Annotated in this window: 57 protein-coding genes and 1 pseudogene (1 of these 58 cut by a window edge); 21 read left to right on the forward strand and 37 right to left on the reverse strand. The window is 70.8% G+C overall.

From position 1 onward, the window contains the following. Positions 1–235: 235 nt before the first annotated feature. Positions 236–721, forward strand: a pseudogene (locus K228_RS25430) (N-acetyltransferase family protein). A 108-nt stretch (positions 722–829) separates the two neighbouring features. Here K228_RS25430 and K228_RS0108405 read toward each other — a convergent pair. The 3 genes from K228_RS0108405 to K228_RS0108415 all read right to left on the reverse strand — a co-directional run bounded on the left by K228_RS0108405 (position 830) and on the right by K228_RS0108415 (position 3,585). Beyond that, entirely contained in the window at positions 830–1,726 is an 897-nt protein-coding gene (locus K228_RS0108405) for a hypothetical protein (protein WP_025618040.1), read from the reverse strand. Positions 1,727–1,846: 120 nt separating this feature from the next. Continuing rightward, complete coding sequence (locus K228_RS0108410; protein ID WP_025618041.1) at positions 1,847–2,926, reverse strand: inositol-3-phosphate synthase; 1,080 nt, start codon at positions 2,924–2,926, stop codon at positions 1,847–1,849. A 23-nt stretch (positions 2,927–2,949) separates the two neighbouring features. After that, complete coding sequence (locus K228_RS0108415; RefSeq protein ID WP_025618042.1) at positions 2,950–3,585, reverse strand: PadR family transcriptional regulator; 636 nt, start codon at positions 3,583–3,585, stop codon at positions 2,950–2,952. 172 nt (positions 3,586–3,757) lie between these two features. On the opposite strand from K228_RS0108415, the gene K228_RS0108420 reads away from it, so the two are divergent. After that, positions 3,758–4,213: a DUF5318 domain-containing protein gene (locus K228_RS0108420; RefSeq protein ID WP_025618043.1), complete on the forward strand. Its 456-nt coding sequence runs from the start codon at positions 3,758–3,760 to the stop codon at positions 4,211–4,213. A 141-nt stretch (positions 4,214–4,354) separates the two neighbouring features. Here K228_RS0108420 and K228_RS30370 read toward each other — a convergent pair whose 3' ends face one another. Beyond that, the gene (locus K228_RS30370; protein ID WP_029723413.1) at positions 4,355–5,077 is read right to left on the reverse strand and encodes a hypothetical protein; all 723 of its coding nucleotides are present in this window, start codon (positions 5,075–5,077) and stop codon (positions 4,355–4,357) included. On the opposite strand from K228_RS30370, the gene K228_RS0108430 reads away from it, so the two are divergent. Both K228_RS0108430 and K228_RS0108435 read left to right on the forward strand, forming a co-directional pair. Next, positions 5,046–7,262 carry a transglycosylase domain-containing protein gene (locus K228_RS0108430; RefSeq protein ID WP_425414506.1) on the forward strand — a complete coding sequence of 739 codons (2,217 nt, stop codon included), beginning with the start codon at positions 5,046–5,048 and terminating at the stop codon, positions 7,260–7,262. The two genes, K228_RS30370 and K228_RS0108430, sit on opposite strands and share 32 nt — an antisense overlap. A gap of 165 nt (positions 7,263–7,427) precedes the next feature. Next, positions 7,428–8,903, forward strand: a complete 1,476-nt coding sequence (locus K228_RS0108435; RefSeq protein WP_025618046.1) for a glycosyltransferase family 87 protein — start codon at positions 7,428–7,430, stop codon at positions 8,901–8,903. A gap of 16 nt (positions 8,904–8,919) precedes the next feature. Here the strand turns inward: K228_RS0108435 and K228_RS0108440 are convergent, their stop codons facing one another. Together K228_RS0108440 and K228_RS0108445 are read right to left on the reverse strand one after the other, a co-directional pair. After that, positions 8,920–10,953: a hypothetical protein gene (locus tag K228_RS0108440; RefSeq protein ID WP_025618047.1), complete on the reverse strand. Its 2,034-nt coding sequence runs from the start codon at positions 10,951–10,953 to the stop codon at positions 8,920–8,922. Further along, on the reverse strand, positions 10,950–11,741 hold the full coding sequence (locus tag K228_RS0108445) for a deoxyribonuclease IV (RefSeq protein WP_025618048.1): 792 nt from the start codon (positions 11,739–11,741) through the stop codon (positions 10,950–10,952). The genes K228_RS0108440 and K228_RS0108445 overlap by 4 nt, the downstream gene beginning before the upstream one ends. A gap of 534 nt (positions 11,742–12,275) precedes the next feature. On the opposite strand from K228_RS0108445, the gene rpsF reads away from it, so the two are divergent. The 5 genes from rpsF to dnaB all read left to right on the forward strand — a co-directional run bounded on the left by rpsF (position 12,276) and on the right by dnaB (position 15,778). Further along, complete coding sequence (rpsF, locus tag K228_RS0108455) at positions 12,276–12,566, forward strand: 30S ribosomal protein S6 (protein WP_025618049.1); 291 nt, start codon at positions 12,276–12,278, stop codon at positions 12,564–12,566. 91 nt (positions 12,567–12,657) lie between these two features. Next, positions 12,658–13,185, forward strand: a complete 528-nt coding sequence (locus K228_RS0108460; protein ID WP_018733076.1) for a single-stranded DNA-binding protein — start codon at positions 12,658–12,660, stop codon at positions 13,183–13,185. A gap of 41 nt (positions 13,186–13,226) precedes the next feature. Continuing rightward, positions 13,227–13,466 carry a 30S ribosomal protein S18 gene (gene rpsR, locus K228_RS0108465; protein ID WP_007073789.1) on the forward strand — a complete coding sequence of 80 codons (240 nt, stop codon included), beginning with the start codon at positions 13,227–13,229 and terminating at the stop codon, positions 13,464–13,466. A gap of 14 nt (positions 13,467–13,480) precedes the next feature. Further along, positions 13,481–13,927 (forward strand): 50S ribosomal protein L9, encoded by a 447-nt coding sequence (gene rplI, locus K228_RS0108470; protein ID WP_025618050.1) that lies wholly within the window; start codon positions 13,481–13,483, stop codon positions 13,925–13,927. 444 nt (positions 13,928–14,371) lie between these two features. After that, the gene (dnaB, locus tag K228_RS0108475) at positions 14,372–15,778 is read left to right on the forward strand and encodes a replicative DNA helicase (RefSeq protein WP_018254961.1); all 1,407 of its coding nucleotides are present in this window, start codon (positions 14,372–14,374) and stop codon (positions 15,776–15,778) included. A 144-nt stretch (positions 15,779–15,922) separates the two neighbouring features. Here dnaB and K228_RS0108480 read toward each other — a convergent pair whose 3' ends face one another. The 3 genes from K228_RS0108480 to K228_RS0108490 are packed head-to-tail and all read right to left on the reverse strand — an operon-like array spanning position 15,923 to position 18,264. Beyond that, complete coding sequence (locus K228_RS0108480) at positions 15,923–16,303, reverse strand: TFIIB-type zinc ribbon-containing protein (RefSeq protein WP_025618051.1); 381 nt, start codon at positions 16,301–16,303, stop codon at positions 15,923–15,925. A gap of 19 nt (positions 16,304–16,322) precedes the next feature. Further along, positions 16,323–16,955, reverse strand: coding sequence for a phosphoribosyltransferase (locus K228_RS0108485; protein WP_025618052.1), 633 nt, complete (start codon positions 16,953–16,955; stop codon positions 16,323–16,325). Next, positions 16,939–18,264: a glycosyltransferase 87 family protein gene (locus tag K228_RS0108490; RefSeq protein WP_025618053.1), complete on the reverse strand. Its 1,326-nt coding sequence runs from the start codon at positions 18,262–18,264 to the stop codon at positions 16,939–16,941. The genes K228_RS0108485 and K228_RS0108490 overlap by 17 nt, the downstream gene beginning before the upstream one ends. Before the next feature lie 180 nt (positions 18,265–18,444). On the opposite strand from K228_RS0108490, the gene moaC reads away from it, so the two are divergent. Genes moaC through K228_RS0108510 form a run of 4 tightly spaced genes read left to right on the forward strand, consistent with a single transcriptional unit; the run spans position 18,445 to position 21,136 of the window. Then, positions 18,445–18,936 carry a cyclic pyranopterin monophosphate synthase MoaC gene (gene moaC, locus K228_RS0108495; protein WP_025618054.1) on the forward strand — a complete coding sequence of 164 codons (492 nt, stop codon included), beginning with the start codon at positions 18,445–18,447 and terminating at the stop codon, positions 18,934–18,936. Further along, complete coding sequence (locus K228_RS0108500; protein WP_025618055.1) at positions 18,933–19,406, forward strand: MogA/MoaB family molybdenum cofactor biosynthesis protein; 474 nt, start codon at positions 18,933–18,935, stop codon at positions 19,404–19,406. Before moaC ends, K228_RS0108500 begins: the two co-directional genes overlap by 4 nt. Before the next feature lie 54 nt (positions 19,407–19,460). Next, entirely contained in the window at positions 19,461–20,711 is a 1,251-nt protein-coding gene (locus K228_RS0108505) for a molybdopterin molybdotransferase MoeA (protein WP_025618056.1), read from the forward strand. After that, entirely contained in the window at positions 20,708–21,136 is a 429-nt protein-coding gene (locus K228_RS0108510; protein WP_025618057.1) for a molybdenum cofactor biosynthesis protein MoaE, read from the forward strand. The genes K228_RS0108505 and K228_RS0108510 overlap by 4 nt, the downstream gene beginning before the upstream one ends. An 85-nt stretch (positions 21,137–21,221) precedes the next feature. On the opposite strand, the gene K228_RS0108515 is transcribed toward K228_RS0108510, so the two are convergent. Beyond that, positions 21,222–22,655: a glycosyltransferase 87 family protein gene (locus K228_RS0108515; RefSeq protein ID WP_025618058.1), complete on the reverse strand. Its 1,434-nt coding sequence runs from the start codon at positions 22,653–22,655 to the stop codon at positions 21,222–21,224. A gap of 210 nt (positions 22,656–22,865) precedes the next feature. Continuing rightward, complete coding sequence (locus K228_RS0108520; RefSeq protein WP_025618059.1) at positions 22,866–23,411, reverse strand: DoxX family protein; 546 nt, start codon at positions 23,409–23,411, stop codon at positions 22,866–22,868. Positions 23,412–23,555: 144 nt separating this feature from the next. Between K228_RS0108520 and K228_RS0108525 the strand changes: the two genes are divergently transcribed. After that, positions 23,556–24,092, forward strand: a complete 537-nt coding sequence (locus K228_RS0108525) for a GNAT family N-acetyltransferase (RefSeq protein WP_029723415.1) — start codon at positions 23,556–23,558, stop codon at positions 24,090–24,092. Positions 24,093–24,125: 33 nt separating this feature from the next. Here K228_RS0108525 and K228_RS0108530 read toward each other — a convergent pair whose 3' ends face one another. The 7 genes from K228_RS0108530 to K228_RS0108560 all read right to left on the reverse strand — a co-directional run bounded on the left by K228_RS0108530 (position 24,126) and on the right by K228_RS0108560 (position 32,884). Next, positions 24,126–25,364 (reverse strand): ATP-binding protein, encoded by a 1,239-nt coding sequence (locus tag K228_RS0108530; RefSeq protein WP_025618061.1) that lies wholly within the window; start codon positions 25,362–25,364, stop codon positions 24,126–24,128. A gap of 189 nt (positions 25,365–25,553) precedes the next feature. Then, on the reverse strand, positions 25,554–26,066 hold the full coding sequence (locus K228_RS0108535) for an LppU/SCO3897 family protein (RefSeq protein ID WP_025618062.1): 513 nt from the start codon (positions 26,064–26,066) through the stop codon (positions 25,554–25,556). Between the two features lie 82 nt (positions 26,067–26,148). Beyond that, positions 26,149–29,337: a UvrD-helicase domain-containing protein gene (locus tag K228_RS0108540; RefSeq protein WP_025618063.1), complete on the reverse strand. Its 3,189-nt coding sequence runs from the start codon at positions 29,335–29,337 to the stop codon at positions 26,149–26,151. A 61-nt stretch (positions 29,338–29,398) separates the two neighbouring features. Continuing rightward, positions 29,399–30,649 carry a metallophosphoesterase gene (locus tag K228_RS0108545; RefSeq protein ID WP_025618064.1) on the reverse strand — a complete coding sequence of 417 codons (1,251 nt, stop codon included), beginning with the start codon at positions 30,647–30,649 and terminating at the stop codon, positions 29,399–29,401. 13 nt (positions 30,650–30,662) lie between these two features. Further along, positions 30,663–30,959: a MoaD/ThiS family protein gene (locus K228_RS0108550; protein WP_025618065.1), complete on the reverse strand. Its 297-nt coding sequence runs from the start codon at positions 30,957–30,959 to the stop codon at positions 30,663–30,665. Position 30,960: 1 nt separating this feature from the next. After that, positions 30,961–31,974 carry a GTP 3',8-cyclase MoaA gene (gene moaA, locus K228_RS0108555; protein WP_025618066.1) on the reverse strand — a complete coding sequence of 338 codons (1,014 nt, stop codon included), beginning with the start codon at positions 31,972–31,974 and terminating at the stop codon, positions 30,961–30,963. Position 31,975: 1 nt separating this feature from the next. Then, positions 31,976–32,884, reverse strand: coding sequence for a fructosamine kinase family protein (locus K228_RS0108560; RefSeq protein ID WP_025618067.1), 909 nt, complete (start codon positions 32,882–32,884; stop codon positions 31,976–31,978). Positions 32,885–33,035: 151 nt separating this feature from the next. Between K228_RS0108560 and K228_RS0108565 the strand changes: the two genes are divergently transcribed. From K228_RS0108565 to K228_RS0108575, 3 genes are all read left to right on the forward strand, one after another. Further along, the gene (locus K228_RS0108565; protein ID WP_025618068.1) at positions 33,036–34,118 is read left to right on the forward strand and encodes a DUF4192 domain-containing protein; all 1,083 of its coding nucleotides are present in this window, start codon (positions 33,036–33,038) and stop codon (positions 34,116–34,118) included. Positions 34,119–34,202: 84 nt separating this feature from the next. Beyond that, on the forward strand, positions 34,203–34,829 hold the full coding sequence (gene mobA, locus K228_RS0108570) for a molybdenum cofactor guanylyltransferase (protein ID WP_033776679.1): 627 nt from the start codon (positions 34,203–34,205) through the stop codon (positions 34,827–34,829). Continuing rightward, a complete protein-coding gene (locus tag K228_RS0108575) occupies positions 34,826–35,119 on the forward strand; it encodes a DUF6457 domain-containing protein (protein WP_025618070.1) in 294 nt (97 codons plus the stop codon). Before mobA ends, K228_RS0108575 begins: the two co-directional genes overlap by 4 nt. Here the strand turns inward: K228_RS0108575 and K228_RS0108580 are convergent, their stop codons facing one another. Together K228_RS0108580 and K228_RS0108585 are read right to left on the reverse strand one after the other, a co-directional pair. Further along, on the reverse strand, positions 35,120–37,075 hold the full coding sequence (locus K228_RS0108580; RefSeq protein ID WP_025618071.1) for a beta-propeller domain-containing protein: 1,956 nt from the start codon (positions 37,073–37,075) through the stop codon (positions 35,120–35,122). Between the two features lie 107 nt (positions 37,076–37,182). Further along, positions 37,183–37,638: an Lrp/AsnC family transcriptional regulator gene (locus K228_RS0108585; protein ID WP_025618072.1), complete on the reverse strand. Its 456-nt coding sequence runs from the start codon at positions 37,636–37,638 to the stop codon at positions 37,183–37,185. Between the two features lie 106 nt (positions 37,639–37,744). Here K228_RS0108585 and ddaH point away from each other — a divergent pair, with 106 nt between their 5' ends. After that, positions 37,745–38,530: a dimethylargininase gene (gene ddaH / locus K228_RS0108590; protein WP_025618073.1), complete on the forward strand. Its 786-nt coding sequence runs from the start codon at positions 37,745–37,747 to the stop codon at positions 38,528–38,530. Positions 38,531–38,591: 61 nt separating this feature from the next. Here ddaH and K228_RS0108595 read toward each other — a convergent pair whose 3' ends face one another. After that, positions 38,592–39,791, reverse strand: coding sequence for an ABC transporter substrate-binding protein (locus K228_RS0108595; protein ID WP_025618074.1), 1,200 nt, complete (start codon positions 39,789–39,791; stop codon positions 38,592–38,594). A gap of 77 nt (positions 39,792–39,868) precedes the next feature. Beyond that, positions 39,869–40,669, reverse strand: a complete 801-nt coding sequence (locus K228_RS0108600; RefSeq protein WP_025618075.1) for an alpha/beta hydrolase family protein — start codon at positions 40,667–40,669, stop codon at positions 39,869–39,871. Between the two features lie 79 nt (positions 40,670–40,748). On the opposite strand from K228_RS0108600, the gene K228_RS0108605 reads away from it, so the two are divergent. Beyond that, on the forward strand, positions 40,749–41,366 hold the full coding sequence (locus tag K228_RS0108605) for a bacterial proteasome activator family protein (protein ID WP_025618076.1): 618 nt from the start codon (positions 40,749–40,751) through the stop codon (positions 41,364–41,366). A 21-nt stretch (positions 41,367–41,387) separates the two neighbouring features. Here the strand turns inward: K228_RS0108605 and K228_RS0108610 are convergent, their stop codons facing one another. Together K228_RS0108610 and K228_RS0108615 are read right to left on the reverse strand one after the other, a co-directional pair. Continuing rightward, entirely contained in the window at positions 41,388–42,209 is an 822-nt protein-coding gene (locus K228_RS0108610; RefSeq protein ID WP_025618077.1) for an HAD family hydrolase, read from the reverse strand. A 207-nt stretch (positions 42,210–42,416) separates the two neighbouring features. Then, the gene (locus K228_RS0108615) at positions 42,417–43,121 is read right to left on the reverse strand and encodes a hypothetical protein (RefSeq protein ID WP_025618078.1); all 705 of its coding nucleotides are present in this window, start codon (positions 43,119–43,121) and stop codon (positions 42,417–42,419) included. Between the two features lie 126 nt (positions 43,122–43,247). On the opposite strand from K228_RS0108615, the gene K228_RS0108620 reads away from it, so the two are divergent. Further along, positions 43,248–43,592, forward strand: coding sequence for a metallopeptidase family protein (locus tag K228_RS0108620; protein WP_018254989.1), 345 nt, complete (start codon positions 43,248–43,250; stop codon positions 43,590–43,592). 27 nt (positions 43,593–43,619) lie between these two features. Here the strand turns inward: K228_RS0108620 and pheA are convergent, their stop codons facing one another. The 5 genes from pheA to K228_RS0108645 form a co-directional block, all read right to left on the reverse strand. Then, positions 43,620–44,576 (reverse strand): prephenate dehydratase, encoded by a 957-nt coding sequence (gene pheA / locus K228_RS0108625; protein ID WP_025618079.1) that lies wholly within the window; start codon positions 44,574–44,576, stop codon positions 43,620–43,622. A gap of 9 nt (positions 44,577–44,585) precedes the next feature. Further along, the gene (locus tag K228_RS0108630) at positions 44,586–45,068 is read right to left on the reverse strand and encodes a hypothetical protein (protein ID WP_025618080.1); all 483 of its coding nucleotides are present in this window, start codon (positions 45,066–45,068) and stop codon (positions 44,586–44,588) included. Positions 45,069–45,298: 230 nt separating this feature from the next. Next, positions 45,299–45,682, reverse strand: coding sequence for an ACT domain-containing protein (locus K228_RS0108635; RefSeq protein ID WP_025618081.1), 384 nt, complete (start codon positions 45,680–45,682; stop codon positions 45,299–45,301). A gap of 74 nt (positions 45,683–45,756) precedes the next feature. Continuing rightward, on the reverse strand, positions 45,757–46,215 hold the full coding sequence (locus K228_RS0108640) for a hypothetical protein (RefSeq protein WP_025618082.1): 459 nt from the start codon (positions 46,213–46,215) through the stop codon (positions 45,757–45,759). 200 nt (positions 46,216–46,415) lie between these two features. Beyond that, the gene (locus tag K228_RS0108645; protein ID WP_025618083.1) at positions 46,416–47,126 is read right to left on the reverse strand and encodes a hypothetical protein; all 711 of its coding nucleotides are present in this window, start codon (positions 47,124–47,126) and stop codon (positions 46,416–46,418) included. A 163-nt stretch (positions 47,127–47,289) separates the two neighbouring features. Between K228_RS0108645 and K228_RS0108650 the strand changes: the two genes are divergently transcribed. Beyond that, positions 47,290–48,552: an arginine deiminase gene (locus K228_RS0108650; RefSeq protein WP_025618084.1), complete on the forward strand. Its 1,263-nt coding sequence runs from the start codon at positions 47,290–47,292 to the stop codon at positions 48,550–48,552. Here the strand turns inward: K228_RS0108650 and K228_RS0108655 are convergent. From K228_RS0108655 to K228_RS0108690, 8 genes are all read right to left on the reverse strand, one after another. Next, positions 48,539–49,471, reverse strand: a complete 933-nt coding sequence (locus tag K228_RS0108655; protein WP_050580964.1) for a DUF5926 family protein — start codon at positions 49,469–49,471, stop codon at positions 48,539–48,541. The two genes, K228_RS0108650 and K228_RS0108655, sit on opposite strands and share 14 nt — an antisense overlap. A gap of 13 nt (positions 49,472–49,484) precedes the next feature. After that, a complete protein-coding gene (locus K228_RS0108660; protein WP_025618086.1) occupies positions 49,485–49,928 on the reverse strand; it encodes an ATP-binding protein in 444 nt (147 codons plus the stop codon). Positions 49,929–49,992: 64 nt separating this feature from the next. After that, positions 49,993–51,447 carry a PAS domain-containing sensor histidine kinase gene (locus K228_RS0108665; protein ID WP_025618087.1) on the reverse strand — a complete coding sequence of 485 codons (1,455 nt, stop codon included), beginning with the start codon at positions 51,445–51,447 and terminating at the stop codon, positions 49,993–49,995. A gap of 54 nt (positions 51,448–51,501) precedes the next feature. After that, entirely contained in the window at positions 51,502–52,293 is a 792-nt protein-coding gene (locus tag K228_RS0108670; protein WP_025618088.1) for a glycerophosphodiester phosphodiesterase, read from the reverse strand. Positions 52,294–52,302: 9 nt separating this feature from the next. Then, the gene (locus K228_RS0108675) at positions 52,303–52,638 is read right to left on the reverse strand and encodes a rhodanese-like domain-containing protein (RefSeq protein WP_025618089.1); all 336 of its coding nucleotides are present in this window, start codon (positions 52,636–52,638) and stop codon (positions 52,303–52,305) included. A 48-nt stretch (positions 52,639–52,686) separates the two neighbouring features. After that, on the reverse strand, positions 52,687–53,763 hold the full coding sequence (locus tag K228_RS0108680) for an LCP family protein (RefSeq protein ID WP_483826419.1): 1,077 nt from the start codon (positions 53,761–53,763) through the stop codon (positions 52,687–52,689). 117 nt (positions 53,764–53,880) lie between these two features. Then, positions 53,881–55,167 (reverse strand): LCP family protein, encoded by a 1,287-nt coding sequence (locus K228_RS0108685; protein ID WP_080671560.1) that lies wholly within the window; start codon positions 55,165–55,167, stop codon positions 53,881–53,883. 70 nt (positions 55,168–55,237) lie between these two features. Further along, positions 55,238–55,999: the 3' portion of an NAD-dependent epimerase/dehydratase family protein gene (locus tag K228_RS0108690; protein WP_025618092.1), read on the reverse strand. The gene runs 216 nt beyond the window's last position; only the last 762 of its 978 coding nucleotides appear in the window; its start codon lies off the right edge, out of view — the gene reads right to left on this strand; it ends in the stop codon at positions 55,238–55,240.

A 55,999-nucleotide genomic window follows, 5' to 3' on the forward strand; every position in this document is an offset into this window, starting at 1 on the left:
ATGCCGTTGACCGAGGCCGCGCAGACGGTGCAGGTGTCGGCGTACCCGTTCCACTACGCCCAGTGGGAGACCCAGGCCGCCGACCTCGTCGCCGAGCACTGGACCAGCTGACCCAAAACCCGTAAACCTAACCCACGAGGAGAAAGACCCTGTTGGCCGGCGCCCGGTTCGGGTGTCGGCCAACAGCTGTCTCTGGAGCGCTCTGCCGGTTTCAGGAGGAGGTGACCAACGCCCGATGACGGTTCGTGAGTTCCAGGAAGCCGACTGGCCGCAGGTCTGGCCGATCCTCCGGGAAGTCGTACGGGCTCAGGAGACGTTCACGTACGACCCGAACCTCTCCCCTGACGAGGCGCGTGAGGTGTGGATCGAGCCAGCACCCGGTTTGACCGTCGTCGCGGTTAGGAGTGAGCGGGTCCTGGGCAGCGCCAAAATAGGTACGAATCGGACAGGACCTGGGTCGCATGTCTGCACGGCCAGCTTCATCGTGGCCGCCGGTGCCCGCGGGCAGGGGGTCGGCACCGCGTTGTGCCGCTTCGCGCTGGACTGGGCTCACCAGCGCGGGTACGCCGGCATGCAGTTCAACGCCGTTGCCGCGTCGAACCGGACTGCGGTGTAGGTGTACGAGCGGCTCGGCTTCCGTATCGTCGGTACGGTGCCGGGTGCGTTCGCTCACCCGACGTTTGGTCGGGTCGGTCTGCACGTGATGTACCAGGAGCTCTGATACCCGCCGCCACATATCTCACCCGCAGGGGGGAACACGGTGTTGGCCGGCACCCGGTTCGGGTGTCGGCCAACGGCTGCCGCTGGAAAGCGCTGCGTTCTCGGGTTGTCACTGCGGACTGTTGGTGACGGTCTGCCCGCGGCGCCCGGCGCGAGTCAGGCCGACGGCGAGCAGTGCATACGCGATCAACCCGATGGCGGCGGCCAACGCGGGAAGCGGTGCCACCGTCAGCGACGGCGGTGTGATGACGAACGAACTGACCGGGGTGAAGTTTCGCCCGGTGCCAAACGGCAGGTCCACCGTGGCAAGCGCCAGGTCCACCTGTGGCAGGGCGGCGACAGCGAGGAGCGCGGCACCTACGGCGGCGATCACCCGACCCCGCCGGAACAGTACGGCGGTGAGACAGATAGCGGCCAGCCCGAGTACGAGTGGCGCCAGCAGTACCGAACCGGTGCTGACCACGGTCGTCCAAGCCGGGTCGGTCGAAGTGGAATTCGATTGCTCTCGCGCGGACAGGTCGAGGGCCAACTCACTGAGCCGGACGGCTGGATATGCCACGAACAGCAGAGTGGCGAGTACGGTGCCCACAACGACCGGTCTCCGACGCGCGGCCGGCTGGTGGGCGATCGGCCAGCGACGTCCGGCTCCGAGCAGCAGCAGGGAAACAGCCAGGGGCGCCCAGGTCAGGGCGAGACCGTCGGTGAGCATGACCGGCGACGGAGAGGGGCCTTCGGGCGCGGGGAGCAGCAGCTGCAGGTCATGGTCATGGTTGATGGCGGCCGGAGCGGTGCGGTACGCCTCCACGACGAGCACGAGGAGTGCGGCCGGTACGACCCAGCGGGGCTTCGGCAGCTCACCGAGCAGTGCGTAGGCCCCGAGCGCCAGCAGGGCCAGGACCTCCGCATGGCGCAGCGGGGGATTACCAAACAGGACGCCGAGCAAGTGGGTGGCGGCCAGTACGGCCGCAGTGCCGAGAAGCAGCGGTTGTAGGCGCACCGGCGTCATGCTGCCACGAGTGGGGGTGGTGCGCTGCCCGGCGCCGGTGGGACTCCGCGCTGTCGGGCTCCGTAAACGACGGCGAGGGGGTGGGCCACTTGGCCCCACCCCCTCGCGTGTGTCAGAACGTCAGCGAGCGATCTCGCCGGCGATGAACTCCTCGACGGCGGCGTGCGCGTCGGAGTCGGCGTACTGCACCGGCGGGGACTTCATGAAGTACGACGATGCCGACAGGATCGGGCCGCCGATCTTCCGGTCCATGGCGATCTTCGCGGCCCGGACCGCGTCGATGATGACGCCGGCGGAGTTCGGCGAGTCCCACACCTCGAGCTTCAGCTCTGCGTTCAGCGGGGTGTCGCCGAAGGAGCGGCCCTCCAGGCGGATGTAGGCCCACTTGCGGTCGTCCAGCCACGGCACGTGGTCCGACGGACCGATGTGCACGTCGCTCTTGGCCATCTCGTGCGGCACCTGGGAGGTCACCGACTGGGTCTTCGAGATCTTCTTGGAGACCAGGCGGTTGCGCTCCAACATGTTCATGAAGTCCATGTTGCCGCCGAAGTTGAGCTGGTACGTGCGCAGCAGTTCGACGCCGCGGTCCTCGAACAGCTTCGCCAGCGCGCGGTGCACGATGGTGGCGCCGACCTGGCTCTTGATGTCGTCGCCGACGATCGGCAGGCCCGCGTCCTCGAACTTCTTCGCCCAGACCGGGTCGGAGGCGATGAAGACCGGGAGGGCGTTGACGAAGGCGCAGCCGGCGTCGATCGCGGCCTGCGCGTAGAACTTGTCGGCCTCCTCGGAGCCCACCGGCAGGTAGGCCACGACCACGTCGACCTTGGCCGCGCGCAGCGCCTCGGCCACGTCCACCGGCTGGGTGTCGGACTCCTCGATGATCTCGCGGTAGTACTGGCCGAGACCGTCGAACGTCGGACCGCGCTGCACGGTCACCCCGGTCGGGGGCACGTCGCACAGCTTGATGGTGTTGTTCTCGCTGGCGACGATCGCCTCAGCGAGGTCCATGCCCACCTTCTTGGCGTCCACATCGAACGCCGCGACGAACTCCACGTCCGAGACGTGGTAGTCGCCGAAGGTGACGTGCATGAGACCCGGGACGCGGTCGTTCGGGTCGGCGTTCCGGTAGTACTCCACGCCCTGCACGAGGGACGAGGCGCAGTTACCCACACCGACGATGGCGACGCGGACGGAGCCCATAGCGTCTGCCTCCTTCTCCTTCATCACGGCCGCTCTTTCCTGGATTCGCCAGGTGGAGGCGGGCTGTTGTCTTCTGGTCGACCGCCGGTCGCCCCGGTGGTCGGGGCTGTCGGGGCACGGCCGGAGCGCTCGTTGGCGATGAGCTCCTCCAGCCAGCGGACTTCACGCTCACAGGCCTCCAGGCCGTGGCGCTGCAGTTCCATGGTGTACGCGTCGAGCCGCTCGGCGGCGCGGCCAAGCACGTCACGGAGCCCTTCGCGGCGCTCCTCGATCTTGCGGCGGCGACCCTCCAGGATGCGAAGTCGGGTTGCCTGGTCGGTTCGGGCGAAGAACGCGAAGTGCACGCCGAAACCAGTGTCGTCATACGTCTCGGGCCCGGCTTGGGCGATGAGCTGGGCGAAGCGTTCCTTGCCCTCCGCGGTGATCTCGTAGACCACGCGGCCTCGTCGGCTGGTCAGCGCGGGAACGTCCGAGGCGGTGGGTGTCTCGTTGGCCTCGGTGATCCATCCTGCCGCCTGTAGGCGGCGCAGGGTTGGGTAGAGGGTTCCGTAGCTGATGGCCGCCCGGATGGCGCCGAGTTTCGCGGTCAGCTCCTTACGCAGCTCGTAACCGTGCATCGGAGCCTCCTGCAGGAGACCGAGGATGGCGAATTCGAGCACTGCCCTCCTCCTTACCCTGCTCAGCCGAGCACTAACCACGACGATGTATCGGACCGATACATCGTCACGCTAGCGGATCGCCGCAGGTGGGGCAAACCCCGCACCGCCGTGTCTCGATTACAGGTAGTTACCCCGCTCGCCGGGTGGGGCGGCACCGCGTACTCTCGTGCTCATGCGTACGCAGCGTCAGGTGGTCGACTACTCGCTCCGGAAGCGGGCGGCGCTGCGGGACCTCCTGACCAACCGGGTCGACCCGGATGACCTCTGTGATGCCTCGCCCTACCTGAAGAACGCGGCCCGGTTCCACGGTGAGCCGACGGACGAGCGGTGCCCGATCTGTCGGAGTGAGAACCTGACGCGCGTGCACTACATTTACGGCGACGAGCTCCGACAGTCCGCCGGTCAGGCCCGGAGGTTGGCGGAGTTGCCCGCACTGGCGATGACGCTGCGTGAGTTTCAGGTCTTCGTGGTAGAAGTGTGCCTCGGCTGCGACTGGAACCACCTCATCGAGCAGTTCCTGCTCGGGCGGGACGGGCTGGCGGAGAACGGGTCGGAGCAGGTCGCAGTGGGCGGGGTGCCCACCACGGACGCCCCGGACGGGCAACGGAGGCGAGAGGCGCAACGGTGACGTCAGCACGATCGGTCGCGTCGGCCCAGCAGGCCGTTCCCCGGATCGATCGATGGCCTGATAGTCCGATTAGCCCGCTTGATTGGCAAATAGGCATCTTTGTGGGCGACGTGACCGCGTCGTGTCACCGGGTGCCGCAACTCACGGCAAACCGGTGGTGGCGCGGCAGCGCTCCACCGCGACCGGCAGGGTGTGAAGAATGAACTCGTACGGCGACCCCAGCTCCTCGCGCGGGCGGGCCCAGATACCGGGCCAGCACGGCGTTCCCGGGCGGGCCGACGACGCGTACCGTGCCCCCGACGGTGCGGCGCGCGGCCAGTCGGCCGCACCGGAGGGAACCGCGGGCCGTGCCTCGGTGACACCCCGGGGTGGCGCCTCCAGCGGCCGGGCCTCGGTTGGTGGCTCAGCGTCCGTCCCCGCCCAGAGCACCGCCGGCTCGGCCTCGGTCGGTCGGGCAGGTCGCGCCTCGGTGCCGGCGTCCGGTGGGCCGGGTCGCGCCTCGGTGTCGGTGCCATCCGCGCCCGGCCGTGCCTCCGTGCCGGTATCCCCGGCACCGGGTGGTTCCGCCGGGCGCGCAAGCGTCGGCGCCCCGAGCGGCTCGGCCTCGGTTGGCTCGGCGTCCGTTGGTTCAGCCTCTGTTGGTTCGGCGTCCGCGGGACGGGCCCGAGCCGGCGCAGCGGCCGGGGGCCGGGCCTCGGTGGCGCGGGCCAGCGTCGCGTCGGCCGCCGGTGGTCCCGGTGGCCCGGGCGGCCCCGGTGGGTCGGGCCGATCCCGCAATGGTGGCCGTGACCCGAACGCCGTCGCGCGGGCGAAGAAGCGGAAGCGGGCGAACATGCTGATCGCCTCGTTCGCGGTCTTCATCATGCTCGCCGGCCTGGGCGTCGTCGGCTTCACCTACTTCTCTACCGGCGTCGTCCTGCCGGACCAGATCCCGCTTCCGCAGTCAACGACGGTCTACACGAGTGACGGCAAGGGTCTGGTCGCGAAGCTCGGTAACGAGAATCGGACGCTGATCACCAAAGGTCAGATGCCGCAGCACGTGCGGGACGCGGTCGCCGCAGCGGAGGACCGGAACTTCTATCGGCACTCGGGCGTGGACTACAAGGGCATCGCCCGGGCCGCCTGGAACAACTTCACCGGTGGTAGCCGGCAGGGCGCGTCAACGATCACCCAGCAGTACGCGCGTAACGCCTACGAGAGCCTTGAGGACGACACCTACGCCCGAAAGGTGCGGGAGGCGATCTTCGCCTCCAAGCTGAACGACGAGTTCAGCAAGGACGAGATCATGGAGAACTATCTCAACGTGATCTACTTCGGCCGCGGTGCCTACGGGGTTGAGGCCGCGGCGCAGACCTTCTTCGGCAAGCCTGCCAGCGAGTTGACCGTCGGCGAGGGCGCGGTGCTGGCCGGGCTCATCAAGCAGCCGGAGAAGACCGCCACCCACAACGGGTACGACCCGGCGGTGAGCCCGGAGGACGCGAAGTTGCGCTGGGACTACGTCCTCGACGGGATGGTGGCCGAGGGCTGGCTCGCCGCGGCGGAGCGGCCGACCGAATTTCCGGAGGTGAAGCCGCTGGCCGAGGGGGGCAACGGCTTCGGTGTGGCGACTCCCCGCGGCAACGTCATCAACTATGTGCGGGCGGAGATGGAGCAGTGGGGGCTCTGCACCAACACGGGGGCCGAGGGCAAGCCCTCCTGCACGGACGAGCTGCGTAAGGGTGGTTACCGGATCACCACCACCATCGACGACAAGATGCAGACCGCGATGGAGAATGCGGCCCGGGTGGAGGTGAAGGGCTCGGTCCTCAACGGCCAGCCGGATAACCTGATGGCCGCCGGGGTCGCCGTGGACCCCAAGACCGGCCGGGTGCTCGCCTACTACGGTGGGGAGAGTGGCGCCGATACCGACTGGGCCGGCAAGAACACCGATCAGAACGGCACGCTCTATGGCGGTCATCCGCCCGCCTCGTCCTTCAAGGTCTACACGCTAGCGGCTGCCATCGAAGCTGGCATCTCCGTCAACTCGCGGTGGGACGCCATGCCCTTCACGCCGGAGGGCTATGAGAGCCGCATCTATAACGCGGGCCGAGACGTCAGTAAGACTTGCGGCAAGTCCTGCACCCTGGACGAGTCGACGGTCAAGTCGTACAACGTTCCGTTTTTCCACGTGGCGGAGCAGATCGGCCCGGACAAGGTGGTCAGCATGGCCCGGCAGGCGGGTATCACCACCATGTGGAACGAGAGTGACGAGACGGTCACGCCGTACAACCTGTTGGCGGAGAAGCCGGAGGACCTGGCGCCGAAGCATTTCGACCGGGTGGTGGGATATGGCCAGTACCCGATCACTGTCCTCGATCACGCCAATGGTCTCGCGACGCTGGCGAACGACGGCGTCTTCCACCAGGCGCACTTCGTGCTCAAGGTCGAGCAGAAGGACAAGGACACCGGCGAGTGGAAGGTCGTCCGCGGGACCGGCGAGAAGCTGGACGGGCAGCAACGGATCCGCAAGGAGGTCACCGATGAGGTGACCGCGGTGCTCAAGCAGATCCCGAAGGCGAACGGCGACGCCCTCTCCGGTGGGCGGCAGGCGGCCGGGAAGACCGGCACCTGGGAGTTGCAGGACACCGAACATAACTCGAATGCCTGGATGGTCGGCTACGACGACAACCTGGCGACCGCGATCTGGATCGGTAGCAAGGACACCAAGAAGCGCGCGATTCTTGACAAGAACAAGAATGACATCGGCGGCAGTACAATGCCGGCGGATGTGTGGAAGAAGTTCATGGACGATGCGCTGAAGGGCGCGCCCGAGTCTGACCTGCCGCGTATCACCGGTGTCGGGGACGACAAGGCCGGCAACGGCGAGCTGCCGAAGCCCGAGGAGCCGGACTGTGGACCGCTCGGCCTGTTCTGCCCCGATGACGACAACGGCGACAACAACGGCGACAACAACGGCGACAACAACGGCGACAACAACGGCGACAACGGTGGGGATATCGGGTTCCCGCCACCGCCGAACGGAGGAAACGACCGACCCGGGCGGGGCTAGCCGGGCTGGCGAATGTCGTACCCACCGCCGCGCCTTCCACCCCACCGGGTGAGGCGCGGCGGTGCGGTGTCGGCGACGCCCAGTCCGACCGTGCGGTAGGGGTCGACTGTCTCCACGCCATCCAGGTGCACGACGGCAACGCGGATCTAGTGCAGGATGCACGTCATGAGCACGCAGACGACGGGCGGTACCGACAACTCCGCCGCGCCGGACCACCCGTCCCGCTCCGACGGCTTCGTCCGTGGCGTCTCCGGCCTGATCGGCGGCCCGTTGGGTGACCATGCCACCGCGCTGGACCGGCCGGTCGGTGGGGAGCGTCGGTTCTGGACCGCGGTGCGGATCGTCCTGGCCCTAGTCTGTTTGACGCTGGCCCTGCACTGGGTGCAGAAGTCGCCCTGCCAGGACGGTGCCTGGACGAACAACGTCCAGTACACCCGCTTCTGCTACACCGACGTGCTCGCCCTCTACTACGCCGAGGGGCTCAACGAGGGCAAGGTTCCCTACCGGGACCACCCGGTGGAGTATCCGGTGCTCACCGGCTACTTTATGGGTGCCCTCGGCCTGCCGGTGCACGCGCTCGGCAGCGCGGACCCCGGCCTGAACCAGGCCAAGTGGTTCTACAACCTGAACGCGCTGGTGCTCGGGGCGCTGGCGGTGGCCACCGTCGCGGTGATCCTGGCGCTGCGGCGTCGACGACCCTGGGACGCGGCGCTCTTCGCGCTCGCCCCCGCGCTGCTGCTCACCGCCACCGTCAACTGGGATTTTCTCGCCATCGGACTGGCCGCCTTCGGCCTGTTCGCCTGGGCGCGCCGCAGACCCGTGCTGGCCGGCCTGCTACTCGGCCTGGGCGGCGCGGCGAAACTCTGGCCGCTCTTCCTCTTCTGGCCGATCCTGCTGCTGGCCATTCGGAGTAGCCGGCTGCGGGCCGCGCTAACCGCGATCGCTACCGGCGCGGTGGCGCTGGTCCTGGTGAACATCTACACCGCGCTGCGCTACCCCACGAACTGGGGACGCTTCCTGGAACTCAACACGGAGCGGCCGATCGACTGGGGCACCCTCTGGTATATCGGCCGCTACCTCGACGGCAAGATTGGCGAGCCCGGCGCCGGCCCGTTCGAGTGGCTGAGCAACAACATTCCGGTGCTGAACAACCTGGCGTACGCGCTGTTCTTCCTGGCCTGCATCGGCATCGCCGTGCTGGCCCTGCGGGCCCCGCGCCGGCCGCGCCTCGCCCAGCTCGCCTTCCTCGTGGTCGCCGCCTTCCTGATCTTCAGCAAGGTCTGGTCGCAGCAGTTCGTGCTCTGGCTGCTGCCTCTCGCCGTGCTCGCCCGCCCCAAGTGGGGTGCCTTCCTGGCCTGGCAACTCGCCGAGGTCGGCTACTTCCTGGCCTTCTACGGCGAACTGCTGGGCGCCTCGACCGGTACGCCGGTCTTTCCCGAAGGCGTCTTCGTGCTGGCCGCCACGTTCCGGCTGACCACCGTCGTGGTGCTCTGCGTGCTGGTCGTCCGGGAGATTCTCCGGCCGGAGCAGGACGCGGTACGGGCCAGCTACCCCGACGACCCGGACGGCGGGGTGATCGACGGCGCACCGGACGCCCCCTGGGTGGCCAGACAGCGAGCGTCCCTGCCGGCGGCGACCTGACCGGCGCGGGATGCGGTCACAGGCGGTAGACGACCACGTCGCCGATCTCCTCCCGGGTGATGTCGAGCGCGTCGACCGGCTCGTCGATGCTGAACTCCCACGGCGTGCCGGCCACCTGACTCCGAGGGATCAGGACGTTGCGAACGCCCAGGGCGCGCAGGTAGTCGACGCTGGCCTGGTCGGGGAATGTGACTGTTACCCGACGTACCTCCTCGAGCAGGGTCGGGGTGAAGCCACTCCCACCGTTGACGATGTCCTGGAAGTGGGTGGTTGACCAGAGCATGACCGACTGGTCATGACCCTGGTCGCTCGGTAGCACCAGCAGCGGGCCGTCCACCGTGCGCATCGCCGCGGGCTGCACCGGGACGACCGGGTGCGGGGTGCGGTTCAGCCCCTCGACGGTCACCAACAGCAGCGGTAGCAGCGTGGCCAACCGCAGCCACGGGCTCGGCCAGGAAGGGATCCGCGCGGCGGAGATCTTCCGGACCCGCCCGGCGAAGGCGCTCACCGCGCCGGCCGCGAGTAGCCCGAGCAGCAGCGTCGCCCAGAGCATCAGTCGGCCCGGCGTACGCAGGCCGTTCCAGCCGGGTAGGTGCTCGAAGAGCGGCACGAAGGTGTACTGCCCGTCGAAGAGTGCGGTGCCCATCGCCAGCACCATGCTGACCACGACCCCCGCCAGCAGCAGGAGCCGGTGCCGGACCCGCCACACCGAGAAGAAGAGGCCGCCCAGGGCGAGCGCGTAGAGCACGTACCCGGGTAGCAACGTCATCTCCGGCTGCCAGGGCAGCGTCGCCCGAGCCCCCTCGTGTAGGTCACCCCAGATCCGTGACTCGGCCGGCGCGGTGAGGAAGCCCCGCGCGGGTGGGGAGAACCAGGCGAGGTCGGCGGCGGTTCGCTCCGCCTGCGGATGCAGCTCGGCGACGGTGAAGTAGGGGAGCGCGAGGAGCACGCCGACCGCGGCGAAGATCAGCCCGCCGACTACGTCGGCGGTGAACAGCCGTCGACCGAAGGGGCGTCGCACCGGGCGGACGACCCAGCGCCGCAGGAACCAGGTCACCGTGGCGACCAGCCCGATCCCGGCGAGGACGTACGCGAACGGCAGCCCGATGCCGAAGCCGAGGCTCAGCTGCCAGGCGGCGACCAGCCAGCCGGTGTAGACCCAACCGACCCGTCGCTTCTCCGGTCGGTAACCGTGCCGCAGTGACCAGCCGTGCCCTCGGGCGAGCATCGCCAGCGCCAGCGGGATACCACCGTTGGAGACGACGTGCAGGTGCCCGGCCTGGGCGAGCAGCCAGGGTGCGTACGTGTAGGTCACTCCGGCGACCGCGGCGCCGATCCGGCCCGACCCCAACTGCCGCGCCAGCGCGTACGCCCCGAACGTGGCGAGGGCGTGGGCCAGCACAAACATGATGTTGTATCGGAGCAGGGCCGCTTCGGGACCGGTCCCGATCATCCCTGCTGGGGCGTACCCCAGCAGGGTGTCAGAGAAGGCGAAGCTCCACCGTTCCGGGAAGAACGCGTTGGAGTGCAACAGCCGGCCCGGGTCGGTCAACAGCGCGTGCCCGGACCAGGCCATCTGCCACGCCTGCAGGCTCGGATCCCAGTAGTCCTGGGGCAGGGTGTAGCGCGGGTAGCGCAGCGTCGGCCAGGTCATCGCGACGGCCAGGGCCAGCGACCCGAGCGCCGCGAGTGTCCACTCGTGCGCCAGAAACCGGCCGACGGCGCGGGTTGCCCGGCCCACGTGGGTCGGCACCGGCGGCGGAGCGGGGCCGAAGGAGGCGAACGGGTCCCGCTTCTCCTTCCCGTCCTTCCCGTCCTTCTCATCCTTCTCGGCGGTGCTTTCGGCGCTGGTGGTGGTCTTGGTGGCGGTGTCGGCGCTGCCCGCGGTGGTGCTCTCGGTGCCGGCGGTCGTGGAGCCATCCTTGGGCGACCTGGCGTCACCCGGGTCGGTGTCGAGCTTGTCCATGGTGGTTTTGGGCTTTCGGTCGCCGGCGGTGCTGGCCGCCTCGGGATTCGGCGACGGTGTGTCGCCGGAGCGTCCGGTGGTCATGCGGTCGGGGCTGGCACGCCGAGCTGCTCCCGCAGGAAGGTGATGTCGGCTGCCTGGCCGTCCGCCCCGCCGGGCGTTTCGACCACCACCGGGGCGCCCGCGGCGCGGATCACCGCCACCAGCTGCTCCGGGTCGATCGTGCCGCCGGTCAGGTTGTCGTGTCGGTCCTGGCCCGAGTTGAAGGCGCCCTTGGAGTTGTTGGCGTGGATCAGGTCGATCCGCCCGGTGATCGCCTTGATCCGGTCAACCAGCCCGAGCAACTCCTCACCGCCGGCGTAGGCGTGGCAGGTGTCCAGGCAGAAGCCCACCTCGTGGTCGCCGATCGTGTCCCAGAGGCGGGCGAGCGCGTCCAGCCGGCGGGCGCAGGCGTTCGTCCCGCCGGCGGTGTTCTCGATCAGCACCGGTACGCCGAAGCCGCCGGATTCCGCCGCGTACGCGAAGGCCTTGCGCCAGTTGTCGAAACCGGTGGCGAGGTCGTCGCCCGCGTTGACGTGGCCCCCGTGCACGATCAGGCCACGGGCTCCGACAGCGGCGGCGGCTCGGGCGTGCGCGAGCAGGAGCTTGCGGCTGGGGATCCGGATGCGGTTGTTCAACGTGGCCAGGTTGATCACGTACGGCGCGTGCACGTAGAGGTCCACCTCGGCGCTGCGCAGCCGGTCGGCGTCCGCACGTGGCTTCGGTGCCTTCCAGCCCTGCGGGTCGGAGAGGAAGAACTGCACGGTGTCGGCGGCTCTTGCGGTCGCCTCCGCCAGTGGGTCGGACGAATCGACGTGGGCTCCGATACGCATGCGGGGAGCCTACGTCGAGTTCACCGACCGATGGCGACCGCAGTGCGGCGACGCGCGCAACCGGAGCGGTCAGTGGTGCGTCACCGCAGCGATCAGTGGTCGTTGAACGAGGTGGGATGGACGGTTCTGTAGCCTTGGATTAGTAGATTGTCTGAGATTTACCAAATTCTCCGACAAGTCCTGTGAATCAAGGATATGGTCGGGAAACAACATGAAGAAGCCCCGCGGGGTGTCGCCGGTCCAACCTCATCGGTGTGGTCGTTCCTCCCCAGGTCCCACCCAAGGAATGCGGACGCGACACCCCGCGGTCTCTGGTCACGGGGGGACCCGCCTGGACATCGACGTCCTGGCTGGGCCCCCCGTGAACCATGTCCGGCGACTGTTCCACCGCCCCGGGCATGATCCTTCGGACCGGGTATCCTGGTCCGGTTGTCCGCGTCCGGCCGGGTCCCCCCGTTCCGGAGTGGGCCACGACGCACGACCTCCTGTCACGGAAGGACCGTGGCCGCCTAGCCCATAGGAGGTGAGCACGTCTTGCGTCATTACGAGATCATGGTGATCCTCGACTCCAGCCTTGAGGAGCGCACCGTCGCCCCGTCGCTCGACACGTACCTGAACGTGATTCGGACCGCGGGTGGCTCGGTCGAGAAGACCGACGTGTGGGGCCGCCGGCGCCTCGCGTACGAGATCAACAAGAAGACCGAGGGGATCTACGCCGTCATCGACCTGCAGGCGACGCCAGCAGCGGTGGCCGAGCTGGACCGTCAGCTGCGGCTCAACGAGTCGGTGCTGCGTACCAAGGTTATTCGGCCGGAAGTGCGCTGAGGCGCACCCCGACCACCCGACCCCGACACCCCCGGATCAGCCTCGTCGGCATTGTCGGACGGCTCTGTCAGCCTGTACGGCGAGACGATGAGTGCGCGAGGAGATGGTCATGGCAGGAGAAACCATCATCACGGTCATCGGCAATCTGACCGATGACCCCGAGTTGCGATTCACCCCCTCCGGTGCGGCGGTCGCCAAGTTCCGGGTCGCCTCGACGCCCCGGTTCTTCGACAAGTCGTCCAGCGAGTGGAAGGACGGCGAGCCGCTGTTCCTCTCGTGCACCGTGTGGCGGCAGGCCGCCGAGCACGTCGCGGAGTCGCTGCAGCGCGGCACCCGCGTGATCGTGTCCGGTCGGCTCCGGCAGCGGTCGTACGAGACCCGCGAGGGTGAGAAGCGCACGGTTATCGAGCTGGAGGTCGACGAGATCGGCCCGTCGCTGCGCTACGCCACGGCGAAGGTGCAGAAGATGTCCCGCTCGGGCGGTGGTGGTTTTGGCGGCGGTGGTGGCCAGGGCGGCGGAGGCAACTTCGACGACCCGTGGGCCTCGGCCGCTCCTGCTCCTGCTCCCTCGCGTGGCGGGTCCGGCGGTGGCAACTTCGACGAGGAGCCTCCGTTCTGATGGCGCCGAGCGCCCGCAATCGCAAACCAGGAGCAAGGTCAATGGCCAAGGCTGCGGCACTTCGCAAGCCGAAGAAGAAAGTGAACCCGCTTGATAAGGACGGGATCACCTATATCGATTACAAGGACACTGCGCTGCTGCGCAAGTTCATCTCCGACCGTGGCAAGATCCGTGCCCGGCGAGTGACTGGCGTGACCTCGCAGCAGCAGCGGCAGATCGCCCGCGCGGTCAAGAACGCCCGCGAGATGGCGCTCTTGCCATACACGGCGACGGCTCGCTGAGAGGAGGCGCCGACATGAAGATCATCCTGACCCAGGAGGTATCCGGCCTCGGTGCCCCAGGGGACATCGTGGAGGTCAAGAACGGCTACGGCCGTAACTACCTGCTGCCGCAGGGCTTCGCGATTGCCTGGACCAAGGGCGCGGAGAAGCAGGTCACGCTCATCAAGCGGGCCCGGTCGGCCCGCGAGATTCGTGACCTCGGCCATGCCAACGAGGTCAAGGGCCAGCTCGAAGGGCTGAAGGTGGCCCTGAAGGCCCGCGCTGGCGAGGGCGGTCGGCTCTTCGGTTCGGTCACCGCGACCGAGATCGTCGCGGCCGTCAAGGCCGCTGGTGGCCCGACGCTGGACCGTCGCCGGCTTGAGCTGCCCGCGCAGATCAAGTCGCTCGGCTCCTACCCGGTGCGGATCAAGCTGCACCCCGAGGTGACCGCCGCGTTCGACCTGAGTGTCGTTCAGGGCTGACACCCACCTGCACCACCGGTCGGGCCCGCGCCGTACGGCGCGGGCCCGATCTGTGTCTGGACCTAACTCTGTGTCCGGCCCGGGGCTCGGCCCCGACCTGTGTCCGGACCCGGCCTGATCCGGCCGCCGGTGGTCGGCCAGTCGGCCATCCGGTTTCTTTTATCCACAGGGTGTGGACGCCATCATTCCAGCTCAGCCCGGTGTCGGAGGGAAGCCTTCCACAGTTATCCACAGGCTGTGCACAAGCTGCGCACATGCCTGCCCCCTGCTATCCACAGGTTGTCCCGAGACTCGTCCACCGCTGCTGTTGAGGCACCCTCCTGGTCTTCCGTATGGTTGCCACCCGACCCGCCGCACGATGGCCCCCGATCGCCCTGCGGGTCGAGAAGGCCGTGACTCCGCGGTGAAGCTAGGACGATGAGTTGACGGTGTGAAGGGGGAGCCGTGTCGGTCGCCGACGAGATGCCAGCCGAACCGCGCGCTGGCGGGCCGACATCGGTGCCGGTGCAGCGGGACGGCCAGTTCGAGAAGACCCCACCACAGGACATCGCCGCTGAGCAGTGTGTGCTGGGCGGGATGCTCCTCTCCAAGGACGCGATCGCCGACGTAGTCGAGATTCTCAAGAGCAACGACTTCTACCGACCCGTCCACGCCACCGTCTTCGACACGATCCTCGAGATCTACGGCCGGGGCGAGCCCGCTGACTCGATCACGGTTGCGGCGGCCCTGGCCGACTCCGGCGACCTGGTCCGGATCGGGGGCGCACCATACCTGCACACCCTGATCGCCAGCGTGCCCACCGCGGCCAACGCCGCCTACTACGCCCGGATCGTCAGCGAGCGGGCCGTGCTCCGGCGGCTGGTCGAGGCCGGCACGCGGATCGTGCAACTCGGGTTCGGCACCGCCGCCAGCGGCAGCCGGGACGTGGATGACGTCGTTGACCTCGCCCAGCAGGCCGTCTACGACGTCACCGAGCGGCGGGTCAGCGAGGACTTCGCCATCCTCGCCGACATGCTCCAGCCCACGCTCGACGAGATCGAGGCGGTCGGCGCCCAGCACGGCATGATGACCGGCGTTCCGACCGGCTTCACCGACCTCGACCGCCTCCTCAACGGTCTGCAGGCCGGCCAGCTCATCATCGTCGCCGGGCGGCCCGGCCTGGGGAAGTCCACGGCGAGCATGGACTTCGCGCGGAATGCCGCGATTCGCGCCAACCAGGCCTCGGCGATCTTCTCGCTGGAAATGAGCAAGGTCGAAATCGTCATGCGACTTCTCTCGGCCGAGGCCCGGGTGCCCCTGCACGTGCTGCGCAGCGGTCAGCTCTCCGACGACGACTGGACGAAGCTCGCCCGCTGTATGGGCGAGATCAGCGAGGCGCCGCTCTTCGTGGACGACACGCCGAGCATGAACCTGATGGAGATCCGGGCCAAGGCGCGGCGCCTCAAACAGCGACACGACCTGAAGCTCATCGTCGTCGACTACCTCCAGCTGATGACCTCGCCGAAGCGTACGGAGAGCCGGCAGCAGGAGGTCGCCGACCTGTCCCGTGGCCTCAAACTCCTCGCGAAGGAGGTCGAGTGCCCGGTCATCGCGGTCAGCCAGCTGAACCGCGGCCCCGAACAGCGGACCGACAAGCGGCCCCAGCTCTCCGACCTGCGGGAGTCCGGCTCCATCGAGCAGGACGCCGACGTCGTCATCCTGCTGCACCGCGACGACTACTACGACAAGGAGTCGCCGCGGGCCGGGGAGGCGGACTTCGTCGTGGCCAAGCACCGGAACGGGCCGACCGACACGGTGACGGTGGCGGCGCAGCTCCACCTGTCTCGCTTCGTGGACATGGCGATCGTGTGAGTGGACCCGGCGGCCGGGTGAGGACCCGGTGACCGGGTGAGTGAACCTGCGACCGGGTGAGCCGGCCGGCAGGACGATGAGCGTCCGGAAGGACCCGCCCCGCGCTGCCGCGGTGGGGTCCTTCCGGACGTGCCGTACCGGCGCTCAGCCGAGCAGGTCGCCCAGGAAACCCTTGTGCCGCTTCCGCCGGTAGTGCCCGTGGTAGCCGTAGTGCTGACCGTGGCTGCCGTAGGCCGGGGCCGGAGCCGGGGGGTAGCCGTGCGCGGGCGGCGGTGGGGGCGGCACGGTGCCGTAGCCGGGCTGCTGCGGCGAGGGCGGCGGGTACCCGCCGGGCTGGCTGGGCTGGGCGGGTGCCGGAGCGGCCTGCTGCTGCCGGTTCCAGTTAGCCTCCGCCTCGAACAGCTTCTCCAACTCGCCGCGGTCGAGGAAGATCCCCCGGCACTCGCTGCACTGATCGATGACGACGCCACTGCGCTCGTACTGGCGCATCTCGCCGTGACACTTGGGACAGGTGAGGCTCATCATCCGACCGTACCTGGTTGACCTAGGCGGTCGCGGTCAACGTGGCGGTCACTTCGTCGTCGGAGACCTCGTGGAAGTCGTCGTAGTAGGCGCTGACCGCGGTGAACTCGGCCGGATGCTGCGGGCAGACAACCTGATCGGCCTCGGCGGAGAGCAACTCGTACGCCTCCTGCGAGCCGACCGGGGCAGCCGCCACCACCCGCCGGGCACCGAGGTGGCGGGCGACCTGGACCGCGGCGCGGGCGGTGGCGCCGGTGGCGAGGCCGTCGTCCACGATCAGGGCGGTGCGGTCGGTGAGGTCCAGTGGCGGCCGGTCGGCCCGGTAGAGCCGCTCCCGGCGATCCAATTCGGCCCGCTCCTGGCGGTCCACCTCGGCGATCTCCGTTGGGCTGAGCCGGCTGGCGATCCGCTCGTTGAGCACCTGGGCCCCGCCGGGACCGATCGCGCCGAACGCGACCTCGGGCGCTCCGGGAAGGCCGAGCTTGCGGACGGTGATCACATCGAGCGGGGCCTCGAGCCGGCGGGCGATCACCTCGGCCACCGGCACTCCGCCGCGGACCAGAGCAAGCACGATGACATCGGGTTCGCCGACGAGCGCGGTCAGCCGGTCGGCGAGCGCCTGACCCGCGTCGCCGCGGTCACGAAAGGTGGTCACCTCTCAGGTGTACGCCGTGTGAGCCGGCTCCGTGGCGGGTTGCTGGATTCCGGCGGGCGAGGGCGGGGGCCCAGATCAGGAAGGCCAGGGGATAGAGCAGGTAGCCGAACCGGCTGGCGGGCATGAGCAGGAGCGCGACGAGGAGCCCGTACCCGCAGATGAGTGACGCGGCGGCGGCTGTACGCGGTGGGCGGCGGGTGAGCCGCAGGGCGAAGGCCAGCCCGACGGCGAGCAGCAGTCCGCCGGCGAGTATCCGCCCGGCGGGCAGCCCGGTGGAGATCAGGTGGCCGGGGAGCGGGGACTGGGCTGGGCTGGTGACCAGGCCCTGGCCGAGCGGGAAGCGGAGCACGTTCTCGATCAACGCGTCGGGGTCGATCAGCAGGACCGGCAGCAGGGCGATGACCGGCAGCCCCAGGGCGCCGACGAGGACCCGCCGGCCGGACGATCGGGTGGCACCCCAGACGGCCAAGACCACCGCGACCGGCCAGGCGAAGAGCTTCAGGGCGGCAGCCAACCCAACGGCCGCTCCGGCTCGGCCCGGCCGGCCGGCGGCGGCGAGGGTCAGCGCAAGCAGGCAGAGCGCGAGAACGGGCAGGTCGTCGCCGCCGGTGGCGAGGGTGAGCGCGCTGACCGGCAGGATCGTGGCGGCCTGTACGCCGCGCAGGATGGCGTCGCCGGGCCGGTGTGGGTCGCGGGCCCCGGCTCGCCAGAGCGTCCGCCCGGCGAGCGCGAGGATGACGACGGTGGCGAGCGCGAACCACACCCGGGCGTCGGTCAAGGCGGTGTCGACGATGGCGCGGGGCAGACCGAACAGCGCCATGCCCGGTTGGTACGGGGTGTAGCCGAAGAGCTGCTCGCTGGTGGGGAGCGCGGCGATCGCCTCGCGGCTGAGATAAGGGGTGCCGGTCTCGATCAGCCGCCGCCCAGAATCCTCAATGACGATGACCTCCTCCTGCGCCCGGTCGGTGCGGCCGAGGGCCCGTTCGATGCTCTGCCAGAGCACCGGTAGCAGCACGGTGGTGGTGGCGGCGAGCCCGGCGACCATCCAGCGGGTGGAGAGCCCGGTCAGCGGGGAGCCGGGGCGGCGTCGCCAGATCAGCAGCTGGGCGGTGGCGGCGACGGCGGCGACGAGGTAACCGGCGGTGGCGACACCGCCCCACGCGCGGTGCGGGGCGATGGTGGAGGTCAGGGTGGTGACTGCGGCGAATCCGGCCGAGGCGGCGTAGAGGGCCAGGTCGACGGCGAGGCCACCGGCGGCGTTGTCCAGGGCGGGCCACCCGCGGCGTACCCCCGGAACGGCGCTGGTCACGCGGTCAGTTTTGCAGATCGGCGGCGGCGGGTCAGGCGGGCTGGGAACGACCGCGGCGGTAACCGGCCGGCGGCGGTGGGAAGGCGGACGACCGTACCGAAAACCCCCTGCGCGGCGCCGTGCTGGCAGCCGCGCCAACCGGCGGCCGGGCCGGGCGCCGCAGTGGCTAGACTCGCCGTTGTGACGGATTCCGCGCAGCTCACCCACGTTGATGCGGTAGGCGCAGCCCGGATGGTTGACGTCTCCGCCAAGGCGGTGACCGGGCGGCTGGCCGTCGCCGCCGGCCGGCTCCGCACCACCCGTGCGGTCGTTGACCTCCTGCGCCGCGACGGGCTCCCCAAGGGGGATGCGCTCGCCGTCGGCCGGCTTGCCGGGATCATGGGCGCGAAACGGACCCCGGACCTGATTCCGCTCTGCCACCCGATCGCCCTGCACGGGGTCGCCGTTGACCTGATCCTCACCGACGACACCGTCGAGATCACCGCGACCGCCCGGACGGCCGACCGCACCGGCGTCGAGATGGAGGCGCTCACCGCCGTCGCGGTCGCCGGCCTGGCCCTCGTGGACATGGTCAAGGCGGTCGACCCGGCGGCCACGGTGGACGCGGTCCGAGTCCTGCGCAAGGAGGGCGGGGCGAGCGGTGAGTGGGTCCGTCCCGAGGACCGGCCGTGATCCGGGCGCGAGTGGTCGTCGCCTCCAACCGGGCCTTCGCCGGTGTCTACTCGGACACCAGCGGCCCGCTGCTCGTTGCCGGCCTGCGGGAGCTGGGCTGCACGGTGGACGAGCCGGTCATCGTGGTCCCGGACGGAGACCCGGTCGGCGCGGCGCTGAGTGCTGCCGCCGCCGAGGGGGTGGATGTCGTGGTGACCAGTGGCGGCACCGGCATCAACCCGACGGACCGTACCCCGGAGGTGACCCGGGAACTGCTCGACCACGAGATCCCGGGCATCGCGGAGGCCGTCCGCGCGTACAGCCGGGACCGCGTGCCCACCGCGGTGCTGTCCCGGGGAGTCGCCGGTGTCCTGGGTCAGACGCTGGTGGTGAACCTCCCTGGCTCGACCGGGGGCGCCCGCGACGGGCTGGCCGTGCTCGGACCGATCCTCGCCCACGCTGTCGACCAGCTCCGTGGCGGGGACCACTGATCGGTTCGCGAACCAACGGTCCCGTGGCTGCCCCGATACTCTCGTCGGGTGAGCATGGAAGCCGCAGCCGCCGACCCCGTCGCTCCGCCGCCACCCGCGGGCTGGGAGGAGGCGCGTTCCCGGGCGTACGCGGTGGGGCGAGCCGCCGCGCTGCCGGTGGTGAGCCGGCCGCTCGTTGACGTCGACGGGCACACCCTGGCCGAGCCGTTGGCCACCCGGACCCCCCTACCGGCGTTCCGTACGACCAGTGTGGACGGCTGGGCGGTGCGTGGTGCCGGCCCGTGGCGGATCGTGGGTCGGGTCCTGGCCGGCGGGGTCCCGGCGCCGCTGACCCAGGACGGCACCACCGTCGAGATCGCCACCGGTGCGATGGTTCCCGACGGCGCCACCGCTGTGCTGCGGGTGGAGGAGTCGAGCCGTACTTCGGACGGACTGGTGGCCGGCACCCCACGTCCGATGCCCGAGTGGCGGCTGCCGGGTGAGGAGGCCGCTGCCGGAGAGGAGCTGTTTCCGGCCGGGACGCCCGTGGACCCGGCGGTGATCGGGTTGGCCGCCTCCTGCGGACACGACACCCTGCGCGTACGGCGGCAGCCGCGCGCGGCGCTGCTGGTCTTCGGGGACGAACTGTTGACGGCCGGGCCGCCCGGGGCGGGGCGGGTCCGGGACGCACTCGGTCCCGCCGTACCGGCGTGGCTGCGCCGGTACGGGTGTGCGGTGCGCCCCGCCGACGTGGTCGGGCCGGTGGCGGACACCCTCTCGGCGCATGTGGCGGCGCTCAGCGATGCGCTCACCCACGCCGACCTGGTCTGCACGACCGGCGGCACTATGCACGGCCCGGTGGACCACCTGCACCCCGCACTCGAGGCGTTGGGGGCGGAGTACGTGGTCAACACCGTCGCCGTTCGGCCCGGCTTCCCGATGCTGCTGGCCCGGGTGGTCGGCACCGACGGCCGGGTACGCTTCGTCGCCGGGCTGCCCGGTAACCCGCAGTCCGCGATTCTCGCCCTGGCGTCGCTGGTCGCACCGCTGCTGACCGGCCTCGCGGGCCGGTCGATGCCGGAGCTCCCGCAGGCGGTGCTCGCCGAGCCAATCCCCGGGCGAGGCGCCTTCACCCACCTTGCGTTGGTCCGGCTGGATCAAGTCACCGGGACCGCCTATCCGCTCCGACACGTCGGCTCGGCGATGCTGCGCGGCCTGGCCGGCGCCGACGGGTTCGCGGTGATCCGCCCCGGCGCGTCCGGCGAGCCGGGCGACCGGGTGTCGGTCGTGCCGCTGCCGTTGCTGCCCGGGGAGCGCGCGTCGTGACCGCCCCGACCGTGGTGTTCGGCGAGGTGACCGAGCGATCGCTGGATCTCGCCGCACACGAGGGCGCGGTGGCGGACCGGGCTGCTGGCGCGGTGGTGTCGTTCCAGGGTGTCGTCCGGGATCACGACCACGGCCGGGCGGTGGTCGCGCTGACCTATGAGGGGCACCCGAGTGCCGAGCGGGTGCTGCGCGAGGTCGCTGCCGAGGTCGCTGCCGACCCCGACGTGTACGCGGTGGCTGTCTCGCACCGGGTCGGACCGCTGGAGATCGGCGAAGCGGCGCTGGTGGCGGCGGTCAGCACCGCCCACCGAGCCGCCGCTTTCGCCGCCTGTGCCCGGTTGGTTGACGAGGTGAAGGCGCGGCTGCCGATTTGGAAGCGGCAGGTGTTCGCGGACGGCACCGAGGAGTGGGTGAACTGCCCCTGACGCCGCCGTCCGCGCGCGAGGACCGCGGTCGGTGGCTGCCGGACGCCGGTGCCGCGGTCGCCCGTCTTCGGCCAGCGATCGCCGGTCAGCGGCGGCTGACCAGCGGGACGGGACGGCCTGGACGCTCGCCGTAGAAGGCCGGCTCGGCCCCGGGGCGCCAGGGCAGCGCGGCGACCAGCACGATCAGCGCCAGGGCCAGCGAATTCTCCATCAGGGCACCGAAGAGACCGTCCTGATAGTGCGACACCTCGGGCAGTTGGTGCTCGTACGGCCAGATCGGCGAGACGAGAAAGAGGAGATAGAGGGCCAGGGCGGCGGCACCGTGCCGGAGCCCGGTCAGCGTCGGGTACCAGATCGGGGGGCGCAGACCGTTCACTCCGGGTAGGCCCTCCAGGCCGGCCCGGGCGGCGAGCGCCCGGCTGGCGTCCCGGCGGCGGACGGCGGCGTCGGCGAGCACGATGATCGCGGGGATCACCCAGACGAGATGGTGCGTCCAGGAGATCGGGCTGATCACACTGGTGGTGAGCCCGACCAGGGTGAATGCCGTCAGCTCGTCACCGTCTGCCCGTGCGTTGGCGGCCCGGGACAGACCGAGCGCGAGCACCAGGATCGCGAACGTGAACCAGAGCAGCCCCGGGGTCTCGATCGAGTCGTGGAGGCGGGCGAGTAGGCCGGCGAGCGACTGGTTTGGGGTCATGTCGGCGGCACCGACCCGCTCGGTCTGCCAGAGCACCCCACCGAAGTAGGCCCGGGACTCGGGGCCGACGACGGCGAACGACCCGATCGTCACGGCCAGGACGGTGCCGACGGCGGTGGTCGCCGCCCGCCACTGACGGGTGAGCACGAGGTAGGCGATGAAGAGGGCGGGAGTCAGTTTCACCGCGGTGGCGAGGCCGATCCCGACGCCCGCCCAGGCGCCGCTGTAGACGAAGCGCAGCAGCGGTCCGTCGGTGGGAGCGACGTGGGTGCTCCGGCGGGATCGCCAGCGCAGTCCGATCAGGTCGGCCATGACCAGTGCGAACAGCAGCAGATTGACCTGCCCGTAGCCGAGGGTTTCCCGGGATGGCTCGAGGGCGGCGGCGAGCACCGTTGCGAGGGCGACCGCGTACCACAGGGGATAGTTGAGCCGGTCGGCGATCGGGCGGAGTAGCGCGGCGAGGACCACGGCCAGCGCGGCGACGCTCGCCACCGCGTTTACCAGCCCGGCCAGCCCGACCGGAAGATGCGCCATCGGGAGCATGGCGAGCCCGGCGAAGGGTGGGTAGGTGAACCCAAGGGTCGTGTCGGGTGCGATGAACTCGTACAGCTCGTGGCCGTTCGCCCACCACACCGCCGCACCGTGGTAGATCTTCATGTCGAAGAAGTTGTACGGTCGCCCGAACGCGCCGACGGCGAGCCAGGCGGCGTATGCGGCGACGGCCACGACTCCGATCCGGAGGACGGTCCTGTGGTCGAGCCACCGCGGGACGCGGCGAACCGGGGTGAGGCGACGCACCCGCCGACGAAGGGTCGTCGGCATTGAGTGGCCACCCCCGTACCAATATCGTCCTAGCCGTCCTGGTCCGGTACGGAGCCTAGAACGGTCCCTCACGTTTCGCCTCCCGCGTTGTGGGACCGTGTCGGATCCCACACTGGTTTTGACATTTCCACCGGGTTAACGCCGGGTGGGCGGTACATCGGATTCGCCGTTTGGTCCGACGGAGTACGACGGGAGGGGGATCGACGCAGGTCAGCCAGGGAAGCGTCGAGCCGTCGCTGCCGATCGTACGGCGATCCGGGCCTGCCGGCGGGCGGTCCGGACAGCCCGGGTTGCCCGACGCTGGGAGTGGCCGAGCCGCTGACCGGCCCGCCAGCGTAGCCCCGGCTTCCCTTCGGTGTCCGCGGCAGCCAGTAGGAGCCCACCGAAGAGCCCGAGGTTCTTCAGGAAATGGAGTTGGTTGTTGACCCGCACCGCCGGATCCGCGTCAGTCCAGAAAGGATGCCCAGCGATAGTACCGGGAACCAGAGTGCCGGCCAGTACCAAGGCCGCCGGTCGGGTGAGCCGTCCGGTGGCGAGCATTAGGCCGGCACCGAACTGTACGGCTCCATTGGCGCGGATCAGGGTTTCGGTATCGGTGGGGATGCCGGGAACAGCTCGTCGCAGCAGGGGTTCGACCCGGTCGGTCATCGGTTTGGCGGCGGGGGCGAGCCGGCTCGGGGCGGTGAGGCTACGGGCCCCCTCGACCACGAGGATGCCACTGAGCATGACTCGGGCGAGGGAGCGTACGGGTGTCATGGGTCAGTCATACCCTGTCGGATCCGCCGTCACCCCGGCAACGGACCGATCCGAATCGGTTGCCGCAGCTCGCCTGCCACGCCGAATCGCGGGACTGTCCCGGACGGGCCCGCGTCGGAGGGTAAGGTCCCCGGCGTGACCACCATGCGGCTACGGCCCGAGGAATCGGCAGATACCGGTGCGGTTCGTCGGGTCCTCGCCGGCGCGTTCGCCCGTCCCGATGTCACCACCCCGCCGGAGGTCGGCCTCGTTGACGAGCTGCGCGGCAGCGCGGAGTGGGTGCCGGAGCTGGCCATGCTGGCCGAGTACGGCGGTGAGGTCGTCGGCTACGCGCTGCTCACCCGGGTGCGGGTTCGCTCCGACCGCGACGATGTGGCCGCGCTCGTGCTCGGACCGGTGGCGGTGGCACCGCACCGGCAGCGCATCGGGCTGGGCAGCGCGGTGGTGCAGGCGGCCCTGGACGCGGCCGCCGAGCTGGGCGAGCGCCTCGTGGTGGTGTTGGGTGATCCGGCCTTCTACCGGCGGTTCGGGTTCGGCCGGGCCGACCGGCTCGGTCTCACCAGCCCCTGGTCCGGGCTCGGCGAGCCCTGGCAGGCCCTAGTGTTGCCCTCGGTCGGCGGTGGCACGGGACCGCCCCCACCCGGCGAGGTGATCTTTCCTCCACCGTGGTCGAAGGTGTGAGTCGACCGGGCTACGTCGGCTGGCTCGACCGGGCTAGGTCGGCTGGGTGCGGAGGTAGCGGCCGAAGTGGGGCACCGTGAACGCCACCGTGCCGCGTTCGCCGGAGTAGATAAGCCCCTTTTTGATCAGCGCGTCCCGAGCCGGGGAGAGGCTTGCGGGCTTGCGTCCCAGCGCGTGGGCGATCTCGGCGGTCGGCACGGCGGCGTCCATGTCGTCTCGGGCCCGGTCGTCCGCACCGTCAACCAGGGGGAGGGTCGCCATCGCCCGCATGTATTCGCGTTCGGCCGGAGTAGCCCGCTCGAACCGGGAGCCGAAGAAGCCCACCGCCAGCTCGGCCTCGGCGTCCGGCGCCGCCACCCGGACATCGGCGGCGGCGATCGGTGAGCGGGGGGCGTGGTCCCAGGTCGCCTTCCCGTACGCCTGGACGAAGTAGGGATAGCCGCCGGACTTCTCGTAGAGCAGGTCGAGCGCCTTCTGCTCGTACTCGATCTCCTCGCGCTCAGCGGGCGCGCAGAGCGCCTGGTCGGCGGCGATCCGGTCGAGTCGATCGATGCGCTGGTAGCGAAAGAGCCGTTCGGAGTACGACTTCGCTGCGCTGAGTACGGCCGGTAGGTGCGGCAGGCCGGCACCGACCACGATCAGTGGCGCGCCGAGTTGGGACAGCTCATGGCAGGCGGCGCAGAGCGCGGAGACCTCCTCCGGGGCGAGGTCCTGCATCTCGTCGATGAAGACGGCGATGCCGGTGCCGACATCGGCGGCCACCGCGGCGGCGTCGGTCAGCAGCTCCACCAGGTCGATCTCGATGTCGCCGGAGTCGGCCCGCCCGCTCGCGGCGGGGACATCGATGCCGGGCTGCCACCGGTCCCGCAACCGGGGGGCGGCCCCGCCCCGACCGCTCGGGGCGGACCGTTGCGCGAAGGCCTTCAGTACGCCGAGGAAGGCGTCGATGCGGTCCGGAGCGCGGTGCCGGGGGGCTAGCTCGCGCACGGCCATGTGGAGGGCGGCCGAGATCGGGCGGCGCAGCGACTGGTCTGGCCGGATTTCGATCTTGCCGCTGCCCCAGAGCCGGTTGATCGCCTGCGACCGTAGCGTGTTGAGCAGCACCGTCTTGCCCACGCCGCGTAGGCCGGTGAGCATCAGGCTGCGCTCGGGTCGGCCGCGCGAGATCCGCTCCAGCACGATGTCGAAGACGTCCAGCTCACGCCCCCGCCCGGCCAACTCGGGCGGGCGTTGCCCGGCGCCCGGAGCGTAGGGATTGCGGATTGGATCCACGCATCGGAGAGTATCGGGCTGTCTAGCAATCGGGCTAGACCTCGGTAGATGGGGCTACCGGCGTGTCGCGCGCTCCGGTATCGAGTCAGATCTAGGGCTATCTAGCTCCCACGGTAGAAAGCCCTAGATTGGGAAATCAAAGCCTTCGTCCAGTGTCTCGTTGGTTGCCGTCCCCCGGGGGTTCGGTGCTCAGCGTTGCTTCAGGCAGAGCACGAAGTCGAGGGTGTCCAGGTCACTGTCGAAAAAGAACCAGTTGGTGTAGCCGCCGACAGCGGCGCACTTCGCCGCGGCGTCCTCCTCGCCGGTGGTTGGGCCGTCAACGCGGAGCAGCACCTCGTACGTCTGCGGGCCGCACTCGGTGATCAGCAACTCCGGTTTGCCGTCGGCCGGTCCGTCGTTGCGGACGCACTGGCCGACCTCGACGAAGCGGGGGTTGGTCGACGAGTCTGGGGCCGCGACGCTGGGCGCGGGGCTCGCCGACGTAGCTGGCCCGGCCGAGGAGAGCGAGGCTGCGGCGTTGGGGGCTGGGTCCGGTCCCGACGTCGCCGGACCCTCATCGCCCCCGGTGCGGAACCAGAGGATCCCCACCCCGGCCCCGAGGGTCAAGAACGCGACGACGCTGAGTACCGCGACCAGCGGTCCGCGGCCCCGAGAGGGAGGCGGCCCGTCGCCCTGACCGGCCGGTGGTTCGAAGTCCGGCATGCGCATCCTCCTGCGGGAGTGTGAGCGGCCGGACACTCGGGATCCCGCCGCCGTTGCCACCGTGGTGTGGCGGGTGCGATTTTCAGATCAGGCGGAGCTGGCGGTCCTTGGGGCGGCGGGACTCCGGTTCCCCGAGGCGTTCGAAGAGCCCCGGATCTATTGTGGACAAAAATGGAGAGGGTCGACAATCGTACTCGGTTCCGTGCCGGAATCGCCGGGCGGCGTGGCTGAGGTAGAGCCGATCCTGCGCGCGGGTCACCCCCACGAAGAAGAGCCGTCGCTCCTCGGCAATCGCGTCGTCGTCCGGCTCGCTACCCGGCCAGCGCAGTGGCAACAGCCCGTCCTCGGCGCCGACCAGGAAGACCACCGGGAACTCCAGCCCCTTGGCGGCATGCAGAGTGAGCAGGGTGACCGCCTGCGCGCGTGGATCGAGCGCGTCCACCTCCGCCCCCGTCGCCAGCTGGGACAGGAACAGATCCAGGTCGTCACCGCAGCGCTGCGCCAGTGGGGTGAGCAGGTCGACCGCCACCCGTACGTCGGTCGGCCCGGCGGTGCCCGCCGAGCCGTCGAGGGTGGGGGTGGCGAACCGTTGCGCGACCACCTGCCCGGCGAGCCGAACCCGGGCCGGCAGGCCGCCGTCAACGCCGCCGGTGTGCCGCAGCTCCCGGGCGATCTCGGTGACGCCGGGGCGGTCGCGAAGCCGATCATGAGAGCGCTTCTGCACCGGGATGTTCGCCCGGGACAAGGCGTCAACGATCGGCGCGGCCTGCGCGTCAGTGCGGTAGAGCACCGCGATGTCGGAGAACGAGAGCGTTGTCATGGCGCCGTCGATCCGCCCCGAATCCAGCGAGCGGTGCGACAGCCCGCCGACCAACTCGTCCACCGTGCGGGCGACGAAGGTGGCCTCGTCGGCGACGGAGGTGGCCGCGTACCGGCCGAGTAGTGGGGCCTCCGGGTCGAGTCGGGCCGGGTCCAGCCGGCGGCCCCGGACCAGCGACGAGGGGGCGATCGCCTGTACCGCGGCGGCCAGGATCGGTGCCGACGAACGGTAGTTGCGGTTCAGCCGGACCAGCCGGGCATCGGTGAAGTCCTGCGAGAAGCGCAGGAAGTAGCGGACATCGGCACCTCGGAAGGAGTAGATCGCCTGGTCCGGGTCACCGATCGCGCAGAGGCTCCCGTCGGCGGGGCTGAGCAACCGGAGGAGCTCGTACTGCACCTCATCAACGTCCTGGTACTCGTCAACGAAGATCCACTGCCACCGTTCGCGATAGGAGTCGGCCAACCGCGGATCGGCTCGCAGCAGGGCCAGCGGCAGGGTGAGCAACTCGTCAAGGTCGATCAGGTCCTGCTTGCGCAGCAGCGCCAGGTAGGCGTCGTGGTCGTCGCCGGCCTCGGCTCGAGCGGCGGCGCGGTCCGCGTCGTCGGCGATCCGGAAGTTCGCCGGCAGACCGGCGGCCGCGTGGTTTTCCCGCAGGAGCTGCAGGCCGACGGAGTGGAACGTGCCGACGGTGACGTCCTCGGCGACCGGCCCGAGTAGCCCGTCGAGTCGGTGCCGCAACTCCTCGGCGGCGCGCCGGGTGAAGGTGATCGCCAGGCAGCGCTCCGGGAAGACGTTCAGCTCCGCGCAGAGGTACGCGATCCGGTGCGTCAGCGTACGGGTCTTGCCGGTGCCCGGACCGGCCACGATCAGCAGCGGCCCGCCGGGCGCGGACGCGGCCACTCGCTGCATCGCGTCCAGCCGGTCGAGCAGGCCGGTGCCGACCTCCTCCATCCCGGACAGCATCGGCTCGAAGGGCTCGTGCGGCGAGGGGGGTGGCGCGATCGGCGGCGAGGGTGGGTTGACCCGCCTCGGCTCGGGCTTCGTCGCCGGGCGACGGGCCTTCGGCTTCGGGGTCGGCTCCGCGGGGCGGCGCGGCGCCGGCACGGCGGGTACGTCGAAGAGCGTCTCCTGCGCCGCCGCACCCCCGGGGCGGATTTCGGTCGGGTCGAAGAGGGTGATGACGCCGTACTCGCCGTCGAAGCCCGACACCCGGCGGACCTCACCCCGGCGAAGCCGGCCGATGCCCTCGGCGAGGAGTTCGCCGCCGACCCGGTCGATCTCCGTGAGCGGCGTCCGGGTGAGGATCTCCAGCTCCGGACCGAGCGCGGCGATCAGGTCGTTGAGCTTGCCCGCGACCTTCTTGGATCGCGCCCCCACCGTGTTGATCTCACCGAGGAGTTCGGCCAGCGGCACCAGGTGGGTGACGTCACGGGCGTGCGCCGGTCGGTGTCCCGCGGGTCGGTCGGCCAACTCCTCCACCCGGTTGAGGACTCCGATGGTCAGCGGCTTGCCGCACTCCGGGCAGCGCCCGCCGGCCGCCCGGGTCTGCTCCGGTGCCCAGTTGACGCCGCAGAGTCGGTGGCCGTCCGCATGATACTTCCCCTCTTCCGGGAAGAACTCGATCGTCCCGGCCAGGCCGTCGCCGGTCCGCAGCGCCTCCCGGATAGCGAAGTAGTCGCGGGCGGAGCTGAAGACCGTCGCCTCTCGGGCCAGCGCGGGCGGGGAGTGGGCGTCGGAGTTCGACACCAGCTGATAGCGGTCGAGGCTGCCGACCCGCCAGTTCATCTCCGGGTCGGAGGAGAGGCCGGTCTCCACCGCGAAGATGTGCTCGGCGAGGTCGGCGTAGCAGTCGGCGATCGCGTCGAAGCCGGACTTGGAGCCGAGGGCGGAGAACCACGGTGTCCAGATGTGCGCCGGTACGAGGTAGCCGTCCGGGCTCGCCGTAAGGGTGATCTCCAGCAGGTCGCGGGAGTCCAGACCGAGGATCGGCCGGCCGTCCGAGCCGAGGTTGCCGATCCGCCCGAGCGCCGTGTTGAACCGGGCCACCGCCGCCAGGTCCGGTAGGTAGACCAGGTGGTGCACCTTGCGCGTCCGGTCGTCGCGTTTGTAGATCGTGGAGATCTCGACGCTGAGCATGAACCGTACCGGGGCGCTCTCCGCCTCGTCGGCGAGTCGCGGCGGTAGCTGGCGCGCGATCTCCCGCTCGGCCTCCGGAGCGAGCCGGTACAGGCCCGGCTCCGCCGGGTGCAGGGTCTCCCGGAGGTGGTCATACCAGGCGGGGTGGGTGAAATCGCCAGTGCCGAGGACGGCGACGCCCTTACGCCGAGCCCACCAGGCGAGGTTCGGCAGGGTGAGATCACGGCTGCACGCCCGCGAGTACTTCGAGTGGATGTGCAGGTCCGCGACGAAGGACGGGAGGCCACCGGGGGGTGCGGCGTTGATCGGAGGCACGAGGCATCCTGCCATGAAGCCCGCGCCCTACGCTCGCCGCCACGCGCTCACGTGAGCTGCACTATGCCGAACGCAGCTCGACGAGGGTGATCTGTGGCTCGGCGCCGACCCGGACCGGGGGTCCCCAGAAGCCGGCGCCGTTGGTCACATACACCTTGGTGCCGTTGATCTCGCCGAGGCCGGAGACCACCGGCTGCTCGAGCTGCACCAGGTAGTTGAAGGGTGCGATCTGCCCACCGTGGGTGTGCCCGGAGAGCTGCAGGTCAACACCGAATCTGGCGGCCTCGAAGGCCGCGACCGGCTGGTGGGCGAGGAGCACCACCGGTCGGTTCGGGTCCCGGTCGCCGAGGGCGGCGGCGTAGTCCGGCGGGCCGGCCACTCCGGTGCCGGCCGCCTCGGCGTCGTTGACCCCGGCCAGGTCGAGTGCCCCGCCCCGGGCCTTGATCTCCACCCGGTGGTTCTGCAGGACCCGCAGGCCCAGGCGGTCCACCTCCTGCACCCACTCCTCCACGCCGGAGTAGTACTCGTGGTTGCCGGTGACGAAGTAGCTGCCGTGTCGGGATCGCAGGTCGCGCAGCGGTGCTGCCGCCTCGCCCAGCTCGGCGACGGAGCCGTCCACCAGGTCGCCGACGACCGCGACGAGGTCGGCGTCCAGCCGGTTGATGGTGGCCACGATCCGTTCGGTGTGCGCGCGTCCGAGCAGCGGGCCGATGTGGATGTCGGAGACGGTGGCGATGCGGAGGCCGTCCATGCTTCGGGGTAGCCGGGCCAGGGGGACCTGTACCCGGTCCAGCTGGGGTGGGCCGAGGGCGGTGCGCACGCCGTAGCCGGTCAGGCCGGTGGCGGTGAGCCCGGCGAAGATCGCCGCCCCCCGGGCGAGGAGTAACCGGCGGGACGGATCGTGGTCCGGCTGTCCGCCGGCGGGCGGGGCGGTGGCCGGCGGTTCGGCCGACCCGCCGGCTGCCACCAGGACGGGTTCTGGTGCCGGGGCGGTGGGCGTGGCGGCGGCTACCCGGCGGCGTAGCACCAGCCGGGCGACCAACATTGGCAGCTCCAGGGCCACCAGCAGGACCAGCAGGTAGAACAGGACCGCGAGCCAGAGGTAGCCCGGCCAGGCGAGCCAGTGCACCCCGGCTTGGGTGCCGACCAGCGTGGCCGGGACGAGCACCGTGAGCACCAGCATGGTGACGCCACCGATGCGTCGCGGGAGCCCCGGTCGAGTGGTGTCGCGTACCAGCCGCTTCCACAGGTAGAGGTGGACCAGGCCGGTGAGGAGGGCCAGAACGGCGACGAACCCCAGTACCGCGAACAAGGCTGTGCCTCCCTCAGCCGCCCGCGAAGGGGGGCAGAACGTCGATCGTGGTGCCCGCGGGCAGCGGTGCTTGCCGATCGTGCCAGTTCACCCCGTCAACCAGGAAACTGGCGACGTCGAGTACCGCGTGGAGCCGCTCGCCGTGTCGGTCGGCGATGTCGGTCAGGATCGTGTCCAGCGACCGGCCGGCGGGCAGGTGCTCCTCGGCGCATCCGGCCGCCGCCCGGGCCCCGGCGAAGTAGCGGATCGTGAGGGTCGCGGTGATCCGGTCGGGCCGGGCGTCGGTCGCTGGCCCCCGCAGATCAGACATGTCAGCCTCCAATCGCGGACATCGAGCGGGCGGGTTGTAGGAACCCCGGGTCGTCGATGCCATGGCCGGCCCGTTTACCCCACATCGCGGTCTGCCAGCGGCGGGCGATCTCGTCGTCGTCGGCCCCGGCGCGGAGCGCTCCGCGCAGGTCGGACTCGGTCGTGGCGAAGAGGCAGTCGCGGACCTGGCCGTCGGTGGTGAGCCGGGTGCGGTCGCACTCTCCGCAGAAGGGGCGGGTGACGCTGGCGATCACGCCGACCCGGGCCGGGCCGCCATCGACCAGCCAGGTCTCGGCCGGTGCCGCGCCCCGGTGGGACGGGTCCGGCACCAGGGTGTGTCCGGCCCGCAGCAGGGTGAGGATCTCGTCCGCGGTGACCATGGTCGACCGGTCCCAGCCACGCTGGGCATCCAGCGGCATCTGCTCGATGAAGCGCAGCTCGTAGTGGTTGTCGAGGGCGAAGCGCAGCAGGGCGGGCGCCTCGTCCTCGTTGATGCCGCGGATCAGGACTGTATTGATCTTGACTGGGGTCAGCCCGGCCTTGGCCGCGCCGGTCAACCCGGCTAACACGGCATCCAGTCGGTCCCGTCGGGTCAGCCGAACAAACCGCTCCCGGTCGAGGGTGTCCAGCGAGACGTTCACCCGGTCCAGGCCGGCGGTGCGCAGGGCCGGCGCCAGCCGGTCCAGACCGATGCCGTTGGTGGTCAGCGAGATGCGCGGCCGAGGGGCCAGCGCCGCGACCGCCGTGACGATGCCGACCAGGCCGGGCCGGATCAGCGGCTCACCGCCGGTGAACCGCACCTCGGTCACACCGAGCCGCTGCACGGCGATCCGGATCAACCGGACCACCTCGTCGTCGTCGAGGAGCTGCGGCCCGGCGAGCCAGGGCAGCCCCTCGGCCGGCATGCAGTAGGTGCAACGCAGGTTGCACTTGTCGGTCAGGGAGACGCGCAGGCTTCGGGCGACGCGGCCGTGCCGGTCAACGAGGACGCCAGCGGTCGGTCGGGCGGCGCTCACCTTATGACGGTAGCGCGCCCGAGCCGAGCAGGGCGCTCCGGGCGGTCTGGGCAACCGCTTCGCGGTAGGTCGCACCGAAGAGCGCGGTGTGTACCAGCAGCAGGTGAAGCTGGTGCAGTGGGATCCGCTCCGGCCAGCCGTCGGCCAGCGGCCACGCCTCGTCGTAGGCGGCGCGGATCCGGTCCAGGTGCGGTGCGCCACCGAAGAGCGCGAGCTGCGCGAGGTCGGTCTCCCGGTGGCCACCGTGTGCTGCCGGATCGACCAGCCAGGCCCGGTCGTCGCGGCCCCAGAGCAGGTTGCCCGGCCAGAGGTCACCGTGCAGCCGGGCCGGTGGTTCGTCGCCGTCGAAGGTGGCGGCCCGGTCGGCGACCTGCTCGACCAGCTTCCGCTCCGCCGGGCCGAGCGCACCGTTGTCGACCGACATCCGCAGGTACGGCAGGAGCCGGCGCTCGACGAACCACCGCGACCACGGGCCCTCGTCCCGGGTGTTGTCCGCCGGTAGCGTGCCGATGAAGCCCGGCCACTCGGCGCCGAAGGCCGGGGCGCCGGCCCGGTGCAGGGCCGCCAGTTCCCGGCCGAACCGCTCGGCTGTCCCCGGGTCGGGCTCGCCGGGCTCGACCCACTCCAGCACCAGCAGGTTGGGCAGTGCCACGATCACCTCCGGTACGGCGACCGCGTCCGCCTCTCGTAGCCAGCGCAGCCCGGCCGCCTCGCTGGCGAAGAAGTGCCCCGGCTGTTCTCCGGTGGCCGATTCGGGCCAGGTCTTCGCGAAGATCGAATGTCCGTCGTCGAGGGTGAGCCGGGCGGCGGTGCAGCTACTGCCGCCAGCGACCGGCGTCTCCCGGATCCGCTGGTGGGTCCGGAAGGTCGGCAGGTGCTCCGGGTGGGCCCGCAGATACGCCAGATCCATGGGTCGGACGGTAGTGGGTGGGGGCGGGTCGAGGGGCGCCGGAGGCCGAGAAGTCGCCGCTACCAGCGCAATTACCCACCGTAGCTGTGGATAGACCGCGTGTCGTCCACAGGGGCGGACGACGGTCGGGGGCGGAGTACAGGCTGCCGAGATGGCCTCGACTGACCTCCCCCGGTTCTCCGTTCGCTCCGGCGTGGACCTGATCGCCGCCGTGCCCTATCTGCTCGGGTTCCATCCAACGGACAGCGTGGTCGTGGTGGGGATGAGTGGCCCACGGGTCACCTTCGCCGCACGGGCAGACCTTGCGGACCTGGCCGGCTCCACCGCGGCGGCCCGACATCTGGCGGCAGTGGTCGCGCAGCAGCCCACCGACCGCGCGACGGTGCTCGGCTACGGGTCCGCCTCCCGGGTCACCCCCGCGGTTGACGCCGTCCGGCAGGCCCTTGCCGAGGTCGGGATCGCGGTGCTCGACGCGCTCCGAGTCACCGATGGCCGCTACTGGTCATACCTCTGCCCGGAGCCGGAGTGCTGTCCGCCCGACGGCACCGCGTACGACTCGAGCACGAGTCAGGTGGCCGCCGCCGCGGTCCTCGCCGGTCAGGTCGCTCTGCCCGACCGGGCGGCGCTCGTCGCCCAGGTGGCGTCGGTCGAGGGCGAGGAGCGAGCTCAGCTGCGGCGGGCCGCGCAGCGGGCGGGGCAGCGCTTCGCCGACCTGGTGACCCGGGCCCCCGGGGCCGAGCGGTCCGGCGACCGGTCTGGCGACAGGCCCAGCGACCGGTCTGGTGGGCGGTCGGTGCGGGCGGCGGGGAGCATCACGATCCGGGCCGCTCAGCGTCGGCACCGACGGGGCGAGCGGCTCGACGACGACGAGGTGGCCTGGCTGAGTTTGCTGCTGACTGACCAGACGGTGCGAGACCTTGCCTGGGAGCGCACCGACGGGCGGGAAGCCGACATCGCGCTCTGGGCCGACCTGCTCCGCCGGGCCGAGCCGGAGCTGATCGCCGCCCCCGGCTCGCTGCTGGCCTTCGCGGCCTGGCGGGCCGGGGAGGGGGCGCTGGCGGCGGTGGCGTTGGAACGGGTGCTCGCCCTACATCCCGACTATTCGCTCGCACTCCTGGTGGACGACCTGCTTCGGCGTGGGGTGCCCCCGACCAGGCTGGCCGGGTGGCCAGCCATTGCGCTGCCCGGCGTGGTTCATCCCCGCCCCCGGCGGGGCGGGCGGGGTGCCCGCTGACCGGCCGGCGGGCTCGGCCCTCGGCAGCCGCTGTACTCGCAGGTGGGCGCGGGGCCGAGCGGGCTCGGCCGGTACCGTAGCCAGGTGCGCAGGTACGCGGCAGTGGTGCTGGCCGGGGGTGCGGCCCGACGGATGGATGGCGTGGACAAGCCAGCCCGGCCGGTCGGAGGCCGTCCGATGCGGGACCGGGTCCTGGCCGCGGTCGCCGACGCCGCACCGCGGATCCTGGTGGGCCCGGCGGCCGGCGCGCCGGCCGACGTGCTGATCACCCGAGAGTCGCCGCCGGGTGGGGGGCCGGTCGCCGCTGCGGCGGCCGGGTTGGACCGGCTACCCGCCGATGTGGACCTCCTCGCCCTCCTCGCCGCCGACCTGCCGCTGCTCACCCGGGACGCGGTCCGAGCACTACTGGACCAGCTCGACGGTGAGCAGGGCGGGGGCCAGCCGGCGGTGGGTCCCGGCGGGATGGACGGGGTGTGTTTTGTGGATGACGCCGGGCGGCGGCAGCCACTCTGCGGGGTGTGGCGGGTCGCCCCGCTGCGGGCCGCGTTCACCCGGCTGGTCACCCAGCGTCCCCTGGCCGGGGCGTCACTGCGGGCGCTGCTGCACGGGTTGGCCGTACGCGAGATGCCGTGGCGTGGAGAAGGCCCCCCACCATGGTTTGACTGTGACACTGACGAGGACTTACGCCGGGCAGAGGAGTGGGTGCGATGACTTCGATGGACGACTGGGTGACGGCGGTCTGCACCGAGCTCGGCCTTGACCCGGCTCGGGTGCCGGTGCCAGCGGTGCTCGACCTGACCCGGGAGGTGGCGCATCAGGTGTTGCGCCCCGGCGCGCCGGTCGCCGCCTACCTGGTGGGGGTCGCGGTCGGCGGGGGCGCGGAGCCGAGCGTCGCCGCGGCCCGGATCCAACAGTTGGCCGCCGACTGGCCGATCGAGCTGGGTGTGGCGGGTGAGCCCGGAACTCCGAACGACCAGGCCCACCCGCCGGGCCAGAGCTGATCAGCTGTTTGGCAGCCAGGCCAGGCTCTGCCCGGTCGTCGGGTTGATGGCCCGCAGGCCCGCGTCCGACACCGTCCAGAGGGTGTCACCGACGAGTAGCGAACGGGTGATGAACCCACCCGGGTGGGTCACCTCGCCCTGGTCGGTGAGGGTGTCCCCGGAGACCCGCAACAGACGCAGGCCGGCATTGACCGGGACGGCGAGTAGCCCGGTGCTCGGGTCGTACCGGAAAGCGTGCGGGTCGTGCTCGGCGGCGGACCAGGCGTCCGGGCGGTGCCAGCGATCCAACCGGAGCGGTTGGGCCGGTTCCCGGACATCGAAGAGCGAGACCTGGACCCCCTCCGCACGTCCGTCGAGGTCGGCCTCCTGCCCGATACCGAGCAGCCGGCCGTCCGCGACCGGGTGTAGGTACGCCGAGTAGCCGGTGATCTTCAGCTCCCCGGTGACCCGGGGGGCGGCGTGGTCGCTCAGGTCGAGCGCGTAGAGCGGGTCGGTCTGCCGGAACGTCACCACGTACGCGGTGTCACCGAGGTAGCGCACCGAATAGATTCGCTCCCCCGGGCCCAGGCCAGTGACCGAACCGGTCCGGGTCAGCACCTCGCCCTGTCGACGCAGCACGTGGACGCCGGACTCCGAGCTGCGCTCGTCCTGGCGCGGGATGGTGGTGGCCTCCCGGCTCGTGGTGGTGGCGTCCTGGCCCGTGGTGGCGGTGAGCTGGCCCGTGGTGGTGGTGGCGACGCGTAGGTGGCCCTGCCACTGGGACAGGGCGTACTGGTTGATCAGCCGGCCGGGCACCGTGCCGGCGGCGACGTACCGCGGGCGGCCGGCGGCGGTGGTGTCGAACTGGTAGATGTCGGTGACCGACGTGCCGGTCTGGTCGGGCCACCGGCCCGGAGTGGGCGGTGCCGCCAGCTGTCGCTGGCCGGCCAGGTAGAGGCTGTCGCCGGTGCTGTAGACGGTGTCCGCGGCGGCGGCCACGCTGACCGGGTCGCCGTCGGTGAGTCGGTCAGCGGTGAGGTCGAAGCTGAGCACGGTCAGCACGGCGGAGCCGGTGCCGGTCTGTGGGCGGCTGAGTCGGTCGCAGTCAACCCGACCGCTTCCGTGCTCCGCTCCGGCTGACCACTCGTAGGCCGGCAGCCACGCCTCAATGCCCGCGTCGGCCACCGCGGCCCGGTTCGCCTCCTCACGGGTCGCATCGTCGGCGGTGGCGGGCAGCTCCGGGAAGGTCACCTGGGGGTGGGACTGGACCACCACCCGGACCGTGCTCCCGGTCTGTCGGGCGTCAAGGGTGCGACCGTTGATTTCGTACGTGCTGAGCAGCCGGGGTGGGCCGCTCAGGTCGACCAGGCGGAACCGGGTCGCGGTGGGCGGGCTCGATCCGGGTGGCGGAGCGATGTCCTCGCGACCGGGGCCGAACGCGGGGAGGACCATCGGTGCCGCGTCGGTGAGGACCACCGCGTGATCGCCGTACAGGAGCAGGTCGTGCTGGGCCCAGTGGCGCTGGTCGGGGCCATCGTTGAGGTCCAGTCGCCCGGTGAAGCGGTTGGTGGTGGGGTCGACGACCCGGAGCACGCCCTGGCTGATGGTGACGATCCGCTGCCCGTCGGTCTTGACCAGGTCCGGTTCGTCAACGCCGGGCTCGTACCCATTGGTGAGCGAGTGTTCCCCGGCCGGCTTCGACTCGGCGGTGGCGCTGGCGGCGTCTAGTAATTCCAGTCCGACTCGTTGCTGGGGCGCGCTGTTGGCGAGCCCCCACGGGTGGACCTCGGCCGCGGTCGCGGCGCGCAGTTCGGTCAGCGCGTCGGCGCAGGAGTCGAAGGAGACCAGCTGTAGTGGCGACTCGGGTCCGGCTGGTGGCGTCTTCGGCGCCGGTGACCGGGTCGCGGCGACGCTGCCCGCGAGCAGGAGGAGCGCGAGCAGCCCACCCGCGACAAGAGTGGGACGGCGTGATGTCATGCCCCTTCCGACGCCGCCAGCCGGCCCGTGGTTCCCGTGCGGCTCGCTGTCGTGGCTCTCCCGCGGGGTGGCGGTCCCGGGACGGCTGGGAGCAGCGGCGACGGTGATCAGTCGGAGGGGCCGACGCCGGGGGACTCGACCAGCCGGGAGAGCACGATGGTGCTGCGGGTGGAGGTAACAAAGGATTCGGCTCGTAGGCGTTCCAGTGCGGCCTCGAGGTGGGCGATGTCGGCCGCGCGCAGGTGGACGAGGGCGTCCGCCTCGCCCGAGACGGTGTAGGCCCCGACGACCTCGGGGTGCCGCCGGGCGGCGACACCGATCTGCGGTGGCGTGGTCCGACCGGCGCAGAACAGCTCGACGAACGCCTCGGTGGTCCAGCCGACCGCGGCCGGGTCAACGACGGCGGTGAATCCGCGGATGACCCCGGTCGCGCGAAGTCGGTCAACCCGTCGCTTCACCGCCGGGGCGGACAGGGAAACCCGCTGTCCGATCTCGGCGTACGACGCACGGGCGTCGGCGACGAGCAGCGCAATGATTCGCTGATCCACTGCGTCTATCTGCAATGTTCTGCCTCCTGGAAGCAATATTTGCGGCTGGAACCGCTGTAAAACGATACCTACCTTGGTAATCGTGAACCAGCAGCGAGTGCCGCGAAAGCGGACATATCTCATGTGCCCGCCCAAACACTTCACGGTCGAGTACGCGATCAACCCGTGGATGGATGTCACCGCCGCGGTTGACGTGGAGTTGGCGGTCAAGCAGTGGGACCGGCTGCGGGAGACGCTGGTTGGGCTCGGCCACAACGTGCGCCTGCTGACCCCCGAGCCGGGGCTACCCGACATGGTCTACGCGGCCAACGGCGCCTTCGTCGTCGATGGCACCGTCTACGGCGCGCAGTACAAGCATGCGCAGCGGAGCGCCGAGGCCGCGGCCCATCGCGCCTTCTACCAGTCCCACGGCTGGCACTTCATCGCCCCGACCGCCACCAATGAGGGCGAGGGTGACTTCGCGTACCTGCCGGCGGCGCACGGTGGTCTCGTCCTGGCTGGTTACGGCTTCCGGACCGAGCCCGCCGCCCACGCCGAGGCGCAGGAGGCGTTGGGCCGACCGGTGGTCTCGGTGCGGTTGGTCGATCCCCGCTTCTATCACCTGGACGTGGCACTGGCCTCGATCGACGACAGCAACATCGCCTACTACCCGGGCGCCTTCTCCGCCGCCAGCCAGAAGGTTCTGGCGCAGCTCTTTCCAGCAGCTGTCGTCGCCGATGACGCCGACGCCCTCGCGTTCGGTCTGAATCTGGTCAGCGATGGGCGCAACGTCGTCCTGAACAGCGAGGCGACCGGCCTCGCCGACAAGCTGGCAGCCGCCGGTTACCAGCCGGTGCCCGTGGCGCTGGCCGAGTTACGCAAGGGTGGCGGCAGCGTGAAGTGCTGCATCGCCGAGTTGCGCCACTAGCGCCCGTTGTCGAGCGGCGTGGCGCCGGCCCGGTGGCGAGAGTGGATCGGCGCCGCCCCGCTCAGCCGAGCGTGGCCAGCTCGGTCAAGAGCACATTGGAGAGGAGCTGGCCGTCGAGCTGGACCTCTCGGAGGTACCACCGTTGCTGCGGGGTGCGCGGCTGGTTGAACTGCCACACCCCGCGGGGGCTGTCAACCCGGCCGATCTTGCCGAGCGCGAGGTTCACCTCCGACGGGGTGGGTGACGCGCCAGCACGCCGGATCGCCTGGTTGAGGACGTGCGCCGCATCGTAGGACGCCGTCGCGTACGCGGTCGGCGAGGTGCCGTGCTTCTTGCGGTACGCCGAGGCGAAGAGCCGGTTGGCGGCGTTGTTGAGGTCGGGGGAGTAGTTCAGGGCGGTCTGGATGCCGAGAACATCGGTCTTGTCCTTGAAGCTCGCCAGGACGTTGCCCTCGGTCAGGAAGCCCGGGGCGTAGATGGGGCCGGTGTACCCCTCCGCGCGGAGCTGTTTGAGGAACTCCACGGCGGCGGTGCCGGCGAAGAAGCAGAAGACGCCGTCCGGCTCACGCTTGAGCGCGGTGGCGATATCACGCCGGTAGGCGTTCTTGCCCGGGGTGCCGGAGATCTCCTGCGTCCAGGTAACCGGATCTTCGATCCGGGGATCGGACTTACCGAACTCCTGCTGGAAGCCCCGGAGTACGTCCTTGCTGGCCGGGGAGTCCGGCATGATGATCGACAGCCGCTCCGACGGATCGAGCGCCTTCTTCAGGTGGCGGCCGAGGGCCCGACCGGCCTCGTCCAGCACGTACGACGTGCGCCAGATGTAGACGACGCTCTGCAGGCTGCTGGGGGAGGCGTTGGAACCGATCAGCGGCACCTGGGCCTGCTCCACCGTGTCCCGGATGCCGAGCATGACGGCCGAGCCGACCACGCCGGTGAGGGCCAGCACTCCCTGCTTGAGCAGCTTCTCAACCGCGGCCTGGCCGGACTTCGCATCGTTGCCCTCATCGGCGGTGACCAACTCGGTCGGGTGTCCGCCGAGCTGCTCCTCGTTGAGATCCAGGAAGAGTTGGAAGCCGTTGGCCACCTCGGTCCCGACGTCGACGAGATCACCGGTCTGCGGTATGAGCATGCCGATCTTGATGGGACTCAGCGGAGCCGCGGCGTCGGACGCACTGCTGTTGTTGCATCCCGTCACGAGTCCGGCCGTGCCCAGCGCCGCCAACAGCTGTAGGGCACGCCTGCGGTTCACCTGTGTCACCGGGTCCCTTTCCAGCGTCGTGGCCGGGCGAATCCTGCCCATCCGGCGTGCTATCCCGCTCGGCAACGCTGCGTCAACTAGCTCCTAGGTTTGGTGAGGGAGCGTAACGCGAGGACCACCTCCGGCCAAGCCGTCGATTTTGGGTCGATGAGGCCAAAGTGCTCGCAATGGGGCAGCTCAACCAGGTGGATGTTGCCGCCGGCGGCGTGCCCGGCCGTGACGAACTCTCGGCTCATCGCTACCGGCACCTGCTGGTCGAGGGCGCCGTGCATAACTACTGTCCGTGACTTTGGCGGTGGTAGCGAACGCGGATCACAGGCCGCGTAGCGGTCCGGCACCTCGGTCGGGCCGCCGCCGAGCAGTGCGGCCACCGCACCCGTGTCCAGATCCAGTCGGTAGGCCTCGGCCAGGTTCGCCACCGGGGCCAGGGCGAGGACCCCGCCGACCATGGCAGGTAGGGCAGCAGCTACGTAGAGCGCCAACTGCCCCCCTGCCGAGTGACCAATGAGGAGCGGCGGGCCGGCCGCCACCGCGCCGGGGAACGCCTCGGCCGCCAGCCGGGGCAGCTCGGACACCCCGGTCCGAACGTCGGCCATGGTTCCCGGCCAGCCACCACCGGGCTGCCCGGTCCGGCGGTACTCGACCTGCGCCACCGGGTAGCCGAGCCCGGCCAGCGCGGTCGCCAGCGGCGCGGTGTGCCGGCGGTCGTACTCCGCCCGCCAGAAGCCGCCGTGCACGACGATCACCAGCCGCTGGGCCGGCCCGGCACCGGTTGGCCGGCGCAGATCCGCGACCTGGTCCGGATGGGGGCCGTAGGCGACGGTGACGTCCGGGGCCGGCGCGGGACGGGTGAGTACGGAACGCGGGTCGCTGGACATGCCGGTGACGGTAGCGGGTTGCCCCGATCGGCGCTGATCGTTGCTCCCGGGGGGCAACGCCGCCGGCGGCTGGGGAAAGATGGGTGCCATGACCGAAGCGCAGTCCGCAGGACAGAACGACGTGCAGGACCAGGCTGACGAGCAGGGCCAAGACGATACTGCTCGGACCGGCACGGTGGTGGTGGTGGGACCGGACGGCCGTCCAGTCGGCACGGTGCAGACCGAAGAGAGCCAGGAGGACCCGGCCCGCCTGGTTGAGCAGCCGGCCAAGGTGATGCGGATCGGCAGCATGATCAAGCAGCTGTTGGAGGAGGTCAAGGCTGCCCCGCTGGACGACGCCAGCCGGCACCGGATGCGGGAGATCCACGAGCGGTCCATCGTGGAGCTTAAGGAGGGGCTCGCCCCCGAGCTGCGGGAAGAGCTGGAGCGCCTCGCCCTGCCCTTCACCGAGGAGAAGGCACCCAGCGAGAGCGAGTTGCGGATCGCGCACGCGCAGCTTGTTGGCTGGCTGGAAGGGCTCTTCCACGGTATCCAGGCGGCCTTGGTCGCCCAGCAGATGGCGGCCCGGGTGCAGCTGGAGCAGATGCGCTCCGGTCGGCAGGCCCTCCCCAGCGGGGCGGGTGGAATCGCGCCCGGCATGCCCGGGATGGCGCAGTCGGCGGGCAGCGAGGGGCACAGCACCGGTCAGTACCTCTGACCGGTGCGGCCCGGGCCGCTGTCAGCGGGTCAGCAGCCGGTCAAGGTAGACGGCGACCCCATCGTCGTCGTTGCGGAGGGTAGCTTCGTCGGCAGCAGCGTGCACCGCCGGGTGCGCGTTCGCAACCGCCACCCGGGCCCACCCTGCCCAGGAGAACATCGGCAGGTCGTTCGGCTGGTCACCGAAGACCAGAACCTCCGCCGGGTCCACGCCGAGCCGCTCGGCGACCACCCGGAGCCCGGTCGCCTTGTCCACGCCGGGCGGGCAGATCTCGATGAAGCCCAGGCCCGCCTGGGTGAGCGAGGCGGCGTGCGGTGGGATGATTCGCTGGGCCGCCGTCAACAGCTCGTCCGTGTGGTGGTCGGCGGTCCGGGCGAAGGCCTTGATCACGTTGCCGGAGAGGCATTCGGCCCGGCTGCGCGCCTCGAACAGGTCCGGGTACGGCCAACTCGCGTGGTAGTCCCCCCACAGCGGCGCGTTGGGTTCGTCGGACGACTCCACCATGACGGTCAGCGGGCCGACCGCTGCCTCCAGCTCGGTCAGCAGCTCCGCCAGCACCGCACCGGAGAGCCACTCGTCGCGGAGCACCAACGGCCCGTCCGGGTCGCTCTGGTCCACCACCCGGCCGCCGTTGGCCATTACCAGGAAGTCGGCGGCGCGGATGTCGTTGCGGGTCAGCTCGGTCAGCCGTGGTCCGCGACCGGTGGCACCGACCATCGGAATGCCGGCGGTGCGCATCCGGTCGAGCACCTCGTGCGTGTACGCGGAGACGGTGTTGTCGCTGCGGACGAGCGTCCCGTCCAGGTCGGTGGCGATCAACTTCGGTAATCCCGGGCGGACCATGGCTCCTCCTTCGCCCGCCGCCGTCGCGGCCAGTCGTCACAGTTGTGTGTGACCCGGCGTTACGGCGGGCAGCAACCGTACCTCGCGGAGGCAGTCGTAACCATGGCTAACCGGTGAATCTGGTGCCAACGGGTGGCATGGCGGCAGCGTTGCGGCCAGTGGTCGGGCAAGCCGGAGGGTGGTGCCCGGTGGCCCGGCTCGGCTCGATCAGTCCGGGCGAACGAACGGTGTCGTCGGGCCGACGGTGAGGTCGGCGGGGGGCGGCAGGTCGTCCACTGCGGCGCTGCGGCGGGAACGCAGTGGTCGGGCCGGCGTTGCCGCCCCGGCCTCCGGCGCCGGATCGGGCCTGCCGGCGGCCGGGGCGAGCAGCAGAGCAGCGCCGAGTAGTGCGCAGGTCAGGAAGGCGGTGACCATCCCCCGCCCGTATGCGATGTCGAAGCCCTCTTGGCCGCGGTAGTAGATGGCGCGTACGTCCGCGTCGCCGATCGTGGTGGCCCCGGCGACCAGCACGGCGAGCAGAGCAGCCGCCAGGGCCAGGCCGGCGATGCGGGCGTTTGACCGGGTGGCTCCGGTGCCGCGCAGGGCGAGAGCGACCGCTACGGCCAGACCGAGGAGGCCGACCAGGTAGGCGTTGCCAAAACCGCCCACCTCGTCGACCGTCTCCGGGATCTGGATCGGACCGCCGGCCGGACCGCCGGTCGGCAGGTGCAGCACCACCCACTCGCCCACCAGCGAGGCCAACCCGGCGGCGGCCCCGAGCCCGGCGAGAACGAGGGGTGGGCGCCGGTCGCGGAGGATCCGGGTGAGGCCGCGCCGACGGCCCGACAGCCGAGGAGCGGCTCCGCCCCGCTGCTCGCCGACGATGCCGTCGGACCGGTCTTCCTGTCGGGGGATGGGCTGCTCCGGATCCATCGGAAACCTCTCGGATCGACGAGTCTGATCCGCATCATGGCACAACCGACCAGGGGTGGGCCGGACCGAATCGCGCCCGCCGGCCCCCTCCGGAACCTCGGGTACCGGCAGAATGGGGCAGTGGCCATGGAGATGAACCGGGAGCGGTTCGAGGAACTGGTCGGCGACGCGCTCGACGAGGTGCCCGAGGAGTTGCTCCGCCTGATGAGCAACGTGGTCATCTTGGTCGAGGACGTCCCACCCCCCGGTGAGGAGCTACTCGGCCTGTACGAGGGGCACGCCCTGACCGACCGCGGTTGGGACTACTCGGGCGTGCTGCCCGACCGCATCCTGATCTACCGCAACCCGATCCTGCGCATCTGCGACACCGAGGAGGAGGTGGTGGAGGAGGTGGCGATCACGGTCGTGCACGAGATCGCCCACCACTTCGGCATCGACGACGAGCGCCTGCACGAGTTGGGCTGGGGTTGAGTCGCCGGGCCGCCGCGACGACCCGTCTCAGCTGAGATCCCCGCCACGCAGCCGGGCCAGCCAGGCGGCGGCGTCAACATAGTCGGCGTCAACGGGCCCCGATGGGGCTGGGGCCGGCCGTCCACCTTCGCCGCCGGCCCAGCGGTGCCGGGGGTACGACCCGAGGAAGCGCACCTGGGCGCAGACCCGACGTAGTCCCTGCAGTGCCTCGCCGAGCCGGGCATCGGCCAGGTGACCGGTGCAGTCCAGGAAGAACACGTACCGGCCGAGCGCCTCGCCGGTCGGCCGGGACTCGATCCGGGTCAGGTTGACCCCACGCACGGCCAGCTCCATCAGCACGGAGAGCAGCGCGCCCACCCGGTCGTGGGCGATGTAGACCGCCAGCGACGTCACGTCGTCCCCGGTGGGCGGCGGGGGCGGCCCCGGCCGGGAGAAGAGCGCGAATCGGGTCACCGCGTCGGGGTGGTCGGCGATCTTGTCGGCCAGTACGGCGAGCCGGTGTCGGGACGCGCCGATCGGAGCGCAGATCGCCGCGTCGAAGTCGCCAGCCGCGGCCCCGACCGCCGCCGCGCCGTTGGAGAGCACGTCAACCACCGCCGCGTCGGGAAGGTGAGCGTGCAGCCATGCCCGGCACTGGGTCGACGCCTGGGGATGGGCGGCCACACTACGCACCGCACCGAGGTGCCCGCCGGCGCGGGCGGCGAGCACGAACTCCACCGGCAGGATCACCTCTCGTGTGATCACCAACGGCTCGCCCTCGGCCAACTCGTCCAGCGTCACCCCGACCGCGCCGCCGATGGAGTTCTCCAGCGGCACCAGCGCCGCGTCGGCGGCACCGACACGTACGCTCTCCAGCGCCTCGCCGACGCTGCGGGCGGGTATCCGGCTGGCCCGCTCGGCGGCGGGGATGGTCCGCAGCGCCTGCTCGGCGAAGGTTCCCTCGGGCCCGAGGAAGACAAAGCGGGTCGGCGGTGTTCCCGGCATGGCGACAGCCTACGTACCCGAGCCGGCGTCGCAGGCCAGGGTCTGGATGCCGGTCGGGGAGATGACGCGTACCTCCGCTGTGCAGACATCGGTGCCGGCGGTGACCAGGCGCGGTGCGGTGCCGGAACCACGGCTGACGACCTGGAGTGGTTCGTGGCCGGTGACGGCGAGGAGGGTGTAGTGCCAGTCGTCGGCGCAGAGCGGCCCGGTCAGCACCCGTACCTGGGCGTCGGTGGGGAGCAGGTCCTCGCCGCGTACCAGGGCGGTCACCTGCTGGCCGGACGGGCCGGCGGGGCACCGGACGGCGACCGGCGTGCTGCTGGCCGTGGGGGTCGGCGCCCCGGTTGGCGGCGCCGTGGTGGTGGGCGCGGTGTCGGTCGGGGTGGGCGATGCGGACCGGGCTGATTGGCCTGGCTGGGCATCCCGCAGCTCGGGCGGGGTGCCACAGCCCGACGTGAGCAGCGCCGCCAGGAGCGCCACAACCCCGACCACGGTCGTGGCCGGGGTCTTTGACCGACCACGCCGGGCCGGCGACCCAGCCCGGGACCGGTGGGTGGGCGGAGCGGGAGCAGCGAGGCGGGGTGGGCCGGACGGCACGGACGATCCTCAAATCGACATGAATGAGCGCAGGCGGATGGGAACCCATCGTAGGAGGGTCTGCTGCTCTGGTGAAGCCTCGGCCGGGTCTCGTCTCGACCGAGGCAACGCGACACCGGGTTTGGCTAGGTGCGGACCCGGTGCCCGGCTTGGCCGAGCGCGGTGACGGCCTGATCGAGGCGGACCGCCGGGACCAGCAGGTAGTCGGTGTCGTGGGTGGAGAAGGTAACCACGGAGACACGGGCCTCGGCCAGTGGGTCGATGAGAGCGGCCAGGCCGGTGGAGAGCGCGAGGTCAGAGGGGCCGACCATACGTAGGCAACGCCAGGTGGTCTCGGTCTGTGCCGGTGCGCGTGCTGCGGGACAGATCACGGACACGCCGTCGGTGGTCCAGCTCACCGTGACTACGTCATTGTCGCTCAACCCGCCCGACAGGCCGGGTGGCAGGGCAGAGCCGGCTGCCAGGCGGCAGACAGCGTAATCACCCGGCAGCAGAGCGATATCCAGCATGAGGGCACCTTACGGCCTTGAACGGTTCCTACCCAGCACACCGCGTGCGGCGCGTGCCACATGCCGTGCGCGGGTCAGACCTCGGAGAAGAATGTGAGTGAGCCGACGACCGCACCGGCGCGGTGAACCGGGGTGGAGATGGCGTCAACGGTGGCGTCCGGCGCGCGGGCCGACACCCTTTTGATCCGGAGCAGCCCGCGGGCCAGGCGGCCGGAGGTGATGGCGAGGAGCGGCGGGATCTTGTCGAGCTCCGGCTCGGTCAGCTCGCCCCGGTTGGCGGTGAAGTCGAGTAACCGCAGGCTACCGTCGAGTAGCGGCTGCCCGATCATGTCCCGGCGGCCGCCGAGAAAAAGCAGCTGGGACCCGGAGGCGGAGACGGCGACCACGCGCGTGTCGGCAGCGATGAGCACACAGGGCTCGTCTGCCCGGGAGACGGTCACCGACCAGGAGGTGACGTTGTCGTACTCCTGCTCTGCCGGTGCCCCTACCGCCGGCACGCGGACTTCTGAGAGTGAGAGCTCGACGTGGGCCACCGCACCTCCTCTATAAACCCGGACGGTCTGTCCACGCTAGCGTGACCCAACGTATCTCCGCTGACCGCGGCGATCTGGGCCGTACCTACCTGGTGGGAAGGCGGCGGAGGGTCGGGCCGGCGGCGGCGCGGCTGACGGGCGTCGATCGCACCCGGGCCGCGCTACGTCCCCACCGACGGTACCGTCGGCGCACCGGCTTGTCAGCTGCCGTCGCCATACCACCGGTAGTCGGCCGCCGGGTGATAGCCGCCGCTGCGCCAGGTGCCCGGGTGCTGCGCGACCCGGGACAGCTTGGCCGCGGTTTCCGGGCTGATTCGGTTTCCGGCAGCGACGAGGAGCCGATCCAGTTCCCGATGAGTGGCCATCAGACAGTCCTCCGGGAGGCCGTACACACTGATCACGCCGGAGCCGACGAAGGTCAGCACCGGCGTCACCGGGATTGGTAGCCCAACCGCGCTGCTGAGGGCCTTGCTCGCCCGCTTGGCGTCCTTACGTGCCTCTGCCACGTAGGCCGGACGCTTGCCGTTGATCTGCACGACCTCACCGGCCACCAGTACCCGGGCCCGGCCGTGGTCAACGATGGTGACCGCGTAGAGCCCACTCGGGCCGATCGCGAGGAAGCCGGCGCGTTCACTGTCGGCGTCGTCGCGGAGAAGGTCGATCGAGTCGGTGCGCGGCCATTCGATCACGTGCCAGGCCGGACCGAGCTGGTCCAGGCGGCCCAGGGCCCGTGCTCCGGCTGCCTCCAACCGCCGTGCTCCTCGCTCGGCCCGTCGGCGACGGGCCCATTCGAGGGGGGAGGAGCGGGGTGGGGCGAGAGTCCCCGGGCTTTCCACCCGGGGATGCGGTACCGCCATGGGCGGCAACGCCTGGGCGGAGGGTGCGGCTCGGCGAGCAGGGTAGACAGTCATCGCGACCTCCGGCAAAAGGTCCCTCGAAGTTATGTCCCCGCTACCCTACGTCGCTACTACCCCGAGGGGGCAAGTTGGAGCGCCGGAGTGAGTACGGATGAATGCCGCGTTCATCCATCGCTGTTTTGCCGGATGCCGAGAACTCAGGCTCTAGGCTGCGAAGGTGAGCCACTACGTGGACAGTGAGGTTGGTCGCCTCGGTACGGTCATGCTGCACCGCCCCGGGCCCGAGCTGGCCCGGCTCACCCCCCGGAACAGTGGCTCACTGCTCTTCGACGCCATCCCCTGGGTCAGCCGCGCGCAGGAGGAACATGACGCCTTCGCCGCCGCGTTGCGCGAGCGGGGCGTGGAGGTGCTCCACTTGGCAGAGTTGCTTACCGAGACCCTCGCCGGCGACGACGCTCGGGCCGAGCTGACCGAGCAGGTGCTGCGCTCGCCCCGGCTCGGCGACCAGCTACGCGCCCGGGTCGCCGCCCACCTCGCCTACCTCGACCCGGCCACGTTGGCCAGTGTCCTCATCGCTGGCCTGGCCCACGAGGAACTGCGGGTCAGCCGGGAGCGCCCCGGCGGCCTGGTCTACCAGCTAATGGACCGGCACGACTTCGTCATCGACCCGCTGCCGAACCTGCTCTTCACCCGCGACTCCTCGGTCTGGATCGGTGGTCGGGTCGCCGTCACCAGCCTGGCCATGCCCGCCCGTCGGCGGGAGAGCACACTGACCGACGCCATCTACCGTCACCATCCGCGTTTCGCCGGAACGGAGTTCGCGTACCACCCGGGGATGGAGCATCTGGAGGGTGGGGACGTGCTGCTACTCGCCCCCGGAGTGCTGGCGGTCGGCGTCGGCGAACGGACCACGCCGGCGGGTGCCGAGCGTCTCGCCCGCCAGGTCTTCGCCGCAGACCTGGCCCACAGCATCCTGGTCGTGCCGATCGCCCAGGAGCGGGCCACCATGCATCTCGACACCGTCTGCACGATGGTGGACATCGACGCTGTGCTGATGTACCCGAACATCGCCAGCACGCTCGTGGCGTACACGGTGACCGCCGGGACGGACGGCGAGGATCCGCTTGTGGAAGGGCCGGTGCCGTTCCTGCGGGCCGCCGCGGACGCGATGAACCTGGACCAGCTGCGGGTGATCGACACCGGCCTGGATCCGGTGACCGCCGAGCGAGAACAGTGGGACGACGGCAACAACACCCTTGCCCTGGCACCCCGGCTCTGCGTCAGCTACGAGCGGAACACGGAGACCAACGCGCAGCTCGAGCGAGCCGGCATCGAGGTCCTCTCGATCGCCGGCTCAGAGCTGGGCTCCGGGCGGGGCGGCCCCCGGTGCATGTCCTGCCCGCTCCTCCGCGCCCCCCTCGGCCAGGAGGCCGACCCGGCCGCTCACCTCCGCCGGCCGCGTGGACTCAGCGGAGAGTGAGCTGGCGGCCGAGGAGCCCGTGCCGCGCGCGCCGGGCCGCCGCGTCCAGTGGGGCGGCGGCTGCCAAAGCCGCGGCGTAGCGTTCGGCGAACTCTGCCACCGGCTGCTCCCAGTGGCCCGCCGGAGTCTCCTCAGGAAGATCCCAGACCGGTACGAGGCGGCCGTGCGCGCGGAACATCCCGGCGAACTTCGTCTCCTCGCCCAACGTCAACGTGCCGGCCACGCTGAGGCGGGCCAGCGCGTCCAGGGCGGCGTCCTCATCGTCGGGGAGCACCCACCGGACGTGTGCCTTCTCCGGGACCTGGCACCAGTAGGCGGCGCGGGCCGCGGTGAGCCGCACCGTCGGGTAGATCGCGGCGTTGGCCCGCTCCAGCGACGCCTGCACGGTCGGATTGTCGGCCGAGTCCGGGTCGAGCCAGAACTGGAAGCTCTCGTGCAGGGTGATCTCCAGTGGAGCATCAACCAGCACGTCCAGCAGTCGGGGCCCCGGGCCGGGCAGCGGCGGCACGCTGACCTGGTGGCCGGGCTCGGTGCGCAGTGCGCAGAGCAACGCCTCGGCCAGGTCCCGGGCGACGTCGCCGGACTGCTGATGCCGCTGGAGGCCGAGCAGGACCCGGCCGGTTGGCTGCACCATCGCCGGTGCCGCCACCGGCAGGACGGTGGCCAGCAGGACCTCCCGCTCGCCGAACTCGGCTACCAGGTCGGGGGCGAGGCGCAGTGGCGCGGTGGCGGCCGGCACGAGCTCGCGTAGGGCGATCCACTCCGGCTCGTCGGTCAGGCCCTCGAAGGGGCGGGGCACGAAGACATCCCGGACCTTCTCCCGCTTCCCGCTGGTGTCCCCGGCCCGTTGACTCTTTCGACGCTTGCTCACGGTCGGACAGCCTAGAGGGCCGCGTGCACTGGTGGGGGTCGGACCCATCCGGCCCCGCCGGTCAGGCGACCACCAGACCCGGTTCGTCGAAAGCGTCGGTGCCAACCAGCTCGGCCTGCTGGCCAGCCGGCTCGAACTCAGCCCAGACGCTTTGCCCGAGGCCATCCCGGTCTATGCCCCAGCGGCTGGATAACGCGGCGACGATGTGCAGGCCACGGCCATCCGGTGCGTCCGGATCGACTGCCCGGATCCGCGGTTCGACGGGGGCTCCACCGTCAGTCACCTGCAACCGGATCCGGGGGCCCGCCGGGGTGGGGCGCAACCGCCAACCCACCCGGATCACCCTGCCGGGCAGTGGGTCGGCGTGCCGTACGGCGTTGCCCACCAGCTCCGCGAGGACCGCCACGAGATCCGCGAGCAGCGCTGGCGGCACGGCGGTCCCCAGCTCGTTCGCGAGCCAGTGCCGCGCCTGCCGGGCTCCCGCCCCGTCGTTGGGGACCACCACACACCACGTCTGTTCGGGACTCTCCGTCAACACCGTCGCCCCTTCACACCCCCGCCGCCCTTGGTTATCCGTGGGGCAGCCGTACCTCTGCGACCGTACCGCCACCGGCTAGCGGCCGGAGGGATACTCGTCCATTTTGTTGTTCCACGATTCGGCGGACGAGGAAGAGGCCGAGCCCGGCTCCGGGAGAGCGACGGCGGTCGCCGGAATCGCCCTGCCAGTACTGGTCGAAGGCACGCTCCACGTGCTCTGGTCGGATGCCGCTGCCCTGGTCGGTGACGCGGACGGAGACGGTTTGTCCGTCGGTACCGGCGGTGACGGTGATTGGGCTGGCGGGGGGTGAGTACTTGCCGGCGTTCGTGCACAGCTCGGTGAGGACCGTCGCCAGGCTGGCCCGGTGACCGAGCGCCCGGGGCAGGCCGACCGGCGCGGTGAGGGTGATTCGGCGCCGCAGCTCGGCGGGGAGCTCGATCACCGCTGCCCGCAGGGCGTCGCCCAGGTCGTACGGGGCGGGCGGCGTTCCGCCGGAGCCCGCCTCGGCGGTGGAGGAGAGGAGCCGGTCAACGAGGCGGGCCAGCTCGTTGGCACGCTGCCCGATCTTCTGGGCGGCCCACTGCCGGTCGGCGTCGCTCAGCGCCTCCCAGTGATCGGTGAGAGTGTCCGCGTACCCCTTGATGACGGTCACCGGTGTGCGCAGCTCGTGGCTGGTCACCGCGACGAAGAGGTCGTGGTCGGCGATGTTCTGCTGCTGGTCGGTGATATCGCGGAAGGTGACCACGCGGAGCGTTCCCGGCCCCGGCAGCTCTCCGGAGGTGACCCGCAGCCAGCGACCGTCCGGCAGCCGGTGGTCGAGCGCCTGCCCCGGCGGGGGGAGGGGGAACGGCACGGGCTGGTTGAGTACGTCGGTGACCGCGTGGCCGGTGATCTGGGCGGCGGCCGGATTCCAGAGTCGGACGTGGGCCTCGCGGTCCACCACGGCCAGGCCGTCGGCGAGCGCCGCCACGATCGGACCGTCCACGTGCGCCGGCAGGCCGCGCTGGTCGCCGTAGAGGTGGGCGATGCAGGAGGCGACGTAGGCGATGACGCACTGGTGGTCCGGGCACGGCTGGTCCTCGGCGGGGTAGAGGGCGTGCAGGCTGCCCACGGTGCGTCCACCGATCTCGGCCCGGGACGCCAGCATCTGGGACCGCGCCGGGCCGGTGAGTTTCGTCCCGAGCCGGCCGGTGAGGTGGCCGGTGTCGAGCTGGTGGACCCGGGGCCCGGAGAGCAGACAGATGGCGTCCGGGTCGTCTGCCGGCAGGGGATGGTCGAGGGCCCATTCGACGGTGCCGGTGGCGGCGATCACCCGTCCGCCGGCGGGGGCGAACTCGATGAAGGCCATCCCGGCGGCCCCCAGCGCCTGCTGGACCACCCGGAGGAGCTGGTTGAGTGCCGGCACGCCGGCCTCACCAGAGTTGATCATCTCGATCACCGCGGTGTGGCCGTTGATCAGAGCAGAGAAGTCCGTGCGTCTCGGCATGCTTCGAGTGTGCCCCGACGACCGGATCCGGGGACAGGCCGGTAGGTCCCGCGCTCAGCCGTGGAGCCGGGCGAGCGTGGGGGCCGGCCGATCGGTGATGATGCCGTCCACCCCGGTGGCCAGCACCAGCTCCAGATCACTGGGGTCGTTGACGGTCCAGACGTACACCCGGTTGCCGGCTGCCCGCAGCGCGGGGACCAGGGCGGGGCGGGAGCGCACCAGCGCGAGGCCGGGGCCGGCGACCTGGATGCCGAAGGGCAACCGGCTCAGCCGAAGCCCGCGCGGCAACCGGTCCAACAGCAGCACGGTCGGCAGCGCGGGGGCCAGCGCACGGAGTCGCCGCACCGCCAGCAGCGAGAAGGACATGACGGTGACCTGGAGTGGGTGGTCGGGCCTCGGTACGGTCAGCCCGTGCCGGTCGAGCAGTCTGACCAGCCGGCCCTCGACGTGTCGCCCGTACCGGGACGGGTGTTTGGTCTCGATCAGCAGCCGGACCGGTCGGCCGGCGGCGCGGACGGCTTCCAGGAGTCGGTCTAGGGTGAGGAGCCGCAGGTACGACTCGTCCAGCCCCTCGTCGCCGTCGGTCAGCGCGGGCCCTGGGTGCCAGGACCCGAAGTCGAGCCGTTCCAGTTCGGCGAGCGTCCGCGTGCTGACCGGGCCGTGCCCGTTGCTGGTGCGGTCCAGGCGACGGTCGTGCACGCAGACGAGGTGCCCGTCGCGGGTCAACCGAACATCGCACTCCACCCCGTCGGCGCCCTCGTCGAGGGCGCGCAGGTACGCGGCCAGCGTGTGTTCCGGCAGGTCGTACGACGACCCGCGGTGGGCGAAGACCAGGGGGCTCCCCACGGCGTGCGGCTACAGGACCCGGCCTGGCTGTCCGTCGCCGCCGACCACCGGCCGTCCGGCGGCGGCCCATTCGCCCATCCCGCCTTCGACGTTGCGGACCTGCTCCCAGCCGTTGCGCAGGAGGTAGGTGACGACCTGCGCGGAGCGCCCGCCAGATCGGCAGATGACGGCCACCTCCCGGTTGTCGGGCACTTCGGCCAGCCGGGTGGGCAGCTGGGTCATCGGCAGGTGGTGGGCACCGGGTGCGTGACCGGCGAGCCACTCGTCATCCTCACGGACGTCGAGCAGGTACGCGTCGTCGTTTATCTCGGTCACGGTCACGGTGGGTACGCGGGGTCCGAACACGGCTTCCAGCTTAGGGGCCGCGCTCTCCGGGTGGGTGTTGCCGGTTGGTCAGAGCTGGGTGACCCACCGGGGGTTGGCCTGGGCCCACTGCGGCACCCGCTGGTTCTGAACGGCGGTGAAGAGCCCGCCTCCGCCTTCCTGGAGGATGACGTAGGAGACCTGGTCGATGGTCTGCGGGTAGGACGGCATCCGGATCCCGCGTAGGGCGTCCGCCGGCAGGTCCCGCAGCGCGAGAACCAGATCCGCCAGGGGTACGCCGTTGGTGTCCACGGTCAGCGAGTTGCCGACCGCGCGGAGCACCTGGTCCAGGCGGACCGGGTTGTTTCGGATCGAGGTCTCGGAGGCGCGCTGCAGTATCGCCCGGAGTAGCTGTTGCTGGTGGGTCTGTCGGTCGTAGTCGCCGTTGGGCAGGTCGTAGCGCTGGCGGACGAAGTCCAGCGCGGTGCCGCCGTCCATCTCCTGGCAGCCGGGGGTGAAGACCCGGTCGGTGTGGATCGAGCGGAACTCGGTGTCGACGCACATGCGTACGCCGCCAAGGTGGTCGATGACGTCGCGGAGGCCGGAGAAGTCAATCTTGGCGGCGCCGTCGAAGCGGATGCCGGTGAGCTGAGCCAGGGCGGCGGAGAGGAGTTGGGTGCCGGACTCTCCGCCACCACCGTGGTGGTACGCGGCGTTGATCTTGTCTTCTCCGCCACTGAATCCGGGGGCGGCGGGGATGGTGACCCGAAGGTCTCGGGGTACGGACATCAGGAACGCCTCACGCCCGCCCGCCGGGACGTGCACGATGAGGATGGTGTCTGATCTTCGGTCGGCGGTGGTGCTGCTGCTCCGCCAGCGGTCCGTGCCGACGAGCAGGTAGTTCAGCGGACCGTCCAGGTCCGTCCGGCTTCGCCGGGCGTCCGGGTCGAGCAGTTCTTCCCGGGCCACTGTCTGGTCGTACCGCTGGGCGAGTCGGTGGAGGCCGACCGCGGCGAGGCCGGCCAGGATCACCAGCGTGAGGCCGACGCCGAGTAGGAGGCGGGCCCAACGTGGCCGTCCGCGCCGGACGCCCGCGTCGGCCCGCTCCCGTCCGCCCTTCGACCTGGACGTGTTTCCTCCCCGCCACCGTCTGTGATTAGTCCTCACGTCAGGCTACGGTTCGTCGGGCCACCGCCGGGTCTGTTCGCCGGATCCCAACCTGGTCGGCGCGAGTTGGCGGGCCCACGGGGCCCGCCAGCTCGACGCCGGCGGCGTCGCGTGGGATCAGCTGTCGGCGTCGCTCTCGTTCGCCGCAACCCAGTCGGCCATGCTGTCCGCGGAGATCGCCTGGTACATCGCGAGCGCCTGCTCCCGGTCGGAGACCACGACTGATTCGCCGTTGATGGTCTGGCTGCCGTTGTGCGGGCTGGTCACGAAGGCCAGGTTCTCCCCACGCAGGTTGCGGAACTGGAAGGCCATGTCGATGAGGGAGAAGTCCTCGTCAACGGTGACCGCGGCGGTCACCGCCTTGAGGAAGTCGTTCATCTTGATCGGGTTGGTGAGCGTTCCGCTGCTGGCCGCCTTGTTCATCAGTGCGCGGAGGAACTCCTGCTGATGCCGCATCCGGTCGAAGTCGCCCCGGGGGAACTGCTTGCGCTGCCGGATCCAGTCCAGCGCCTCGGCGCCGTCCATGTGGTTGACGCCCTCGGTGAAGGTCCGGTAGGGCTTGTGGATCGAGGTGATCGTCTTCTCCACCGTGAGATCAACGCCGTCGAGCGCATCCGTGACCTCCTGGAACCCGCCGAAGTCGATCGCCATGACATGGTCGAGGCGGACATCGGTGAAGCACTCCACGGTGCGGACCGCCAACGGGAGACCACCGAATGCGAAAGCGGCGTTGATCTTCCTGCGCTGCCCCGAGTCGCAGTCGGCGCTTGCGCTCTCCGGAATCGGCACGTACAGGTCACGGGGGATCGACACCAGGTACGCCTCCTGGTGGTTGCTGGGAATGTGCATCACGATGATCGTGTCGGCGCGCCACTCGCCGCGCTGGTCCATCGGCGCGTCCGGATCCCGTGAGTCCGTGCCGACGAGGAGGATGTTCAGCGCGCCATCAACCGTCTTGACCGGTCGGTCCTGGGCTTCCCCCGGCGGGAACGGATTGGTCCGGGCCAGGTCATTGTCGAGGCCGCGGGCGTAGACCCAGGCCCCGGTGGCGGCGAGCAGCGCGAACACCAGTACGGCGACTCCAGCCACCAGCGCGATCCGACCCCAGCGAGGGCGTGGGCCACGCCGCTCCGGTCGGCCCGGACCGGGGCGGCCGCCGGGCCCACCCGGACCGCCGGGGCCGCCGGGGCCACCCGGACCGCCGGGGCCACCGGGGCCGCCGGGGCCACCCGGACCACCGGGGCCGAGGGGTCGGCCGCCGGTCGGTCCGATCGGCGCGGGGTTCCAGCCTGTCGGCGTGGGGCGGGCACGTCCGGTGGTGGTGGGGCCGGCCACCCGCGCCCGCCCGGAGCTCCGGCTCAGGTGCGGGAACGGGTAAGCGGCGGCGGTGGTGGTCGCTGACATGCGAGTCAGGGTACGTCGGGAAGCTGTCAGCCGGTGGCACGCCGAATTGGCGACGAGTCGTCGTGGGCGGCTACCCGAGCCGGTCGCGGAAGTACGCAATCGTGCGACGCAGGCCCTCCTCGGGCGTAACTTCGGGCTCGAAGTCGAGGAGTTCCCGGGCGCGAGTGAGATCCGGTCGACGCATCTTCGGGTCATCCGAGGCGCGGGTGACATAGGTCACCTCGGAGCTGCTCCCGCAGAGCGACACGATCGACTCTGCCAGTCGACGCATGCTCATCTCGTGCTCGGTCCCACAGTTCACCGGCCCGGTTTCGGGCGAATCCAGCAGCAGCAGGATGCCCCGCACCAGATCATCGACGTAGCAGATGGAACGGGTCTGATCCCCGGTGCCATGCACGGTGATCGGCTCACCGCGCAGGGACTGGGCGATGAACGTCGGGATCGCCCGGCCGTCGTCCGGCCGCATCCGTGGGCCGTAGGTGTTGAAGATTCGGACAATGGCGACATCGGCCCCCCGGCTCCGGTGGTATGCCATCGTCGCCGCCTCGCCGAACCGCTTCGCCTCGTCGTAGACGCTCCGGATCCCGATTGGGTTGACGTTGCCCCAGTACGTCTCCCGCTGGGGGTGCTCCAACGGGTCCCCGTACGCCTCGGAGGTGGAGGCCAGCAGGAACCGGGCACCGTCGGCGACTGCCCGGTCCAGCAGGTGCAGGGTGGCGATGGAGCCGACCCGGAGGATCTCCACCGGCAGCTTCTCGAAGTCGGTGGGGCTGGCCGGCGACGCCATGTGCAGAATGGCGTCGAACCGTTCGGCGAGGGCGGGGTGGTGCTC

It is taken from the genome of Salinispora cortesiana (assembly GCF_000484695.1).
In the GTDB taxonomy this organism is placed as follows: Bacteria; Actinomycetota; Actinomycetes; order Mycobacteriales; family Micromonosporaceae; genus Micromonospora; species Micromonospora cortesiana.

Bases quoted from the DNA above. Each gene is read 5' to 3' on its own strand.
- K228_RS0108405 (WP_025618040.1), bottom strand. From the start codon at position 1,726: ATGACGCCGGTGCGCCTACAACCGCTGCTTCTCGGCACTGCGGCCGTA.
- K228_RS0108410 (WP_025618041.1), bottom strand. From the start codon at position 2,926: ATGGGCTCCGTCCGCGTCGCCATCGTCGGTGTGGGTAACTGCGCCTCG.
- K228_RS0108420 (WP_025618043.1), top strand. From the start codon at position 3,758: ATGCGTACGCAGCGTCAGGTGGTCGACTACTCGCTCCGGAAGCGGGCG.
- K228_RS0108430 (WP_425414506.1), top strand. From the start codon at position 5,046: ATGCTGATCGCCTCGTTCGCGGTCTTCATCATGCTCGCCGGCCTGGGC.
- K228_RS30370 (WP_029723413.1), bottom strand. From the start codon at position 5,077: ATGATGAAGACCGCGAACGAGGCGATCAGCATGTTCGCCCGCTTCCGC.
- K228_RS0108435 (WP_025618046.1), top strand. From the start codon at position 7,428: ATGAGCACGCAGACGACGGGCGGTACCGACAACTCCGCCGCGCCGGAC.
- K228_RS0108440 (WP_025618047.1), bottom strand. From the start codon at position 10,953: ATGACCACCGGACGCTCCGGCGACACACCGTCGCCGAATCCCGAGGCG.
- K228_RS0108445 (WP_025618048.1), bottom strand. From the start codon at position 11,741: ATGCGTATCGGAGCCCACGTCGATTCGTCCGACCCACTGGCGGAGGCG.
- rpsR (WP_007073789.1), top strand. From the start codon at position 13,227: ATGGCCAAGGCTGCGGCACTTCGCAAGCCGAAGAAGAAAGTGAACCCG.
- rplI (WP_025618050.1), top strand. From the start codon at position 13,481: ATGAAGATCATCCTGACCCAGGAGGTATCCGGCCTCGGTGCCCCAGGG.
- K228_RS0108480 (WP_025618051.1), bottom strand. From the start codon at position 16,303: ATGATGAGCCTCACCTGTCCCAAGTGTCACGGCGAGATGCGCCAGTAC.
- K228_RS0108505 (WP_025618056.1), top strand. From the start codon at position 19,461: ATGGAAGCCGCAGCCGCCGACCCCGTCGCTCCGCCGCCACCCGCGGGC.
- K228_RS0108515 (WP_025618058.1), bottom strand. From the start codon at position 22,655: ATGCCGACGACCCTTCGTCGGCGGGTGCGTCGCCTCACCCCGGTTCGC.
- K228_RS0108520 (WP_025618059.1), bottom strand. From the start codon at position 23,411: ATGACACCCGTACGCTCCCTCGCCCGAGTCATGCTCAGTGGCATCCTC.
- K228_RS0108525 (WP_029723415.1), top strand. From the start codon at position 23,556: ATGCGGCTACGGCCCGAGGAATCGGCAGATACCGGTGCGGTTCGTCGG.
- K228_RS0108535 (WP_025618062.1), bottom strand. From the start codon at position 26,066: ATGCCGGACTTCGAACCACCGGCCGGTCAGGGCGACGGGCCGCCTCCC.
- K228_RS0108550 (WP_025618065.1), bottom strand. From the start codon at position 30,959: ATGTCTGATCTGCGGGGGCCAGCGACCGACGCCCGGCCCGACCGGATC.
- K228_RS0108560 (WP_025618067.1), bottom strand. From the start codon at position 32,884: ATGGATCTGGCGTATCTGCGGGCCCACCCGGAGCACCTGCCGACCTTC.
- K228_RS0108565 (WP_025618068.1), top strand. From the start codon at position 33,036: ATGGCCTCGACTGACCTCCCCCGGTTCTCCGTTCGCTCCGGCGTGGAC.
- K228_RS0108575 (WP_025618070.1), top strand. From the start codon at position 34,826: ATGACTTCGATGGACGACTGGGTGACGGCGGTCTGCACCGAGCTCGGC.
- K228_RS0108580 (WP_025618071.1), bottom strand. From the start codon at position 37,075: ATGACATCACGCCGTCCCACTCTTGTCGCGGGTGGGCTGCTCGCGCTC.
- ddaH (WP_025618073.1), top strand. From the start codon at position 37,745: ATGTGCCCGCCCAAACACTTCACGGTCGAGTACGCGATCAACCCGTGG.
- K228_RS0108600 (WP_025618075.1), bottom strand. From the start codon at position 40,669: ATGTCCAGCGACCCGCGTTCCGTACTCACCCGTCCCGCGCCGGCCCCG.
- K228_RS0108605 (WP_025618076.1), top strand. From the start codon at position 40,749: ATGGGTGCCATGACCGAAGCGCAGTCCGCAGGACAGAACGACGTGCAG.
- K228_RS0108610 (WP_025618077.1), bottom strand. From the start codon at position 42,209: ATGGTCCGCCCGGGATTACCGAAGTTGATCGCCACCGACCTGGACGGG.
- K228_RS0108615 (WP_025618078.1), bottom strand. From the start codon at position 43,121: ATGGATCCGGAGCAGCCCATCCCCCGACAGGAAGACCGGTCCGACGGC.
- K228_RS0108620 (WP_018254989.1), top strand. From the start codon at position 43,248: ATGGAGATGAACCGGGAGCGGTTCGAGGAACTGGTCGGCGACGCGCTC.
- pheA (WP_025618079.1), bottom strand. From the start codon at position 44,576: ATGCCGGGAACACCGCCGACCCGCTTTGTCTTCCTCGGGCCCGAGGGA.
- K228_RS0108635 (WP_025618081.1), bottom strand. From the start codon at position 45,682: ATGCTGGATATCGCTCTGCTGCCGGGTGATTACGCTGTCTGCCGCCTG.
- K228_RS0108645 (WP_025618083.1), bottom strand. From the start codon at position 47,126: ATGACTGTCTACCCTGCTCGCCGAGCCGCACCCTCCGCCCAGGCGTTG.
- K228_RS0108655 (WP_050580964.1), bottom strand. From the start codon at position 49,471: ATGGGTCCGACCCCCACCAGTGCACGCGGCCCTCTAGGCTGTCCGACC.
- K228_RS0108665 (WP_025618087.1), bottom strand. From the start codon at position 51,447: ATGCCGAGACGCACGGACTTCTCTGCTCTGATCAACGGCCACACCGCG.
- K228_RS0108685 (WP_080671560.1), bottom strand. From the start codon at position 55,167: ATGTCAGCGACCACCACCGCCGCCGCTTACCCGTTCCCGCACCTGAGC.